At 72.7% G+C, this 57,671-nt stretch carries 39 protein-coding genes and 5 CRISPR repeat arrays (1 of these 44 running past the window's edge); of the genes, 24 read left to right on the top strand and 15 right to left on the bottom strand.

Translation table 11 applies throughout. From position 1 onward, the window contains the following. Window positions 1-124: 124 nt before the first annotated feature. From ACFVTF_RS10425 to ACFVTF_RS10455, 7 genes are all read right to left on the bottom strand, one after another. Window positions 125-727, bottom strand: a complete 603-nt coding sequence (locus ACFVTF_RS10425; protein ID WP_387811719.1) for a hypothetical protein — start codon at window positions 725-727, stop codon at window positions 125-127. Window positions 728-1,002: 275 nt separating this feature from the next. Continuing rightward, window positions 1,003-1,137, bottom strand: coding sequence for a hypothetical protein (locus tag ACFVTF_RS10430; RefSeq protein ID WP_387811721.1), 135 nt, complete (start codon window positions 1,135-1,137; stop codon window positions 1,003-1,005). A gap of 371 nt (window positions 1,138-1,508) precedes the next feature. Further along, the gene (locus ACFVTF_RS10435; RefSeq protein ID WP_387811724.1) at window positions 1,509-2,228 is read right to left on the bottom strand and encodes a type I-E CRISPR-associated protein Cas6/Cse3/CasE; all 720 of its coding nucleotides are present in this window, start codon (window positions 2,226-2,228) and stop codon (window positions 1,509-1,511) included. Beyond that, a complete protein-coding gene (gene cas5e / locus ACFVTF_RS10440; protein WP_387811727.1) occupies window positions 2,225-3,073 on the bottom strand; it encodes a type I-E CRISPR-associated protein Cas5/CasD in 849 nt (282 codons plus the stop codon). Before cas5e ends, ACFVTF_RS10435 begins: the two co-directional genes overlap by 4 nt. Further along, window positions 3,070-4,515 (bottom strand): type I-E CRISPR-associated protein Cas7/Cse4/CasC, encoded by a 1,446-nt coding sequence (locus ACFVTF_RS10445; RefSeq protein WP_387811729.1) that lies wholly within the window; start codon window positions 4,513-4,515, stop codon window positions 3,070-3,072. The genes cas5e and ACFVTF_RS10445 overlap by 4 nt, the downstream gene beginning before the upstream one ends. Further along, window positions 4,512-5,141, bottom strand: coding sequence for a type I-E CRISPR-associated protein Cse2/CasB (gene casB / locus ACFVTF_RS10450; protein ID WP_387811731.1), 630 nt, complete (start codon window positions 5,139-5,141; stop codon window positions 4,512-4,514). Before casB ends, ACFVTF_RS10445 begins: the two co-directional genes overlap by 4 nt. Then, the gene (locus tag ACFVTF_RS10455) at window positions 5,138-6,742 is read right to left on the bottom strand and encodes a type I-E CRISPR-associated protein Cse1/CasA (protein WP_387811734.1); all 1,605 of its coding nucleotides are present in this window, start codon (window positions 6,740-6,742) and stop codon (window positions 5,138-5,140) included. Before ACFVTF_RS10455 ends, casB begins: the two co-directional genes overlap by 4 nt. Before the next feature lie 118 nt (window positions 6,743-6,860). On the opposite strand from ACFVTF_RS10455, the gene cas3 reads away from it, so the two are divergent. The 14 genes from cas3 (at window position 6,861) to ACFVTF_RS10525 (ending at window position 27,723) form a co-directional block, all read left to right on the top strand. Beyond that, window positions 6,861-9,836 (top strand): CRISPR-associated helicase Cas3', encoded by a 2,976-nt coding sequence (cas3, locus tag ACFVTF_RS10460; protein ID WP_387811737.1) that lies wholly within the window; start codon window positions 6,861-6,863, stop codon window positions 9,834-9,836. Between the two features lie 126 nt (window positions 9,837-9,962). Then, a CRISPR array of direct repeats spans window positions 9,963-10,117; the repeat unit is 19 nt; unit sequence CCCGCGGGGATTGCTCCCC. A gap of 432 nt (window positions 10,118-10,549) precedes the next feature. Then, window positions 10,550-10,840 (top strand): hypothetical protein, encoded by a 291-nt coding sequence (locus tag ACFVTF_RS10465; protein WP_387811740.1) that lies wholly within the window; start codon window positions 10,550-10,552, stop codon window positions 10,838-10,840. A gap of 301 nt (window positions 10,841-11,141) precedes the next feature. Beyond that, the gene (locus ACFVTF_RS10470; protein ID WP_371515846.1) at window positions 11,142-11,972 is read left to right on the top strand and encodes a BTAD domain-containing putative transcriptional regulator; all 831 of its coding nucleotides are present in this window, start codon (window positions 11,142-11,144) and stop codon (window positions 11,970-11,972) included. A gap of 86 nt (window positions 11,973-12,058) precedes the next feature. Then, the gene (locus ACFVTF_RS10475) at window positions 12,059-12,724 is read left to right on the top strand and encodes an NADPH-dependent FMN reductase (RefSeq protein WP_387811744.1); all 666 of its coding nucleotides are present in this window, start codon (window positions 12,059-12,061) and stop codon (window positions 12,722-12,724) included. 158 nt (window positions 12,725-12,882) lie between these two features. Continuing rightward, window positions 12,883-13,116 (top strand): ammosamide/lymphostin RiPP family protein, encoded by a 234-nt coding sequence (locus ACFVTF_RS10480; RefSeq protein ID WP_387811747.1) that lies wholly within the window; start codon window positions 12,883-12,885, stop codon window positions 13,114-13,116. A gap of 14 nt (window positions 13,117-13,130) precedes the next feature. Then, the gene (locus ACFVTF_RS10485; protein ID WP_387811750.1) at window positions 13,131-14,918 is read left to right on the top strand and encodes a hypothetical protein; all 1,788 of its coding nucleotides are present in this window, start codon (window positions 13,131-13,133) and stop codon (window positions 14,916-14,918) included. Between the two features lie 4 nt (window positions 14,919-14,922). Beyond that, on the top strand, window positions 14,923-17,481 hold the full coding sequence (locus ACFVTF_RS10490) for a hypothetical protein (protein WP_387811753.1): 2,559 nt from the start codon (window positions 14,923-14,925) through the stop codon (window positions 17,479-17,481). After that, window positions 17,478-19,820, top strand: coding sequence for a lantibiotic dehydratase (locus ACFVTF_RS10495; RefSeq protein WP_387811756.1), 2,343 nt, complete (start codon window positions 17,478-17,480; stop codon window positions 19,818-19,820). The genes ACFVTF_RS10490 and ACFVTF_RS10495 overlap by 4 nt, the downstream gene beginning before the upstream one ends. An 8-nt stretch (window positions 19,821-19,828) precedes the next feature. After that, window positions 19,829-21,313, top strand: a complete 1,485-nt coding sequence (locus ACFVTF_RS10500; RefSeq protein ID WP_387811759.1) for a hypothetical protein — start codon at window positions 19,829-19,831, stop codon at window positions 21,311-21,313. Continuing rightward, entirely contained in the window at window positions 21,310-23,610 is a 2,301-nt protein-coding gene (locus ACFVTF_RS10505) for a lantibiotic dehydratase (RefSeq protein ID WP_387811762.1), read from the top strand. Before ACFVTF_RS10500 ends, ACFVTF_RS10505 begins: the two co-directional genes overlap by 4 nt. Beyond that, window positions 23,607-24,872, top strand: coding sequence for a metallopeptidase TldD-related protein (locus ACFVTF_RS10510; protein ID WP_387811765.1), 1,266 nt, complete (start codon window positions 23,607-23,609; stop codon window positions 24,870-24,872). Before ACFVTF_RS10505 ends, ACFVTF_RS10510 begins: the two co-directional genes overlap by 4 nt. Beyond that, complete coding sequence (locus ACFVTF_RS10515; protein WP_387811768.1) at window positions 24,865-25,977, top strand: hypothetical protein; 1,113 nt, start codon at window positions 24,865-24,867, stop codon at window positions 25,975-25,977. The genes ACFVTF_RS10510 and ACFVTF_RS10515 overlap by 8 nt, the downstream gene beginning before the upstream one ends. Continuing rightward, window positions 25,949-27,052, top strand: a complete 1,104-nt coding sequence (locus ACFVTF_RS10520) for an NAD(P)/FAD-dependent oxidoreductase (protein ID WP_387811771.1) — start codon at window positions 25,949-25,951, stop codon at window positions 27,050-27,052. The genes ACFVTF_RS10515 and ACFVTF_RS10520 overlap by 29 nt, the downstream gene beginning before the upstream one ends. Then, window positions 27,052-27,723: a VOC family protein gene (locus tag ACFVTF_RS10525; protein ID WP_387811774.1), complete on the top strand. Its 672-nt coding sequence runs from the start codon at window positions 27,052-27,054 to the stop codon at window positions 27,721-27,723. The genes ACFVTF_RS10520 and ACFVTF_RS10525 overlap by 1 nt, the downstream gene beginning before the upstream one ends. Window positions 27,724-27,830: 107 nt before the next feature. Here the strand turns inward: ACFVTF_RS10525 and ACFVTF_RS10530 are convergent, their stop codons facing one another. Then, window positions 27,831-29,030 (bottom strand): M20 family metallopeptidase, encoded by a 1,200-nt coding sequence (locus tag ACFVTF_RS10530; RefSeq protein WP_387811776.1) that lies wholly within the window; start codon window positions 29,028-29,030, stop codon window positions 27,831-27,833. A 119-nt stretch (window positions 29,031-29,149) separates the two neighbouring features. Here ACFVTF_RS10530 and ACFVTF_RS10535 point away from each other — a divergent pair, with 119 nt between their 5' ends. From ACFVTF_RS10535 to ACFVTF_RS10545, 3 genes are read left to right on the top strand one after another with little or no spacing between them, the layout of a single operon-like run. Continuing rightward, window positions 29,150-31,714 (top strand): lantibiotic dehydratase, encoded by a 2,565-nt coding sequence (locus ACFVTF_RS10535; protein ID WP_387811779.1) that lies wholly within the window; start codon window positions 29,150-29,152, stop codon window positions 31,712-31,714. Then, entirely contained in the window at window positions 31,711-32,568 is an 858-nt protein-coding gene (locus ACFVTF_RS10540) for a class I SAM-dependent methyltransferase (RefSeq protein WP_387811782.1), read from the top strand. Before ACFVTF_RS10535 ends, ACFVTF_RS10540 begins: the two co-directional genes overlap by 4 nt. Before the next feature lie 57 nt (window positions 32,569-32,625). After that, window positions 32,626-39,996 carry a thioester reductase domain-containing protein gene (locus ACFVTF_RS10545; protein WP_387811785.1) on the top strand — a complete coding sequence of 2,457 codons (7,371 nt, stop codon included), beginning with the start codon at window positions 32,626-32,628 and terminating at the stop codon, window positions 39,994-39,996. A gap of 198 nt (window positions 39,997-40,194) precedes the next feature. Here the strand turns inward: ACFVTF_RS10545 and ACFVTF_RS10550 are convergent, their stop codons facing one another. After that, window positions 40,195-41,682 carry an MFS transporter gene (locus tag ACFVTF_RS10550; RefSeq protein WP_387811788.1) on the bottom strand — a complete coding sequence of 496 codons (1,488 nt, stop codon included), beginning with the start codon at window positions 41,680-41,682 and terminating at the stop codon, window positions 40,195-40,197. Between the two features lie 87 nt (window positions 41,683-41,769). Between ACFVTF_RS10550 and ACFVTF_RS10555 the strand changes: the two genes are divergently transcribed. From ACFVTF_RS10555 to ACFVTF_RS10570, 4 genes are all read left to right on the top strand, one after another. Further along, complete coding sequence (locus tag ACFVTF_RS10555; protein WP_387811791.1) at window positions 41,770-42,390, top strand: TetR/AcrR family transcriptional regulator; 621 nt, start codon at window positions 41,770-41,772, stop codon at window positions 42,388-42,390. Window positions 42,391-42,587: 197 nt separating this feature from the next. Then, window positions 42,588-42,668 carry a tryptorubin family RiPP precursor gene (locus tag ACFVTF_RS10560; RefSeq protein ID WP_224285092.1) on the top strand — a complete coding sequence of 27 codons (81 nt, stop codon included), beginning with the start codon at window positions 42,588-42,590 and terminating at the stop codon, window positions 42,666-42,668. A 134-nt stretch (window positions 42,669-42,802) separates the two neighbouring features. After that, a complete protein-coding gene (locus tag ACFVTF_RS10565; protein WP_387811794.1) occupies window positions 42,803-43,861 on the top strand; it encodes a cytochrome P450 in 1,059 nt (352 codons plus the stop codon). A 4-nt stretch (window positions 43,862-43,865) separates the two neighbouring features. Continuing rightward, on the top strand, window positions 43,866-45,143 hold the full coding sequence (locus tag ACFVTF_RS10570) for a cytochrome P450 (RefSeq protein ID WP_387811797.1): 1,278 nt from the start codon (window positions 43,866-43,868) through the stop codon (window positions 45,141-45,143). A gap of 1,837 nt (window positions 45,144-46,980) precedes the next feature. Next, window positions 46,981-47,435: a CRISPR direct-repeat array (repeat unit 28 nt; unit sequence TCGGCCCCGCACGCGCGGGGATTGCTCC). 153 nt (window positions 47,436-47,588) lie between these two features. On the opposite strand, the gene ACFVTF_RS10575 is transcribed toward ACFVTF_RS10570, so the two are convergent. Further along, window positions 47,589-48,029 (bottom strand): UTRA domain-containing protein, encoded by a 441-nt coding sequence (locus tag ACFVTF_RS10575; RefSeq protein ID WP_387811800.1) that lies wholly within the window; start codon window positions 48,027-48,029, stop codon window positions 47,589-47,591. Window positions 48,030-48,336: 307 nt separating this feature from the next. Between ACFVTF_RS10575 and ACFVTF_RS10580 the strand changes: the two genes are divergently transcribed. Further along, window positions 48,337-48,468, top strand: coding sequence for a hypothetical protein (locus tag ACFVTF_RS10580; protein ID WP_387811803.1), 132 nt, complete (start codon window positions 48,337-48,339; stop codon window positions 48,466-48,468). 205 nt (window positions 48,469-48,673) lie between these two features. Further along, on the top strand, window positions 48,674-49,189 hold the full coding sequence (locus ACFVTF_RS10585; protein ID WP_387811805.1) for a glycine-rich domain-containing protein: 516 nt from the start codon (window positions 48,674-48,676) through the stop codon (window positions 49,187-49,189). 236 nt (window positions 49,190-49,425) lie between these two features. Here ACFVTF_RS10585 and ACFVTF_RS10590 read toward each other — a convergent pair whose 3' ends face one another. Next, the gene (locus ACFVTF_RS10590; protein ID WP_387812533.1) at window positions 49,426-49,605 is read right to left on the bottom strand and encodes a helix-turn-helix domain-containing protein; all 180 of its coding nucleotides are present in this window, start codon (window positions 49,603-49,605) and stop codon (window positions 49,426-49,428) included. A 90-nt stretch (window positions 49,606-49,695) separates the two neighbouring features. Beyond that, window positions 49,696-50,090: direct repeats of the CRISPR family, unit length 28 nt; unit sequence GTCGGCCCCGCGCTCGCGGGGATTGCTC. Between the two features lie 268 nt (window positions 50,091-50,358). Beyond that, window positions 50,359-50,813: a CRISPR direct-repeat array (repeat unit 28 nt; unit sequence ATCGGCCCCGCGCTCGCGGGGATAGCTC). Window positions 50,814-50,962: 149 nt separating this feature from the next. On the opposite strand from ACFVTF_RS10590, the gene ACFVTF_RS10595 reads away from it, so the two are divergent. Then, window positions 50,963-51,154, top strand: a complete 192-nt coding sequence (locus ACFVTF_RS10595; protein WP_387811808.1) for a hypothetical protein — start codon at window positions 50,963-50,965, stop codon at window positions 51,152-51,154. A gap of 1,001 nt (window positions 51,155-52,155) precedes the next feature. On the opposite strand, the gene ACFVTF_RS10600 is transcribed toward ACFVTF_RS10595, so the two are convergent. The 4 genes from ACFVTF_RS10600 to ACFVTF_RS10615 form a co-directional block, all read right to left on the bottom strand. Further along, window positions 52,156-52,374: a hypothetical protein gene (locus ACFVTF_RS10600; RefSeq protein WP_387811811.1), complete on the bottom strand. Its 219-nt coding sequence runs from the start codon at window positions 52,372-52,374 to the stop codon at window positions 52,156-52,158. 43 nt (window positions 52,375-52,417) lie between these two features. Then, entirely contained in the window at window positions 52,418-52,684 is a 267-nt protein-coding gene (locus ACFVTF_RS10605) for a hypothetical protein (protein ID WP_387811814.1), read from the bottom strand. After that, window positions 52,681-53,838: a helix-turn-helix domain-containing protein gene (locus ACFVTF_RS10610; RefSeq protein ID WP_387811817.1), complete on the bottom strand. Its 1,158-nt coding sequence runs from the start codon at window positions 53,836-53,838 to the stop codon at window positions 52,681-52,683. The genes ACFVTF_RS10605 and ACFVTF_RS10610 overlap by 4 nt, the downstream gene beginning before the upstream one ends. 769 nt (window positions 53,839-54,607) lie before the next feature. Continuing rightward, window positions 54,608-55,307: a CRISPR direct-repeat array (repeat unit 28 nt; unit sequence GTCGGCCCCGCGCTCGCGGGGATTGCTC). A 1,609-nt stretch (window positions 55,308-56,916) separates the two neighbouring features. Then, window positions 56,917-57,671, bottom strand: partial view of a ricin-type beta-trefoil lectin domain protein gene (locus ACFVTF_RS10615; RefSeq protein ID WP_387811820.1) — the 3' portion only. Its footprint extends 16 nt past the window's final position; the window shows 755 of its 771 coding nt (coding positions 17-771); the start codon falls outside the window, past its right edge; its stop codon occupies window positions 56,917-56,919.

Below are 57,671 nucleotides of genomic sequence, written 5' to 3' on the forward strand. Positions count from 1 at the left end.
CCCAGGTGCCCTCGAACTTGGCGCGCACGCCCGCGAAGTCGTGGATCTGGGACGGGTCGCCGGCCGCCGATGGCCGTCACCCCCGCTGGGTGACGGCCACCGAACAGGGCTCACACCGTGGTCTCTAGCACGGCCAGGGCGTGGTGACGTGGCCCGTCGCGGTGTCCACCGCCACCGTCCTGCCCTCGCTGGGAATGCAGAAGTAGTAGGTGGGATGCGGGTTCTGCACGACGGGCTCATTGAGGTACAGGGGCTTGAACGCGCCGGTGTGCCCGGCCTTGACGGCCAGATCGTGGGCCTGGACCTCCGTCATGGTGAACGAGGAGATGGCCTGGATCCCGATCGGGACGCTCCACGGCTGCGTGCTCTGGTACTGACCGGTGGTCGAGTACTTGTACTCGAAGGACGGCTCCGAGCCCTTGGCCCGGAAGCGGATCCACCAGGCCTGGACGTCATTGGGGTTGGTCGTGGGTGCCAGCAGGACGGCGTCCGCGTCGTAGAACTGCGAGCCGGGGTGCTCCTGCTGCGCCTTCACCTTGGCCTCCCGCACGATCTGTGTGAGCGGGAGATGGGGTGCCGCGCTGGCGGTGGACGGGGCGATCGGCAGCAGCGACAGGGCCGTGGCGGTCGCGGCGAGCCCGATCCGTGCCCGAAGGCGGCGGCGTGATGTCCGGCACCCGTTCAGTGCGGGTGTCGCGGGCGTGCGGGCGGTGCGCGTGGTGTTCATGTCCTTCATCTCCTTCGACCCGGACCCTGCGTGGTCACGGTGGAAGTCGACTGCCGGGTTCGGCGTGAGCGGTGGCCGACGGGCGAGAGGTCCTCGGTCGGGCTCCGCGGGGATGCAGCCTCCCCGGGTCCAACGGTAGGAAGGTCTCCGGGCGCCGTCTCCTGGCCGTCATCCTCGCTGAGCCGAACAGGTGAACCTCTCACCCGGAGCGCTGCCCGTCCGGGGTTTCGCCGCGCGGTCCCGGCCGGTGGGCCCGACCCTGTGCCGCTCCTTGATCATCGCTGACTGTCACAAGGTGGTGACACGATCTTCTCGAAGTAGGCGTGGGTCGCCGGGGTGTCGAAGCCGGCGGCTTCGAGCACTGCGGCGATCATCCGCTGGCTCTGCCCCTCCAGGAGGAGCTTGCCCATGTAACGGACCGTGGACCTTTTACGTGTTCGACGTGAACAACTGACCTACGGGCAAGACCGTTTGACCACCCCGAGAGTGGTCGCGACAGCAGCCGAGCTGCCGACAAGGATCTGAAAATCGGCCCCGCGCGTGCGGGGATGGTCCCGCTGGGATCACCGCCGTCGGCCCCGCGCGTGCGAGGCCGACGGCGGCAGAGGCAGAAGGTCGCCCCGCTGGGTGCGGGGCCGGTGCGCGACAGGCCGGGGTGAGTCGAGCGGTGTCGGGGCGGTCCCGGCTGAGGCCAGGCCTGGAGCATCGATGTCACATACTCCAGAGTCATCCTCGCGAGTGGCGGGGCAGAGGTGATGCTACCTCTGCCCGCCGCGTCCGTTCAGGGGCGGGGCCCGCTCTGCCGCACCAGTACCAGCCCGCAGCCGTACGCCCGACCGGAGCCGAGGCCGTCCGTCAGGGTGCGGTGGAAGGCCTCGGGGTCGACCACCACCAGCTGCCCCCGCACCTCGGAGCGGGTGATCTTCAAGCCCGCATGGTGTCGGCTCGTCACCGGCGGCAGCATGCGGATCGCGAGCGAGCGCCGGTCGATCTCCGCCCCGATGAACCGCACGCCGCTGTCCGCCGTCGAGCCCGGCCCCTCGACGGTCGGCTGCGACCGCTTCGTCAGCCAGTCGCGGACCTGGTCCGGCCTGACCGCCGGGACCTTGCGGGAGCGCCCCGTCCCGGGCCGGCCGTCGGGGCGGGCGGTCAGTGCGCTCAGGACCGTACGAAAGGTGAACTCATCGCCCTTGCGAAGGGGTTGGTCGACGCTGATGGTTTCGATCCTGCTGGTGAGCGCCTCCCGGGGGATGAGCGACCAGTCCGGGGTGACCTTGGACTGCACGACCAGGAGCAGGGTGTCGGTCTTGAGGTCGACGTTCCACGTCGACAGGATCCCCATCTGCGCGCGGGGGTCCGACTGGCCGTCCTCCACCCAGCCGCGGAAGCCGCTCATCACCAGGCGGTGCATGTCCTGGGCGTCGAGCAGGCTCCGGGCCGCGACGGGGTGCCGGGCGTCCAGGGCGATGATGCTGTGGCAGGTGATCAGTCGGTTCGTCATGGGATGAGGTCCTCCCAGCGGATGGCGGCGTCCGGGTCGGGCGTGAGGCGGGTGCGGGTCTCCCAGCGGACGGCGTGCATGCGCTGCTCGGGGTCGAAGGTGACGGGCTGGTCGGTGGTCCGGCTCGCGCCCCTGGTCCCCGGCGGGACCTCGCACCAGAACCACGGCGCCTCCGCCGTGGCGTTGGGCAGTGGCGCCGTGGACCGCAGGACCGTCTCCAGCGTGCCCGGGTGCACCCCGCCGGCGATGGTGCCGGACGGCGGGCAGGACTTCCGCCCGAGCCAGAGCAGCCTCTTGGGCTGCTCCAGCGCGCCGGCGATCCGCTCCAGCAGGTCGCGGTCCCGGCTCTCGAAGGCCACGACGAAGGCGGCGTCCGCCAGGTACCAGCGGTAGGTCTGCATCGGGTCGCGGCGGAGGTTCCCGGCGAGGAGGACCCCGGTCCGCTCGTCCGGTGCGATCTCCTTCGGCGCGCCGTACCAGGAGGCGAGTGCGGTGCCGGCGGCCCGGCCGAAGGTCGGACCGCGCTCGCCGTCGAGGCGTGCGGCGGCGGCATCGGCGCGCCGGTGGTCCGTGATCAGGTCGCGCGGCCGGAGCGGCATCGGTCCGCCACCGACGACCTGGTAGTCGTGGGCGGGCGTGCCGGGGCGGTCCGCGCGGACGCCGAACCGCAGCGCGGCCAAGTGGCCGATGTCGTCGGTGCGGTCGAGGCCGAGGGCGGCGGCGACCATCCCGACGCACCCCGACTTGGTGGGGTGCAGCTGGGTGTCACGCCGCTCGAAGTGCGAGCCGCTCCCCCAGGACTGGAGGGGCGCCGCGAGCCGCGCGAGGAGGACGGACTCCGTCACGGTCGGGTCAGCTCCTCGATGGTGTCGACCTCCGCACCGGGCAGGTTGCCGTTCTCCGCTTCTGCGCCGAGCAGCCGCTCGACCGCGAGGTCGTAGGTGAGCAGGCGGGCCGGGCTGATGTCGTCGCGCTTGCGCAGGACGAGGGCGTGCTGGGCGAGGAGGCGGCGGGCGGCCTCCAGGGAGGCCGGACCGTCGGCCTCCTCGAAGACGGCGTTCTCGAAGGCCAGGCCGTAGTTGAACGGGCGCTTGCCGTCGAAGGCCATGACGAGCTTCGGCAGGGAGCCGGTCGAGGCGGTGGTGTTGGCCTTGGCCCTCGGCTGGGAGTTGACGAAGGCGTCGACCACCTCCAGCTCGGCCGCGGCCGCCGCGGCCTCGATCCGCTCGGCCGTCATTCCGGCGGCCTTCAGGTTGGCGCGCAGCTTGTGGCGGTCCAGGACCGCGTGGCGGTAGAAGGTCCCGGAGATCAGCGACTGGTACCCGGTCATGCCCGCGCCGGAGTCCTCGGCGGCGTCCAGGTAGTCCAGGGCGTTGGCGCGGGAACGGTTCCTGCGGTCGAGCTTGGCGTCGTCGGCGGCCGAGTAGAAGTCGTCGATGTGCTCGGCCGGCTGGACGGTGAAGGCGTGGGCGGTCTGGACGGCGCCGTCGACGTCGGGCGAGTCGGCGATCCCGGCGAGGAAACGGCCGTAGAGGGCGATGTCGATCGCGTCACCGGGGGCCAGGGCGGTGAGGACTGCGGACCTCAGGTCCTTCGGCAGGCCGGGCAGCTTCTCGTCCCCGGCCTCGCCACCGCTCTCCTGCGGCTCCTCCGCGGGCACCCGCCCCTCCTTGCGGTCCTTGGCCTGGGCACGGCGCTTGGCCGCGGCCTTCGCCTTCTTCTCCGCCGCGGCGTCCTGCGCCGCCACGTACGCGCTGCTCCACTCCGCGACGGCGGCGCGGTGTTCGAGGAGCTTGTCGGCGAGGACCTTCCCGGCGTTCTCGGGGGCGAACAGCAGCACCTTGGTGAGATCGGCGGTGTTGGGCTTGTCGCCGAACTTCAGCCCGATGCCGCTCAGCACGGCCTTGGCGGTGGCCAGGGCCGTCCCCGGCTCCCAGCCCCCGGCCTCCAGTTCGGCGGCGGTGATCTTCGCCCACTCCCGGGTGCGCAGCCCCATCGTGTGACCGGCCAGGGGCCCGTCGCCGGTGTTGGCGCGGTTGCGGGAGTAGGTGCGCTCCGCGCGTCGACGGGCCTGCGAGGTGATCATCGTCCGGAGGTCGCCGCCGAGGCTGATCGACTTGGGCATGCCGTTCTCGTCGCGCACCGGCAGGACCGCGACCATCGTCTCCAGGAGGTGCAGCGAGAGGTACTGCGCGCCGGTGAAGTCGGTGGCTCCGGCGGTCGACGGCGCGGCCCCCGTGGTCAAGGAGGCGGCTTCGGTGGTCGAGGGCTCTACGGTGCTGGTCACTTGCTGTCTCCGATCGGATCGGCGGCGGGCGCGGTCCCGCGCGGCCGGGGCACACTGGTCGGGGTCTCGGACGTGGAGGCCGGGGCGTAGGTCGGGGTGTAGGTCGGGGTGTAGAAGGAACGGGCCCACCGGTACTGAACCGGCCGCCCCCGACCGGACCATCCGGCGAGGTCCTCGGTGAGGACCGCCCAGGACGGGGGGACGGTGTCGCAGGACCTGGCGCGCTCGACCACGTGCTGGAGGTGGCGCCACGGGACCCTGCGGGAGGCCACGACGCGGTCCAGCAGCCGCACCGCGCCGGGGTTGGCCTGGCCGCGTCCCGCCCCCGTGCCGATGCGGCCGAGGGCGGCCCCGGTGTCGCCCGATCCCGGGGACGGGTCCAGCCGCCCGGCGTGGTAGCGGGCGAAGAGGAAGGCGACGTGTTCGAAGACCGGCCGGGTCTCCTCGGACGGCGCGAAGTTCGCGGCGATGAGGCGGGCCTGCGTCACGGCTTCCGGGCGGCGCAGATCGGCCAACTGCCCGTACTGCCGGGCGCGGACGAGGCCGCAGAGCCAGGCGGTGAGCTGCTTCCCGGGGTCCGGCTCGGGCTCTGCGGGCGCCGGGCGCACCGGTGAGGGCTCGGTCATGGGGTGGTCTCCTTCAGCGGGTTCGGCGCGTCGGGGCGGTCCAGTTCGACCTGGAGCCGCTCCGTGGCCAGCGTGTGCGCCTTCAGCTCCCGGCCGGCCGGACGGAGGCTGTCCAACCTGGCCTTCAGGGCGGCCGTGGCGAGCGTCCTGATCCCGGTCCCGAAGTGGGACAGCGCGTCCGCGACCGGGTGGCCGTCCGCGACGGCGTCGAGCATGGCGTGGAACTCCGCGCCGGCGCCCGCCCACAGCTCGGGCTCGCCGTTGAAGCGGGCCACGTGGGCGGACCGGTCGCCGGCGCCCGAATAGACGTGCTCGCAGGCGGTGGTGGCGGCGGCTCGGAGCGCGCCGGCCGCGTACTCGGCGACGGCCGAGCCCTGCTCGCTCGCCTGCCGGAGGCCGGCCTCGCGCCCGGGGACGAACGGGAAGCGGTCGTCCACCCAGGTGATCGGCTGGCCCTTGTCCGCCAGCAGGCCGACCGCCCACAGCTCCGGGCGGTCGCTGCGCAGCATGGCGAGGCGCCCGTACAGGTCGTTGCCCTTGACGCGTTCGGCGACGGCGGCGTACAGCGCGTGCGACTCGCGCCACAGCTCCCGGGAGGCCTGCGGCTTGAGCGTCACCGGCTTGCCGGCTCGCATGACCATGACCTCGTCCTGGCGGTAGACGTCGGGGAGTTCGGCGAGCGTCTCCCCCGGTCCGACGAGGACCCGATCGACTCCCGGCTCGCCGTCCGCCATCGCCACGGCGCGGAGCGCGACCGAGCGGCCGAGGACGGTGTGGAGGTCGGCGGGGCCCTCGGGCCTGCGGGTCTCGTGGGCACCGGTGCGGCGGAACGGCCGGCGGGAGCGGTCGCCCCAGGTCAGGTTGAGCGCGTCCGGCCTTCCGTCCCAGGGGGCGAGGTTGAGCCGCAGTGTGTCGCCGAGCGTGGGGCCGAGCGCGAGGACCCGGATGCGCGAACCCAGGCGGCAGGTGGACAGATTGGTGAACGGAGCCGGCAGGCCCATCTCCTTGGCCGGGATCCGGGCTCGACGGCCCTGCCCGAAGGCGTGCTGGGTCAGCATCGCGCGCCAGGCGGCGTCGGCCGGGAGCGGTTCGGGGTGGTGCAGGTGGTGGTGGTCGAAGTGCTGGTTGTAGTCGCCGGCCTGCTCGATCACCAGCTGGGCCGGCCCGACGCCGAACGCGTCCAGGTGCTTCAGCAGAGCGGCGTTCTGGCCGAGCGGACGCTCGGCGTCGAACAGGTCCCACACGCCCTCGTGGCGGACGAGCCAGTCCGCGGCCTCGGTGAGCGGTTCGCGCCTCTCCACCCAGGCCAGCCACTCGCCGTACGTCTCCGGGCAGCACTCGGCGGCGTACAGCACACCGAGCAGCCAATCGAGCACCGCGACGGTCTCCCCCGGGGTCCGTCCGTACACGGCGGCGATCCGGTCGGCGTACCGCAGTGCCTGGACGACGGAGACCTTCGCAAGGCCGGCCCGGCTCGGTTCGTCCCCGTTCTCCGGGCTGGACCGCAGCGGTTCACCCTCGTCCGCGGGACCGGGCCGAACCGGGACTCCGTCGATTGTCAGTACCGGGATACATGCTTGGTGGCGTGGATCCCATCGCATGTCCGCTCCTCCCCTCCGCGAGGTCGCGCCGTCTCGGCGAACCGGCGCGCGCGAGACGTCACTTCCTTCACAGACTCCGTTGGGTTCGTCCTCGCGGCACGACAGTAGCAGCTCCCGGATGTGGGTCTTGACACTTCGACAGTTACTCAATGTTCCGACGCACCACACCATTTGGGGAAAGACCGACCAGCGGCGCCGATCCCGAGGAACCGGCGGTCCGGCATGGAACCCGCTCACGGCGCACGTCCTCGACACGGCCGCGTGCACCGGGCAGCTGTGGGACCGGTACCTCACGCCCGGGATGCGGCTGCGGCTCGCGGAGGCGTTCGGGGCCGGCGACGAGGAGACCGCGCGCAGGACCGTGATGCTGCTGGCCGGCCTGCACGACCTGGGCAAGGGGTCCGGCTGCTTCCTCCGTTCCTTCGGAACGGGCCGCGACGACGACGTGTTGCTCAGGGGCCGCGAGTTGGAAGCCTGGCGGGAGCAGGCGTCCGCCGCAGGTCTCCCCGGTGACGCTCACCCCGACGGGCAGGCCGACGCCCGGCACGAGCACATCACGGCGGCGCACCTGCCCCGGATCCTCGGCTGCGGCTGCAGGCCGCGCTGCGGAGGAGCCGGGGACGAGTTCCCCGGCCTGCACACCGTCGCCTTGCTGCTGGGCGGCCACCACGGCCACATCCCCGACCTCGACACGGTCGAGCGGGCCTCCGGCGCCGCCCCGATGGAGGCGTGGGAGCCCGTCTACCGCAGCCTCGTCACGGAGGCGGCCGAGCTCATCGGCGTCTCCCTCCCGGCCCTGCCGGCCCTCGTCAGGCCCGAGCGCCCCGCCGTGCTGGCGATGTTCACCGGTCTCGTGATCCTGGCCGACTGGATCGCCTCCAGCGACGACCACTTCACCTACCGCCGGCTCGGCACCCCGGCGGCCGACTGGTGGACCGCGTCCCAGCACCAGGCCCGGGACGCGATCTCCGACCTCGCACTCGACCGGTGGCGTCCGGAACCCCGGACCTGGCCCGAACTGTTCCCCGGCACCACGCCCCGCCCGTTCCAGAGCGCCGCACTCGCCGCCCTCCCCGAGGACGGACCGGCCCTGGTCGTCATCGAGTCCGGCACCGGGTCCGGCAAGACCCGCCTGGCGTTCGCCATCGCCCACCACCTCGCCAGGACCTGCGGCCACCAGGGCCTGTTCATGGCCATGCCGACCCGGGCCGCCACCAACCAGGCGGCGGGCGAGCTGGAGAAGTTCGTCCGGCGCTCGACGGGCGGCGCCACGACCAACAACCTCGCCGTCGTCCACGCCGCCGCCGAAGCCACCGACCTGGTCCACCGGTTGATCGACGCCTCCGCCACCCGGCAGCAGAACGCCCTGCGCTCCCTGCCCGACTCCGTGGCCGTGGCCGCGCACGACAGCGGCGAGGCCGGCGACGGCAAGCCCGACGAAGTCGTCCTCAACCCCTGGTACCTGCGAAGCTGCCTCGGCCTGGTCTCGACGTTCGGGATCGGCACCGTGGACCAGGTCGTCCTGATCCCGCAGCGGAACCGCCACTGGATGCTGCGCTTCCTCGGACTCGCGGGGAAGACGGTCGTCATCGACGAGGCCCACGCCTACCAGCTCTTCCAACAGGGAATGCTCGGCGCGGCGGTCGAATGGCTCGCGGATGCCGGGGCGTCCGTGGTCGTCCTCTCCGCGACGCTCCCCGCGCCGGTGCGTGAGGCGCTCGTCCGAGCCTGGTGCACGGGGCACCGGGCCGTCGCCCGGGACACCGGGGGGACCGGTCCCGTCACCGTCGTCGACCAGGGCGGCACCGTCCGCCGTGCCGGGGACGAGGACGGTGTGGCACCTGTCCAGCCCCGTCGGGTCGGCACCGAGGTGCGCCTCCAGCCGCTGCCCGGGCCGACGGGCCTCGCCACCCAGCTGCTGCGCGAGGCTGCGGACGGAGGCATCACCGCGGTGGTCCGCAACCGGGTCGCGTCCGCGGTCGAACTGCACCGCACCGCGCGGGATCTGGGGCTGCGGAACGGGTGGCGGAAGGACGAGATCATCCTGCTGCACGGTCGGCTCATGGGCCGCGACCGCCTCCCGCTCGAAACCCGGGTGGTCGACGCCCTCGGCCCCGGCCCGGACACCGGCGGGCCCAACCCCGGACGCCCCCGCCGACTCCTCGTCATCGCCACCCAGGTCATCGAACAGTCCCTCGACGTCGACTTCGACCGGCTCTACACCGACCTCGCCCCGATCGACCTGCTCATCCAGCGCTACGGGCGCCTCCACCGGCACCACCACAACGCCCGGCCCCCGTGGTTCCGCGAGCCCGCGCTCACCGTGCTGTGGCAGCCCGACGGCGCCGAACTGCCCGTCGTCGAGCCCCCGGACCGGAGCAACGGGAGGCCGCACGGAAACCCCGACGGAGGTGTCTACGCGCCGTACACGCTCGCCGCCAGCTGGCACGCCCTCGACCGACGGGCGGGAGAGGCCGGCCGGTTCGTCCTGGACGCCCGCGAGCACGGCGCCCTCATCCGGGAGGTCTACGGCCCCTCCTCCCCACAACCCGGCGCGCTCGGGCAGCTCCTCGGCCGAACCGAAGAGGACTGGCACGCCGCGATCACCAATGAGAACGGCGAGGTGACCGCCCGCCAGGTCCGCCCCTACGGCCGGCGGGGCCGGACCCCGACCACCGCCTACGACCTCGCGTCGGGCAAAGCACACGGCGGCGGCCGGGACATCGGCGCCCCGGGCATCGCCGCGCTCTCCCGCGTCGGCACCCCCTCGATCGAATGCCTCGCCCTCTACCAGCAGTCCAACGGGGCGCTCACCTACGACCGCGCCGGCCTGCTGATCGCAGACACCCTCTACCACCCGGCGGACAGCCGCGATCGCCGCAGCCAGCAGAAGGACTACCTCCTCAACACCCTGTCCATCCCGGTGACCTGGGTGTCGGACCGCAACGGGATCCCGCGCCCCAGTACCTGGCCCACACTCCACCGCCCCGCCCTGCGCTACCGCCGTACGGCCCTCCTCGACCCCACGACCGGCAGGTGCACCAGCGGGCCCCTCGGCATCACCTACACCCCGGAGGAAGGCCTCAGCCGATAGTCCCGGACGCTCGGGTAGGGACGCCGCCACGCACGGCGGGGCGGCGTCGGCCCTGCGCACATGGAGCTGCCGATCGGAACTGACGTGATTGGTCTACGCTGAGTCGAAGCGCCCCAGGTCAGGAAGCGTCAGCCCCGCACCCGCGGGGATTGCTCCCCCCGGCTCCACGGACCGAACGCCTCTAACCCGTCAGCCCCGCGCCCGCGGGGATTGCTCCCCCGCCGATCTCCGCCAAGAGTCGGTAGGCGGGTCAGCCCCGCGCCCGCGGGGATTGCTCCCCGGTGCGGTCCCTCTCCACCCACCTGATCGCGTCAGCCCCGCCCATGCGGGGATGGCCCCGTGTGGTCGTCCACCTGCAGCTCGCGCGGTGCGCAGGCCCCGTGTGTGCGGGGATGGCCCGACCGGTGTGACGGGGGGCGAGGCATGCGGCTGTTCTTCGGTGTGTAAGTGTCGGGGCGGGGCGGCGGGATTCATGCTTCGGGGGGTGTGCGGGAGCGTCGTGGTACGTGGTCGTGCGGGGGCAAACGATTGGCCGGTTTGATTCGGGGTTCGGGGCGGCGTAGTTCGTTCACCCGGCGAGTCGGAACGGGCGGGGGTCGGGGCCGTACCTGCTGTTCATTGCTTGTTTATTGCCAGAAGCCAGAGTCATTACTGATCTTCCTGACTCGGGCGGCCGGACGGTGCCCGGCAGGCAACTCTGGAGAACGCACATCATGCCGCGCAAGCCACTGGGGACCCTGGTCGCCGCCGCTGGGGTGACCGTCGGGCTCACGCTCGTCACACCGGCCATCAGCTCCACCGCCATTGCCGCGGGGTGGGATGTGTCGGCGCAATCAGCACGCCGATCGTGCGTACACCGACCCGGGTGCTTCGTGAAGTCGCTGATCGGCGAGGCCGGAAAGAGCGTCGAAGTTCGGAGAATCCAGGCCGAGTTGCATGTGGGCCTGTCCAGGATCCCGCGACAGCTCGCCATCGGCGAGTACGCCATCAGCATCTTCCGGTGAGACCAGGGTTTCCAGGTCGGGCGCGACGCGGGCGGAGGCGATCGCCGAGCCGTCGCGTCACGGTCGAGGCCGGACATCGACGCGGGCCAAACAGAACCGGAGACTCCACTTCCCGCCGTCCGCCTGACCGGCATTCTCCGAACGGCGACGACGGTCCCGTACGTCAACACATATAAGGCGACCGGCCCTCAGCCCGGTCGTACCACCGGTCGACCGGGTTGCCTACCCCACAGGCCTGGCCCGACCGACCGCGCCAGTGCGTTCGCATCCTGTTACCCCCACGAAGAAGGAGGGTTTCCACATGACCGAGATTTCCACGCTTGCCGTCGTACGCTGCCTCGGCGGCTTTTCACTGGACTTGGGCGGACTCCCGGTCAGACGCTGGCGGGCCGGCAAAGCGCGCACCCTGTTCCTCTACCTGCTCGTCAACCGGGGCCGCACGGTCGACCGCGACGAACTGCACGCCGCGCTGTGGCCGGACCGCACCCGGTCGGCGGGCTCCAGTTCCCTCAAGGTCGCCAAGCACGCGGTGCACCAGATACTCAGCGGGCAGCAGGCCTCGGAGGAACAGCCGGCCGCGGAGATCGTCTGCAGCGAGTACGGGTACTCGCTCAAACTCCACGACGCCTGGCTGGACTTCGAGGAGTTGGAGCGGCTGTGCAACGAAGGGCACCGGGCGGCGGCCCGGAGTGATTCGCGCGCGGCGGCCGAGTACTACCGCAGCGCGCTGGACCTCCACACGGGGGACTTCCTGCCCGGTGAGACCGCCGACTGGGCCAGGGAGCAGCGGGACTGGGTACGGTCCCTCGCGGTGGGAGCGGCGGACTTCCTCCTCCAGGAGGCACTGGACCGGGGTGAGCTGACGAAGGTCATCGACATGTGCCGCCGCACGCTGGACATCGACCCGTACCAGGAGGACGTCTACCGGACCCTGATCCAGGTACACGGCGACCTGGGCCAGTTAGCGCAGGCCAGGTCCTGGTACAAGCTGTGCCGGGCCCGGATGTCGGACGGTCTGGACATCGATGTCAGCCCGGACACCCAGCGGCTGCTGGACCGGGTCCTGCGCACCCAGGACGCGCCCGCCCGGACGGCGGACCAGACCTCCGGCCCACGCGTAACCAATGCATAACCCACGCATAACCAGCCCATAACCAGCACATAACCGCCCTGTCTAGACTCCGAAAACCGCGACCGGTCAAGGAGATTGGTGTAACCGTGCTGGAGACGAACCAGGGTTCCGTTCTTTCGGTGGAGAATCCCGGTGTTGGTGCCCCAGCCGATGCCGGGCCCCTGATCGTCGGCATCGGGGGCACCGTCCGCTCCGGTTCCTCGACGGAACGGGCGGTTCGGGCGGTCCTCGCGGCCTCCGCGGCGGCGGGGGCCCGGACCCTGCTGCTGGGCGCCGAGGAACTTCAACTGCCGCTCTACGCACCGGGGGAGGCACTGCGCACCCCGGCGGCCCGGCGGCTGGTCGAGGCCGTTTCCCTCGCCGACGGCCTGGTGATCGGCACGCCCGCGTACCACGGGGGCGTTTCCGGTCTGGTGAAGAACGCCCTCGACTACCTGGAGGACCTGCGTGAGGACGCGCGCCCGTATCTGCACGGCCGCGCCGTCGGCTGTGTCGTCACTGCGCGCGGGGCGCAGGCCGCTTCGACGCTGGCGGGGCTGCGCTCCGTCGTGCACGCCCTGAGGGGCTGGCCCACTCCCCTGGGCGTGGCCATCAACACGGAGAGCGTCACCCTGGCGTCCGACGAAAGCGTCGGCGACAGCACCGGCAGCGGCACCGGCAGCGGCACCGGCGACCCGCATCTGACCGCGCAACTGGCCACCGTCGGACGGCAAGTGGTCGAGTTCGCCCGGATGCGCACGCCGGTCGGCTGAGCGTCCGGGGCCTGCCGCCGACCGCGGCCGCCCGCCGTACGTCCCCCGTACGTCCCCCGTCACGATTCCCGCCCACCCCTTTGGTTCCGGCTGCCCTGACACCGGATCCTTCGCATCCGCATTCCCACGTCCGACCGTGATTCCGAATGGAGCGCGCCATGGAAGACACCGCGAAGTCCACCGCGAAGTCCACAGAGCCCGAGGAGACCACCGAGGGGACGGAAGCCCCCCGAGCGGAGACCGCCCAAGCGGAGACCCCCCAGGCGGAGACCGCCGAGGACACCGAACTGGACGCGCTGGACGAGCTGGACGACGTCGACTTCGACCTCGACGAGGTCGAGAACAAGATCGCGCCGCTCGCCCTCGCCACCACCGAGCCCTCGCGATGGTGACGCGGGCGGCCGAGGTGAGCCGCGCATCCACCGACTCCGTCCTGGTCGACGTGAACACCGGCCCGGCCGCCTCGTACACGGGGCTGCGGGCGGGCATCGACGCCCTGCGCGCCGAGGGCGCCGACTTCACCGGCCTCGCGGCCGGGCACCCGTCCGAGTGGGCGGAGCTCTTCCCCGCCGAGACCGCGCCCGGCACCGCGCCGCTGGAGGAGATCGCGCTCGCGCCGTCCGAGCGGCGGCTGCACCGGGAGAGCGAGCAGGTCTACCGCGTGCTGACGGTGGCCGCGACCGCCCTGTGCACGGGCACCGCGCAGTTGGGCAGGCCCCTGCTGCTCAGCGGGATGGGCGGCACCGACCTGTCCTCGCTGCGCGGTTTCATGCGGGCCTTCGAGCACGCGCAGCTCGTCGAGGGCGCCGAACTGCGACTGGAGGCGCCGACGTCCGTGCGCGAGCCGGTCGGCCGGTACGCCGACTACCGCGCGGAGCGGGTGCGCTGCCTGCGCCGCATGGGGCTGCCGGTCACCGAGGGCGACCTGGTCGTGGACCTGGGTACGGCTCCCGACGCCGGGTTCGCGCCGGTGTCCGAGGAGGGCGAACTCTTCCTGCGGGCAAGGGACTCCGAGGGCTCCGCCGTGGACCGGGTGGCCGCCGCACTGGCCTACTGCCGCCGGGCGTTCTTCTCCACGAACTGGGAGGGCATGGCGGTCGTCGCCGACGAGGCGATCGGGCTGCTCGCCGGCATCCCCGAGTCGGACGTACCCGGGCTGCTCGCCGAGGCGGAGCGCGAGGGGGAGCTCGTCCACGCCATCGAGTTCGAGACGGCGATCCTGCGCGGCACCGCCGACGTACGCGGTTTCCTGCTCAAGGTGCTCGGCATCCAGGCGGGCTTCCGCGGGGACCAGGACACGGCCCTCGCCTGCTTCCGGGCCATCCGGGAGGACGCCGCCGGCCTGTCCCCGGAGCTGCGTGCCCAGTCGCACCTGTACTCCGCGCTCACCCTGTCCAAGCGCAAGAACCGGCTGGCGGAGGCCGTCGCCGAGGTGGAGCAGGGCTTCGAGGTCGTCGCGGAACGTCCGGGCGAGGCCGAGAGCGTACGCCGCGAGCGCGGCTGGCTGCACAACCTGCGCGGGCTGACCCTGTTCGCGGAGCGGCGTCTCGGGGCGGCCTTCGAGCACGAGAAGCAGGCGCTGGCCTGCATGTCGGGCCTGACCGACGCCAGTGCCGCGCATCTGCGGATCAACCTGTACTCGAACATCAGCGTGCTCCAGGAGAAGGCGGGCAAGCACGCCTCGGCCCTGGCGACCTGGGAGAAGTTCAAGCAGGCCGCCGGCTCGTCCAACGCGGGCTTCCGCAAGCACCACGCGTACCGCAGCGCCGGACTGCGGCTGCTCGTCGGCGAGCGGGACGCCGCCCTGGCGGACCTGGACACCACGCTGGTGAACGCGGCCGAGCTGGGTGACCGCTTCCACGAGACCGAGGTGCGTCTCGAACTGGGCATGCTGCACGCCTCCGGCGGTGACGCGAGGGCGGGCGCCGAGCAGTACGAGCGCGCCGAGTCCGCGGCGCGACTGCTGGGCGACCCGTACCGCATCGCGCTGGCCCAGGCGGGTCGGGTGATGACGACCGGCTCCGTGGCCGCGGCCGGGTCGGTGGCGGCCATGGCGCCGCTGAGCCTCACCCGTCCCGGGGCGGCGGACGCCCTCGCCAAGGCCGTCGCCGACGGCGGTGACCTGCAAGGGCTGCTGCCCAAGCCGCGGACCAAGCTCAACCGCCCGTTCGACCTGATCAACTTTCAGGACTGAGGCCATGACGGACCATGCGACCCAGGGGGAGACGGGCCAGCGGGCCCGGTGGCAGCTCTACGATCGGCTGCTGCTGCGGCGGGCGGGCTTCGGCATCGGCCTGCTGACCGCTCTCGGCGACGGGCCGGCGGGTGCCGCGGCCGCGGAGTACCGGGAGGCGGTGGCGCGGTTCGAGCGGAGCCGCGCCGGGCTCCAGGAGGCGATCGCCAAGTCCGTCACCGGCGCCGACCGCGAGCGGGACCGGGCCGGACTGCGCGAACTGTCGAAGCTGCGCGGCCGGGTGGGCCGCCGGCTGCCGGTGGAGCCCGACCCGCGCGGCGGCGACGCGGCATCGGCGGTGACATCGGGAGTGGCATCGGCAGTGGCGTCGGCGGTGGCATCGGCCGTCGACGGCTACCGCGCGGCGCACTCCGCTCAGCAGCGGGCGGGCGAGCGGCTGACCGCCGCGCTGGGTGAGGAGGTGCTGCGGCGGCCGGAGCGGGTCCGCGACCTGCTCCGCGACGAGCGGGTGTGCGACGCCCTGCTCCAGCTGTCGCCGTCCTTCCACACCGAGGCGGTGCGCTGGGTCGACGGCTGGCAGCAGCAGGACAGCGCGACAGGCCGCAACCGCGCCAAGGACCGGTCCTTCTACCGCCGGGTCTACCTGTACGGCCAGCGGCTCGGCGCGAAGAACGAGACGACCAGCTTCTTCGGCCCGCTGGTGCACGGCCGGGTCGACCGTGGGGCCCAGGGCACGGCCCTCGGCCCCGAGACGGCCTGCGGCTACCACGTCCTGGCGGCGCAGACCGCGTTCTGGGCGGTGTGCGAGCTGGCCAAGCTCATCGGCACGGACCCGCAGGTACGGGACCGCCCGCCCGTGGCCTGGATGCCGTCCTGCCGCAGGACACCGGGCGAGGTGCCGGGCGGGACACCGAACAGGACACCGGGCGGGACGCCGGGGACGGGGTCGGGGTCGGGGACGATCCAGTCCGCCGACGGCCGCCGGATCACCCTGTCCGGCGTACGGTGGCAGCTCGCCGAGGCCGTCGACGGCCGGCGCTCCCCCGTCGAACTGGCGGCGCTGGCGGGGCTCGACCTCGCGGAGACGCGCCGGGTCCTGGACCGGCTGCGGCAGGCCGGGGCCGTCCGGCTCTGGCCCGAGCCGCCGTCCACCGCGGCACGGCCGCTGGACTGGCTGGTCTCCTGGGCCGACCGCTACGCGCAGGGCACCGCCTGGCCGGTACGGCTGCGGGAGCTGCGCGACCTGGGCGACGCCTACGCGGCGGCCGACGGCCACCGCGCCCGGGCGGCCGCGCTGGAGCGCGTCGAGGAGTGCTTCACCCGGCTCACCGAGGTCGACGCCCGTCGCGCCGGCGGCCGGATGTACGCGGACCGGCTGGTGGTGTCCCTGGACGCCAAGGGCGACCAGAGCCCGGTGGTGGTCGGTGGCGACGTGGCCGGGCGCTGGGAGTCCGAGCTCAGCCCGGTGCTGGACGTGGCCGCCCGCTACGGCGAGCTCCAGCAGCACGCGGCGGCCGAGCTGTGCGCGGGCATCCTGCGCGAGGCCGGCGGCGGCGCCATGCCGTACGACGAGCTGATCCGCCGGATGCGCTCCTCGGTCGAGGCGGGCGGTCTGGACCGGCTCGCCGGGCCGCTGATCGGGTTCAAGCGGGACTACGCGGCGCTGGTGGAGTCCGCCGTGCAGGGCCAGGAGGCCCGGCTCTCCCCCGCCGAACTCGCGGCGTTCGCGCCCGAGCCCGGCCGGCCCCGTTTCGTCAGCCCTGACCTGATGCTGGAGAGCCGGGAGGACGGCGCCGAGCTGCTGGTGCTGGGCGAGCTGCACCCGTACGTCTTCGCCTGGGGCTCACAGGGGCTGTTCAGCGACGAACAGGACCGGATGCTGGGCGACTTCGCGGCGGGTCTCGAACCGTGGGGCGGCCCCGAGCGGCTGGCCACGGTGATCCGCCGCAGGCGCCACAAGGGCCTGGTGGCCGACTGGTTCCCGGGCCGCTTCATCGAGATCACCTCGGTGGCCACCGACGACCGGGAGCGGACCGTGCCGCTGACCGATCTGAGCGTCGTCCTGGTGGACGGCACGCCCCGGCTGCGCACCCCGGACGGGGAGCTGACCCTGTACGCCGGCGAGGACGACCACGTGCACCTGCGGGCGTTCGCCGCACCCGGAGTGGGGCTGCCGCTGGTGCGGATCGGGGACTTCGCGCCCAGGATCGTGGTCGGCGACCTGCTCGTGCAGCGGGCACGCTGGTGGTTCGACCGGGCCGACCTCGGGGTCGACGCGGCGCGCGACCCCGCCGCCGCCTTCCTCGCCGTCCAGTCGCTGCGGGCCCGGCACGGCGTGCCCCGGTTCTGCTTCGCCTCCCTCGCGCACGAGCCGAAACCGGTCGGAATCGACCTGGACAGTCCGCTGGCCGTCGACGCACTGGTGGCGATGGTGCTGGCCGGTGACAGCGCGACGGTGTCGCTGGCCGAGATGAGGCCGGCGCCGGACGCGCTGTGGCTGCGCCACGGCGGGGCCCCCGTGACCTCGGAGTTCCGGATCGCCATGAAGCGAGCGTCGTCATGACCCACCGATCCGACCGATCCCGCCGATCCGACCGATCCGACCGGTCCGACCGGTCGCCCAGGGAATCGGCGGCGCGGCGGCACGGCTGGGAGCTGCTGCCCACGGTCGTCCTGCGCAGCGCCGGGTTCCCCTGGCAGATGGTCGAGCGACTGTCCTGCGAACGGACCCGGCTGCTCGTCGAGGAGCTGTTCGCCCTGGAGGCCCGGTCGGCCGACGTGGCGTCACGGCTGCACCCGACGGGGCGGCTGTCCCGGGGCCAGCAGGCCAGGTTGCGCGGTCTGCGGCCGCTGCCCGCGTCGGACAACCTGCCCGCCGACTGGCTGGCCGAGTGGAACGCCGCGGCGGAGCGGGTGAGCGCGGTGCGGGAGCGGCTCGCCGCCACCGTCGAGGCCGACACGGCGGCGGTCGACGAGGCGCTCGCCGCCGTCCGCACCGATCCGCGGGTCAACGACGCCATCGTCTGCTCGTCGCCCGCCGTCCACCGCGATCTCGCACGGGGTGCGGCCGGCGGCCGGATCCGGCGCCAACTCGCCTCCTACGCCCAGCGGCTGGCGTCCAAGAGCGAGACGATGAGCTTCTTCGGGCCCATCAACTACGGCAGGCTCGACCCCGGCTCCGACGCCGCCACGGCGCTGGTCTGGGAGGGCCACACCGCGATCCGGGTCCGCCAGGCGCACACCGCGGCCCGGGTCAACGACGCCGTGCAAGGCCTGCTGCTGGGCGATCCGGCGCTGGCCGAGCGGCTGGCGCCGGTGCGCAAGACGATGACGGGGCCACCCCGCGGTACGGGCGTCGGGGCGGCGCTGCTGCGGGAGGCCGACGGCGTACGGACGGTGGCCGGGATCGCGTCCGGGTGCGGCGCCGGCGCCCCGGAGGCGGTGGAGGCGTTCGCGGCCGCCGTGGCGAAGGGGACGCTGACGCACACGCTGTGCCCGCCGGCGACCGTCGTCGACCCGCTGCGCTGGACCCTGGAGCGCATCGACGCCTCGGACCCCGAGACGGCCGCCCACGCGGCCGGGGTGCGGGCCCTGCTGGTGAAGGTGCTCGACCTGCTCGACGGCTACCCGTCGGCGCCGCCCGAGCGGAAACTGACCGTCCAGGCCGAACTGGAGTCGCTGCTGCCCGTCGCCGACCGCTCGGCGGAACGCGGCCGCTTCTACAACGACCGGGTCGTCATCCACGAGGCCGCCGTCGGCACGGCCGGGCTGGAGGTCCGTGGACCGCTGGCCCGCGACATGTGCGACGCCGTCGCGCCGGTGCTCGACCTGCTGGCCCACGAGGCCGAGGCGACCCGCGTACGCACCAACCGGGCGGTCGCGGCCCGGCTGGGGGCGGGACGCATCCCGCTGCTGCGGGCGCTGCGGGAGTGCGCGGACCTCGCCATCGAGCCGGGCGGGGAGCTCGGCGCCGAGCTGAGCCGGGTGATCGAGGCCGCAGGCGCGGACCGGGCCGAACTCGACGTGGCCGGGCTGCTCGCCGTACCGCCACCGCCTGTCGCCCCGGTGCTGTGCTCCATCGACGTCCTGATCGCGGCGCCCGACCTGGCCGGGTACGAGCCGGGGGTGACGCCGCTCGTGCTCGGCGACATCCACGACGCGGCGCTGCTCACCCCGTGGGCGCTGCAGTTCCACCCGGACGCCGCGGCGCTGCTCGCCGAGCGGGACGCCGGGGTGCGCAGGGCGCTGGGCGACCAGCTGGCCGTCAACGTGATCTCGCGCCGTACGACCGGGCTGCCGCCGCTGGAGTTCCCCGGGGTGGTGCTCGAACTGGGCGGCCGGGCCGGCGCGGACCGGGAGCGGATCGGCCTGGACCAGCTGTGGCTGGAGAGCGACGGCGAACGGGTCGTCCTGCGCGGCGACACCCACCCCGGCCGGAGCCTGCTGTTCCACAACGGCGAGCTCGACACCGCCGTGCACACCGCGCTGGCACTACCCCGGATCCGCCGCCCGGTGCTGCCGGACCTGCCGCACGTGCCGCGGCTGCGCTGGGGCAACGTGGTGTTCTCGCGGCGCCGCTGGGCGCTGCCGAGCGCGGCGCTGCTGGAGGCGCACGGCAGCCAGCGGGAGGCCGAGCGGCTGCTCGCCACCGCCCGGCTGCTCCGGGAACGGGGCCTGCCCGACCGCTTCTTCGCCAAGTCACCGGCCGAACGCAAGCCGGTGTACGTGGACGCCGCGAGCCCCGAACTCCTCAAGGGCATGGCCCGGTTGGCGGGCACGGCGGAACAGCTCCTGCTGTCCGAGACGCTGCCCGCGCCCGAGGACGCCTGGCTGCGGGACGGGGAGCTGCGCTTCGCCTCCGAGCTGCGCTGCGTGTATCTGCGGGGCGGTGGTGAGCGGTGACGCGCCGGGTGGTGCTCCCTCCCCTGTTCGATCCGAGTCTGGAACCGGAGCTCGGGCCGGACGACGAACTGATCGATGTGAACGCGTACTTCGTCGCCCGCCTCGCGGGCACCGGGGCACTCGCCGCACTGGCCGAGGACTACGACCTCGGCAGGCGCGGCGGGGCCGACCCCGCGGAGGACCGGACCAGGGCGCTGTTCGCTCGGGCCGCCGCGCAGGTCAGCGCGCAGGTCACCGCGCAGGTCACCGCGCGGGGCGGCCATGTCGCGGGCCGGCTGCGGGCCATGGGCATGGCGCTGCGGCTGGCCGGCGAGGCCGATCCGGCCCTGCGGCTGGCCGCGGACGACGTGGAACTCGTCGGCGGCACCACCGAGTGCGGCGCCGATGTGGTGCTGGCCGCGGAGCGGACCGAGCTGCTGGGGCCCGAGGCGCGGTGGACGCGTGCGGCGGCCCCGGACGGGCGGGTGCACCTGGTGATCGAGACCGATCAGCAACTCCCGGCCGCCGCGGTGCTCCTGAAGGCGCTCGGCCCCGCACGGGTCGTGCTGTGCGGGCGGTTCGCCACCGCGCACCGGGAGGCGCTGCGCGCGCTCGCCCCGTTCTCGGCGGCGGCGGGCTTCGACGACTGGGCTCCGGCCTGGCGGCTGGGCAAGGAGTGGTCGGGGGACGGCACGCCGGTCCGCTGGGTCCGCCGCGCGGCCGACTGGCCGGCCGGCGCCCCCTGGGCGGGCTGGCTGGCCCCGGACGAGGCGGCGGCGCTGCCCGCCGAGGCGTGGCGCGACTGCCGGGGCGCGGCGCTGACCGTGGCACGGCTGGAGTCCTGGGCCGAGGTGACGGGGGCGGACGGCCGCCGTACCGATCTGCGGAGCGTCCTGGACGCGGCGGACGGGGCCCTGCTCCGGGTCGAACTGCTCGTCGGGGCGCCCGGGGTGAGTGTCGAGGAGACGACCGGCACGGCGCGGAGCCTGCTGTCCGGGCCCGGCCCCCGGCTCGCGGGGCTCAGCCCGTTCCGGCTGCCGACGGCCCGGGGCGGCACGGCACCGCAGGCCTGGGGCGGTGTGCCGCTGATCCGGCACCCGGCCCCGGGGCACGACCTGCCCCGCTGGGACCGGTTCAGCGGGCCCGGGACGCTCGACGAAACGGCGCGCACCGCGGCGATCGGCGCGCTCAACGCCGAACTCGGCGCCGTGGCCGACCTGTTCCCCGGCCGGTTCGCCTGCTGCGTGCTCGCCGCACCGGACGGGGCGGCGGTGTGGGAGCCGTCGGCCGCCGTCGTGGCCGGGCAGGGGCCCGGCCCGGACGGCCGGGGCCCGGGTTCGTTCGTGGTGAACCTGCGGACGGGCAGCGCGTTCCGGCTGCACCCGAAGCTGACGCCGGTCGTGGAGCGGCTCTCGTCCGGCGACACCGCCGTCCTGGACCGGATCGGCGACGCGGCCCGAAGGAAACTGACCGACCGGCTGGTCCAGGCCGGTGTGATGCGGAGGAGCCAGTGAGCCGACAGTGGCGCATCGGGCGGGAGTTCATCCTGCGCCATGCGGGAATGCCGTTCGACTGGCTGGAGGAGCTGGGCGCGCCCCGCTCCCTGCTGGAACTCGCGGACGAGCTGCTCGACCGCGAGCGGACCGTCCTGGAGCTGGTGGAGACGCAGTTCGGCGGGCCCCGCGCCGAGTCGCTGCGCTCCGACGTGCTGCGCGGACGGGCGCGGCAGCTGCCGGCGTCCGGCGGGCCGCAGTGGAGCCGGGCGGTGAGCGCCTGGGCCGACGCCTGGGAACGCTACGCGCTCGCCTGCCGGCAGGCCGACGACGAGGCCGGCAAGCGGCTGCGGGACCTGCTGGCGGATCCGGGGGTCTCCGAGGCCGTGTTCCTGTCCAACCCGGACGCGTACCGCAACATGCTGCTCCCGCTGCTGGCGTACGAAGGCCCGCTGACCTCGCGCTGGCGCCGGGTGCGCCGCCAGATGTTCACGTACGTGCAGCGGTTCTGCGCGAAGAACGAGACGGTGAGCTTCTTCGGGCCCATGGCGTACGGCACGGTGGGCGAGGGCGAGGGCGCCGTGCTGCGCGACGACGTGCCCCGCGTCCGCCGGGTGTTCTTCTCGCACTGGGCGGCGCGTGCGCTGGCCACGGCGATCGCCCGGGACCCCAGGATCCTTCCGCATCTCGCGTTCCACTCCACCGGACGGGGTGACGCGGCGCGGGAGCCGCTGCTGCCGCTCGTGGCCCCGGACGGAACGGTGTTCCGCGACGTGGTGCGCGCCGCCGGACAGCCGGCCCGGGACGTCGCCAGGACGCTGATGCGGCTGGTGGCCGAGGAGGCCGTCACCATCGGCCTCGGCGGCGGCGACTACGACCTGGAGCCGCTCGCGACCCTGCGGGACCAGCTCTCCGCGCTGCCCGCCTCACCGGCCCGCGAACTGTGGCTCGGCCGGACCGCCGAACTCTCCTCCCTCATCGACGAGTTGGCGCAGGCGTCGCTGGAGCGCAAGGCGGCCGCCGTCGCCGCCCTGGAGGAGCGGTTCACCGAGTTCACCGGCAGGCCGGCCAGGCGGGGCGCCGGTGCGGCGTACGCCGACCGCGCCGTGTTCTTCGAGGAGTGCGCGTCGCCCTTCGCGCTGACCCTCGGCGCCGGGCTGGTCGGCGACTGGGAACGGCAGCTCGCCCCCGTGATGGAGGTGTGCGCCGCGCACGGCCAGTCCGCCCAGCGCGCCGCGGCGGCCGCGGTGCGCGACGCCTTCACGGACGAGACCGGAGGAGGGACGGGCCCCGCCGGGGCGCCGGCCACGGAGTTGGACCTCCTCACGTACGCGACCCGGGCGGCCGCGAGCCGGTCCGACTCGACCAGCACCTTCCAGGCGGCCCACGCGCCGATCTACCCCGGCGCCGACTGGCGGTCCGAGGTCGAGCGGCTGGCCGAGGAGGCCGGGGCGCTGGCCGGCGACCGGTACGCGGTCATCGACCTGTGCCCCGCGGCGCCGGACGCCGCCGGGCTCGGCGCGGACGCCCCGCTCGTCCTCTCCCGCGCCCACCACCACCTGCTGGTGCGCAGTTGGCTGGGCACGATGCACCCGGATCCGGACCGGCTCGGCGCGGACGCCGCCGCCTGGACGGCGGCGCAGGACGGCGCGGTCGTCGGCCTCGACTTCGGGCGCCGCAACAAGGGCTACTACCGCTTCCCCGGCCGTGAGGTCGCGATGCGTCCGCTGACCTGGACCGACCACGACCAGCCGGAGCTGCTGAAGCCGGAGGACCTCACCGTCCGGATCGGGCCGCACGACGTGACCCTGCTCGATCCGGACGGCAAGCCGGTCAGCGCGTACGTCCCGCTGAGCGACTTCGTCAAGTACGCCCCGATCGCCGCCCTTTCGCATCCGCAGGTGCTCCACCCCACCTTCACCACCGAGGACGCGCAGCCCGAAGTGGCCCTGGGGTCGGTCGTCCTGCAGCGGTCCCGGTGGCAGGTGCCCACGGCGGCGCTCGCGGCGCCGGAACCCGAAGCTCGGTTCCTCGCGCTGCGCAGGCTGGCCCGGGAGACCGGAACGCGGTTCGTCTTCTGCCGCAGCGCCCATGAGCGCAAGCCGTACCTGATCGACCTGGCCTCGCCGCTCGCGGCGGACCTGATCAGCCATGTGGCGCGCGGCGCCGAGCAGTTGGGCGTGGAGCGGATGGCGCCGGGGCCGGACGAGCTGTGGCTGCGCGACGGCGAGGGCCGGCGCTACACCAGCGAGCTGCGGATGCAGATCATCGGCAGCGACGACAGCAGCGGCACCAGCGATGGGAGCAGCACGCGATGACGCACACCACGCTCTTCGCCGAGCACTCGCTGCGGATGCGGGCCGACGTGCTCCCGGACGGCGCCGTCTCCACCGAGCGGACCTCGGTGCGCGGAATGAGCGTCGAACGGCACCTCGACCGGGGCTTCACCGAGCACCGCTTCGCCGACGGCGACGACCTGCTGGCCTCGGGCGCCGCCGGGGCGGGCCCGGAGGCCGCCGACGCGCTGCGCGCCGTGCAGGAACGGCCGCTGTTCGAGCTGACCCCCGAGCTGCGCGCCGAGCTGGCCGGGATCGCCGCCGAGACCGGCGCGGAGCTGACCCTGGGTGTGGCCCAGCAGCACGTCGCCGCCGGCAGCGCGGACGGCGTCGCCACCACGGAGCGGATCGTCACGACCCTGGAGACCAGGCTGACCGGCGACGACGGCACCGTCCACTCCCGGTCGCTGCTGTGCGCCCCCGCGGGCTCCGATCCGGGCGGGCTGAGGGAGGCGGCCGTGCGGACGGCCGACGCGGTGCGCGAACGCCTCGCACTGCCACTCGCCGCCGAACTCCCGGACGGCGCCGACCTCGTGCTGCTGCCCGGTCTCGCCGGGGCGTTCTTCCACGAGATCGTCGGGCACCCGATGGAGGCCGACGTGGTCGCGTCCGGAACGAGCTACCTCGGGGCGCGCGCCGGGCGGCCGGTCGCACCCGGGTGGCTGTCGGTGCTCGACGGCGGGGCGCACGACGGGCCGGGCTACCGCAGCCCGTTCGACGACGAGGGCACCCCGTGCCGCACCCTGCGGCTGATCGACCGGGGCACGGTGGGGCGGCCGATGACCGACCGGGCGCTCGCCGCCCTGCTCGGCGGCGGCCCCGGCACGGGCCACGGGCGCAAGCAGAGCTACCGGCATCCGGCGATCCCCCGGATGACCCACACCGTGGCCCTGATCGAGGCCTCGGCCGAGCCGGAGCCGCCCTCGGGCGACTGGATCGCCCCGTACGGGCTGCGGCTGGACATGATGAACATCGCCTCGGGCGCCTTCGTCTTCCACGCCCCGTTCTCGCTGCTGCACCGCGCCGACGGCAGCACCGCCCGGCTGGGCCCGCTGACGGTGACCGGTGACGGAGCGCGGGTGCTCGCGGGCCTGCGGCCCTACGAGCACCGGGTCGCCGCCTACCTGCGGGCCACCGGGGGCTGCGGGAAGCTGGGGCAGTACCCGGTGCCGGTGTCGTTCGCCAACGCCGGATTCCGGCTGCCGGCCGGACTCGTCGGGCTGCGGGCGGTGGCCCGTGGCTGAGACCAGGACCCGTGCCTCCGGAATCGTCACGCCCACCCGCGGCGCGGCGCGGCTGACCGTCTCGCTCGACACCCTGCGCCTCGAACGGGACGCGACGGGCCGGGTCACCGGCTCCCGCCGGGTCGCCGGGTCGCCGGACCAGGACGCGGGCAAGGAGACCGGGCTGCTGCTCACCGAGGCGGCCGAACGAACCGCGTCGGCCGTCGCCGGGCTCCAGAGCGCGGTGGCGCAGGTCCACGAGTGGCGTGACGGCGACGGCCTGCCGGTGTCCAGGCGGGCCGAGTTGCTGGCCCGGGTCGAGACCCCCGGCGGCCCCGTGCTGCTCGGCACCAGCGGCCCGGGGGATCCGGCCGGGCTCGTGGAGGCGCTGCCCTGGGACGAACTCGGGGCGCTCTCGGCGCCGTTCGTCCCGGCCGACCCGCCTGAGGACTGGCGCGAGCGGCCGCTGCTGCTGCGGCCCTCCGCGGCGTCGGTGCTGGTGGCCGGTGCGGCCTTCTCGCTGACCTCGCGCGGAGGCCGCGCGACCGCCGCCCGGCTGGCGGGGCGGCGCATCCTGCCGCAGCTGACCCTGACCGACCTGCCGTCGGCGCCGCCCGGATCGGGGCCGGACGGGCCAGGGCAGGACGCTTCGGGGCTGGACGACCGGGGTGACCCGGCGCTGCCCACCGTCCTGGTCGACGGCGGCCGGATCTGCCCGCCGCCCCCGCTCGCCGAGGGCATCGCGCTCGGCCGGGCCGTGTGGGACCACGACACCGGCGGGTTCGGCCCGCCGCCGCTGGCCCGGCTCGAACTCGACGGACCCCGGGCCGAGGTGCCCCCGGACGCGGTGGAACTCGTCTGGTGCGTGGAGGGCCTCCAGCGCTACCACGGCGACGGCACCGTCCGGCTCCAGTGCCTGGCCAGGGTCGCGGACCGGCCCGGCGGCTGGTTCCGCCTCGCCCTGCGGGGCAAGCCCGTCCACCTGCTGCGCCGGGCCCGCGGCCTGGCCGGCCCACCCATGGCTGTCCACAGCGACAGCGACGTGACCACCCGCTCGCTGGTACTCGCCGGCGCGGCCGAAATGGAAGGTGCAGGACATGCCGTCGTCACCGTCATCACCCCCTGACTTCACGCTCGTCGGCGGAGGGATCGTCGGCGCCTGCCTCGCCGAGGAGTTGAGCGACAGCGGGGCCTCCGTCCGGGTGCTCGACTCCGGTGCCGAACCCGGGCACTCGACCAACCGCGCGGCGGGGGTGGCGGTTCCCTCGCTGCGCTACCTCACCGACCGGGAGTTCTACGACTGGCTGCGGACCGCCAAGCGGGACCTGGACGCCGACGTCGCCCGGCTGGAGCCGGAGTACGGCGCGTTCAGCGTGGCCAGGCCCATCCTGCGCGCCCTGCGCGAGACGGACGTGCAGGCCCACGGCGACGTGCTCAGCGGGCTCGGCGTCGGCGACTGGGTGGAGGACGGCGCCCTCGCGCAGGCCGCGCCCGGGCTCAAGCTGCCCACCAGCAGGCGCTACCTCCTCGACCCGGACGGGCTGATGATCGACGGCCGCCGTTACCTGGACGCCGTACGGCGCCGGTGCCTGGCCCGGGGCGTCGACTGGCAGCAGGGCGTCACGGTCCGGGAGGTGCGCGAGGAGGGCGCGGCCGTCTCGGTGGTGACCTCCGACGGGACGCTCCGCGCGGACCGGGTGGTGATCACCGCCGGCGCCTGGAGCTCGGGCAAGGGCCTGGCCGAGGCGACCGGAGTCCGGCCGCAGCGCGGGCAGATGGCGGTGCTGCGGACCGACGAGGAGCTGAACTGCATCCTGTCCTCCGCCTACTACCTCGCGCCCGGGGTCGGTGACGACGTCATCGTCGGTGCGACGGAGGAGGACACCGGGTTCGCCGAGCACGTGACCACCCAGGGCATCGCCAACCTGCTGCGGTTCGCCACGACCGTCATGCCGGGGCTCGCGGACTCGGTGCCCGTGGAGCTCCGCGCCGGACTGCGCCCGGTCTCCGGCACCGGACGGCCGCTGGCGGGCGCACTGCCCGGCCACGAGCGGATCTTCCTGTCGGCCGGCCACGCCGGGCACGGGCTGCTCTCGGCGCGCGCCACCGGCAAGGGCATGGCGGCCGGCCTGGTCGGCGACGACTGGGAGGCCCTGCCGTACAGCATGTGCCCCTCGCACGCCCTGGGCGGTGCCTCCTGATGCGCATCGACCACGTGATCCTCGGCGCGCGGACCATCGAGCCGCTGCGCGAACTGCTGTGGGACCAGTACGGGTTCGGCATCACCGACGGCAGCCCCAACCCGGACGGCACAACGAGCTGGGTGGTGCCCTTCGACACGCCCGACGTGCAGTACCTGGAGCTGCTCGTCACCCACGACGAACGGCGGCTGGCGGGCGAGGACTTCGGCCGGCTGTTCCTGGAACGGACGGCGGACGGGCCGGACTTCCTCAACTGGGCGGCGCTGACCGACGACATCGAGTCCACCGCACGCGAGGTGGAGGCGGTCACCGGCGCCGATCCGGACCTCTTCCGCGGCGAGTCGGTCCGGGCCGACGGAGGGAGCGTGCCGTGGGCGGAGGCGGCGTTCGACCTGTCGTGGCGCAGCCGGGTGCTGCCGTTCTTCCTGAGCTACGGCGACCCGCGGGCGCGCGCGGCACGGGTGCCGGGCGATCTCCGGGCGGCCGGGCACCGGGTGTGCCCGACGTCGCTGCGGCGCCTGGAGACGGGCCCGGCGCCGGAGCGGGACTGGGCGGACCGGTGGCCCGGACTCGCCGCGCTCGACGTCCTCGTCGACCCCGCGGCCGGCCCCCGCATCACGGCGGTGCACGTCGACACCGCCGAGGGCGAGACGGTGGTGCGGCTTCCGTGACCCCCGCACGCCCCGCACCCGCGGGGGCACCGGGCGGCCCCGGCCGCAGCACCGCCGCGGCCGGGGCGTCCGGGCCCGCCCGGCCGGGCAGGTCCGGCCGGCGGCGGTCAGCCGGCCGTGCGGCCCGCGTCACGACGAGCCGCGTGGGCCGTGAGCAGCCGCTCCCGGGCCTGGTCGTCCTCGGCGGCCTGCACCGCCGTCCAGGCCAGGGCGACGGACGCCTGGAGCAGCGCCCGGTCGGCGGCCGGGGCCACGCAGGCCCGGGCGAACTCCGGCTGGTGGTTGACCGCGCCGCCGCTGTCGATGCCGATGCTGGGGTGCACGCTGGGCAGGACCCGGCTGACGTTGCCCATGTCGGTGCTGCCGGTGGGCATCGCGCGCTCCTCCTCCGGGGACACCAGGGGGCGGCCCAGTTCGGTCGCCGCCGCCCGGTAGGCCGCCACCAGGAAGGGATCGTGGGCCAGTTCGGCGTACGCGGGTGTCGAGCGGACCTCGTGGGTGCAGCCGGTGGCGACGGCGCCGCCCTCGAAGCAGGCCCTGACGCGCGCTTCCAGGCGCCCCAGGGACTCCATGTCGGCGGCCCGCAGGTTGTACAGGGCGCTGGTGTGCGCGGGGACCACGTTGGGCACCTCGCCGCCCCGGGTCACGATGCCGTGCACCTGCTGCCGCGGCTCGAAGTGCTGGCGGCCCACGCCGACGGCGACCTCCGCCACGGTCAGGGCGTCGGCGGCGTTGACGCCCAGGTGCGGGGCGAGGGCGGAGTGCGACTCGCGCCCGGTGTAACGGACTTCGAGCTCGACCAGGGCGAGGGGGCGGGGAGCGCAGTTGTCCTCGGGGGCCGGGTGGACGAGCATCGCCATCGACACCTCGTCGAAGACGCCGGCCTCCAGCATGGCGATCTTGCCGCCGCCCTCCTCCTCGGCCGGGGTGCCCAGCACCATGACGGTGATGCCGAGGTCGTCGGCCACGTCCCTCAGCGCCAGGGCCGCGCCCACCGACGAGGCGGCGATGATGTTGTGGCCGCAGGCGTGGCCGAGGCCCGGCAGCGCGTCGTACTCCGCGCACAGCCCGACCGTGAGCGGGCCGCTGCCGTAACGGGCGGTGAACGCGGTGTCCAGGCCGCCGACGCCGGACACCACCTCGAACCCCTCGTCCCGCAGCAGGCCGCTCACCTTGGCGGCGCTGCGGTGCTCCTTGAACGCGGTCTCCGGCTCGGCGTGAATACTCCTCGACAGCGCTATCAGTTCGTGCTCGTCGCGTTCGACGCTTTCGCGACAACCACGCATGATCCGAGACGAGATTCGCATCTTCTCTTTCCCCTCCGCATGACCGGGATCGCCGCCGGCCGGATGACCGGACAATTCCCTGGCCTTTTCCTTCCTACCGGAGTCTCCGACGAAAAGCGAGACCAGTCTGGAGAATTGACATGGCGTCACTGACGGATTCACCGAAAGCTCCACCGACGACGTCGCTGACCTGGAACGTGCGGGCGGGCGCCGGGGAGCTCTCGGTCGAGACGATGCCCTGGTCGCTGCTGCGCGCGACCGGCTTCCCCGCCGGACTCCTGGACGGGCTCGCGTCCGAGGAACTGCTCGGCACCGCCGCCGGGGTGCTCGCGGCGGAGCAGGCCGTCGCCGCCGAGCGCGCGCACTTCCTGGACCAGCTGTGGCCGGGGCTGCGCAAGGCCGTACGGACGGTCGAACCGCGCCAGCGGTCGCTGCGCGCCCTGCAGAGCTGCCGCCGGCTGGTGGACGGGGGCGCGCCCCTGGACGAGCGGTGCGCAGCGGTCCTCGCGGCGACCGGCGCGCCGGACTGGGCGCCCCGCTGGAACGCCCTGGTCGCCGCGCTCGACGAGCGGCTGGCGGCGGCCGGGACCGAGTTGGAGGCGGCCCTGCTCCGGGCCCGGCTGCACACCGCGCGGGCCGCCGGCCGCGAGGACTTCGGGCACGCCGTGTTCGTGTCGAACCCCTCGTTCCACCACACGGCCCTGGAGACCCCGCCGCTGACGCACCCGGGCTGGGCGCAGGCGCGGGACGGGGGCGGCGCCCTGCCGCAGACCCTGCGCCGCCGGGTCGACACCCTGCACCGCTACCTGCGCCGGTTCGCCACCAAGTGCGAGACCGTCTCGTTCTTCGGCCCGGTGCTGTTCGGCCGCCTGGTGCCGGAGCAGGAGGAGACCCTGCTGATCGGCGCGCCCGGCCGCGAGAAGGTCGTGGTGGAGGCGAGTGCCTGGCTGGTGGAGGAGCTGCGGGAGCAGGCCGCCCGCGAGGTACCGCTGACGCGGCAACGGGTGTGGCCCAGTCCGCTGTTCCGCCGGCCGGACTCGTCCCCGGTGCTGGAACGGGCCGTCGACGGGCGCAGGTTCAGGGTCGCGGGGCCCGCGCTGGCGCTGTGGGGCGCCGCCGCCGCGGCGCCGGGGAGCCGGCTCGACTCGCTCCTCAGCGCCGCCGGCCCCGTGCCGACCCCGCCCGGTGCGGGGTCGGACGACGCGTACGCCGCCGGGCTGGTGAAGGCGCTCGGGCCGGCGCTGGTCGTCTCCCCCTGGCGGCTGCCGGCGACCGAGCTGCACGCGCTGACCAGGCTGGCGGCCGAGCACCCCGCGGACCCGGTGGTCGACCTGGCGGAGGTCCGCGACACGTACGCGCGGGCGCCCTGGCCCGAACGGGCGGCGCACCTCCTCGCCGTACGGGCGGCCCGCGCGGCGGACGGCGGGCGGGTCTCGCAGGACAGCGGACGGCACTACGCCGACCGCGAGCTGTTCCACGAGGACAGGTCGAGTCCGCTGAGCGAGCGCGTCGGCTTCGGGGCGCCGGTCGTGGAGCGCATCCGGGAGGTCACCGAGGCGGTGTTCCCGCTGGTGTTCCTCGCGGCGCTGCTGGCCAGGGAGGACGCCCGCGACGCCCTGCGCGCCGAGCTGGCGGGCGCCCCGGCGCCGCTCGCCGCACTGGCCGCACGGGAGATACCCGCTCCTTCACCGCGCCGCGACCGGCTGGACGCCGTGCTGCGCCGCCTGGTCGGGCGGGCCGTGGCGGCCGCGGGAACGGCCGACGGCCGCCCCCCGGTCGTGGAGCTGAGCGGCGGCGAACTGGCCGAGGCACTGGCGCCGCTGTGGGACACCGTGACGTACGGCCCCGACGACGCCTGCCTGCCGAGCCCCGACCTGATGGTGGCGGGACCCGACCCGGCCACCGCCGACTGGGTGCTCTCGGAGCTGCACGACGACTGCAGCTCGATCTTCGGCGGGCTGGAGCGTCCGCTGCACAGCGACCCGGACGGGCTGTGGGCCGGCTTCACCGAGCGGGTGGCGCGAGCCGTGCCGCCCGGGAGCGCCGCGACCATCGTCTCGCGCCGGCGCAGCGCCCATGTGACCCCCGAACTCCCCGGTGCCGCCATCGAACTGAGCGGCCTCTCGGGCAAGGACCGGGCCGACGTGGCGCCGATCGCGGACGCCGTCGTGCCCGCTTCGGCCGACGCGGTGGTGGTGGACGGGCGGCGGCGGCTGCTCTACCCCGGCGACCTGTCGTCGACGCTGCACCGCGCGGTGTCCCGGCCCGCGCTGGTCCCGGTACCGGTCGACCTCGGGGCGTACACCCCCAGGATCGTGGTGGACGGTGTCGTGGTCCAGCGGGCCCGCTGGCGGCTGAGCATTCCGGAAAGGGCTCCGGAGAAAACCGCGGACACCGTCACCCAGTGGTTGTCCGTGCAACGGCTCCGGGCCGCCCTGGGAATGCCGCGCCACGTCTACGTGAAGCATCCGGCCGAGCCCAAGCCGCTGTACGTCGATTTCGCCGATCCGCTGTCGGTGATCGATATCGCGCGACTTCCCGGAGGGGAAGTCGTCGTGTCCGAAATGCTGCCCACCCCGGACCAGTTGTGGTGGCGCGTGGCGGACGAAACGCATTGTGCCGAATTCCGTCTCGGCTGCATCGTGCGGCCGGTGACGTCCGACAATCCGCCGACCCCGGAACAACAGGAAGAGAGCGCGTCATGACCGAGGACCTCCGCATCACCTCACTGGTGAGGGACGCCTACGACAAGGCCGCCGAGCAGTACGACTCCGCCGGCCAGATGATCTTCCACCCGCTGGGGAAGATGATCGCCGACACCCTGGAGCTGTCGCCGGGCGAGCGGGTGCTCGACATCGGCTGCGGACGCGGCGCCTGCCTGTTCCCGATCGCCCACGCGGTGGGCCCGGAGGGCTTCGTGCTCGGCATCGACCAGGCCCAGGGCATGGTCGACGCCTGCACGGCCGACATCACGGCCCGCGGCGTCGCCGGCCGGGCCCGCGCGGAGCTGGGCAACGCCCAGGACTTCGCCTTCGCCGAGCCGTTCGACGCGGCGAGCGCCGGGATGGTCCTGTTCCTGCTGCCGGAGGCGGAGAAGGCCCTGTCCTGCGCCGCCGCGGCGCTGCGCCCCGGGGGCAGGTTCGCCGCGACCACCTTCCCCACCGAGAACGGCAGGCTGGCCGCCGGGTGGGAGTCCGCCGAGATCCTCGCCGGAGTGCTCGCCAAGCACCTCCCCGAGGGGGTGGACGACCCGTGGCAGGTGGTCCTGGGCCTCGGCGGCCCGCTGGCCGGTGAGGAGTCCACGGCCGCCGCCTTCCTCGCCGCCGGCTTCAGCGATGTGCGGATCCGCCACGTCCCGGCGGACTCCCGCTTCGAGACCATCGACGACTACCTGGCGTGGACCAGGACCGTGACCACCCGCGTGCAGTGGGACCTGGTGCCCGCGGAGCGGGTGGCCGAAGCGACCGACGAGGCGCGCGAGGCGCTGCGGGTGCTCGCGGGGCCGGACGGCTCCCTGGAGTTCTCCTGCCCGACCAGGACCGTGCTGGCCGTTCGCTGACGGCACGACCACGACCGTCTACCAAGCGCTGAACACAGAGCCGAGAGGTGCGATGACATGGCTCCTGACACGACCCCTTCGCTGATCCGTCCGCTGTCCGAACTGCTCGGCGGACACGCCGCCCGGATCGGGGACAAGGTGGCCTTCGCCGACGCCCGGCGGGGCGTCGGCTACCGGGAACTGGATCTGCGGACCTCTCGGCTCGCCGGCCGGCTCGCCGCGCTGGGACTGGAGAACGGCGGCCGGGCCGCCGTCCTCATGGGCAACAGCGTGGAGATGGTGGAGAGCTGCCTCGCCGTCATCCGGGCGGGCGGCATCACCGTGCCGCTGAATCCGCAGGCGTCCGAGGCCGAACTGGTCCACTTCCTGCGGGACTCCGGGGCGTCGGTGGTGCTGTGCGACCCGGCACGGCTCGACGTGCTGCTGCGCGCGGTGGCCGCGTCCGGCCTGCCCCGGCCCTCGATCGTGCTCACCGGCAGCTCCCCCGGCACCACTGCTTCCGACACCACCGGGTACGACGTCACCGCGTACGAGGCGCTCGCGGGCACCCCGTACGACGGGCCGGCGCCCCAGGAGAACCCGCTCGACGCTCCGGCCTGGATGCTCTACACCTCCGGCACCACCGGCCGCCCCAAGGGGGTGCTCTACTCCCTGCGCAGCTCGCTGTGGCTGGTGGAGGCCTGCCACGTGGGTGTGCTCGGGATGACGCAGGACGACCGGCTGCTGTGGCCGATGCCGCTGTTCCACGGCCTGGGCCAGAACCTGTGCGTCATGGCGGTCGTGGCCGTGGGCGCCGGCGCCCGGCTGATGAGCGGCTTCGCCCCTTCCGAGGTGCTGGACGCCCTGCGCGACGACGGGGTGACCTTCCTCGCCGGGGTGCCGACGACGTACCACTACCTGCTGGACCGCGCCCGCCAGGAGCACACCCGACTGCCGTCGCTGCGGCTGGGGTTCGTCGCCGGTTCGGCCGGCGGCGCCTCCCTCGGCAGCCGTTTCGAGAAGGCCTTCGGGGTCCCGCTGGTGGACCAGTACGGATCGACCGAGACCGGCGCGATCACCTCGAACCGGCCGACGGGCGACCGGACGGCCGGGGCGGCCGGGCCGCCCGTTCCGGGCGTGGACATCCGCCTGGTGGACGGCGGTTCCGGTGCCGAGGTGCCCGACGGCGAGCAGGGCGAGGTCTGGGTCAGCGGCCCCAACCTGATGCTGGGCTACCACGGGCAGCCCGACGCCACGGCGGAGGTGCTGCGGGACGGCTGGTACCGCACGGGCGATCTGGCCCGCCGGGACGCCCTCGGGCAGGTGACCCTGACCGGCCGCCTCAAGGAGCTGATCATCCGGGGCGGCGAGAACATCCACCCCGTGGAGGTCGAGGACGTGGTGCGCACGGCGCCGGGCGTGGCCGACGCGGCGGTGGGCGGGGAGCCGCACGAGGTGCTCGGCGAGGTGCCCGTCGCGTACCTGGTGCCCGGCCCCGAAGGCGTCGACGTCCAGGCGCTGTTCGAGCACTGCCGGACGCGGCTGTCCTTCTTCAAGGTGCCGGAGAAGGTGTACGCCGTCGCGTGCGTTCCGCGCACCGCGTCCGGGAAGGTCACCCGGCACCTGCTGGCGGCCGCGGACCCCCGGTTGCTCGGCACGGCGTCCACCGGCGGGCCCGGGGAGCGCGGGGAACAAGGGGAGCGCGGGGAGCGCGGGGCCGCGTCCGACCGGGGCGAGTGGGCGGGCCGTCTCGCGGCGCTGACGGCGGCCGAGCGGGCCCGGACGGTGCTGGACCTGGTCCGCGCCGAGGTGGCGCTCGCGCTCGGCGTCGAAGCCGAACGGGTCGCGCCCACACGGCCGTTCGTGGACCTCGGCCTCGGTTCCCTCGCCGTCGTGGCGGTCGGGCGGCGGCTGTGCGCGCTGGTCGGGCTGCGGCTCCCGGCGACCGCGGTGTTCGACCACCCGACACCCGCCGCCTTCGCGGACCGGCTGGTCGCGGAGCTGACGGAGCCGTCGGAGTCGACAGAACCGTCGGAGCCGACGGAGCCGGCGGGCACCCGCACGGCCGCCGAAGCGTTCCCGGCCGAGCGTACGGCCCCCGCGGGGCCCGACCCGGACGGCGCCGAGCCGATCGCCATCATCGGCATGGCCTGCCGCTTCCCGGGCGGGGTGGAGTCGCCCGAGCAGCTGTGGGACCTCGTCGCCGCAGGCCGGGACGCCACCTCGGACTTCCCCGCCGACCGGGGCTGGGCACTGGACACCCTGTTCGACCCCGACCCCGACCACCCCGGCACCAGCTACGTCTCGCGCGGCGGCTTCCTGGCCGACCCGTCCGCGTTCGACGCCGGCTTCTTCGGCATCGCCCCGCGCGAGGCGGCGGCGATGGACCCGCAGCAGCGGCTGATGCTGGAGGTCGCGTGGGAGGTCTTCGAACGGGCGGGCCTCGACCCGACCGGCCTGGCCGGCTCGGAGACCGGTGTCTTCGTCGGCACCAAGGGCCAGACGTACAGCACGCTCGCCGCGCCCGGATCCGAGTACGAGGGCCATCTCGGCTTCGCCACCTCGGGCAGCGTGATGTCCGGCCGGGTCTCCTACACCCTCGGTCTGCACGGCCCCGCCGTCACCGTCGACACGGCCTGCTCGGCGTCCCTGGTGGCCCTCCACCTGGCCTGCGGCTCCCTGCGCTCCGGCGAGTCCCGGCTCGCGCTCGCGGGCGGGGTCACGGTGATGTCCACCCCGGACGACATGATCACCTTCAGCAGGCACCGGGGCCTCGCCCCGGACGGCCGGGTGAAGGCCTTCGCCGGCGCGGCGGACGGCACCGCCTTCGGCGAGGGCGCGGGGGTGCTGCTGCTCGAACGGCTCTCGGACGCGCAGCGGGCGGGCCACCAGGTGCTCGCCGTGATCCGGGGCAGCGCCGTGAACCAGGACGGCGCGTCCAACGGGCTCACCGCGCCCAACGGCCGTGCGCAGCAGCGGGTGATCCGCCGGGCGCTCGCCAACGCCCGGGTGGCCGCGCACGAGGTCGACCTGGTCGAGGCCCACGGCACCGGGACCATGCTCGGCGACCCGATCGAGGCCGAGGCGATCCTCGCCGCGTACGGGCGCGGCCGGGACCCTCAACGGCCGCTGTGGCTCGGCTCGGTGAAGTCCAACATCGCCCACACCCAGGCCGCCGCGGGCATGGCCGGTGTCATCAAGCTGGTGGAGGCGATGCGGCACGCCGTGCTCCCGGCGACCCTGCACGTGGACCGGCCGTCACCGCACGTCGACTGGTCGTCGGGGGCCGTGCGGCTGCTCGACGAGGCGCGGCCGTGGACGACCGCCGGCGGACGGCCCCGGCGCGCCGGGGTGTCCTCCTTCGCCATCAGCGGCACCAACGCCCATGTCGTCCTGGAGGAGGCGCCGCGCTCCCCCGCGGCCGAGGAGGCCCCGGCCCCGGTCCCGTCCGGTGAGACCCCGGCCCCGGTCCGGGCGCTCACCGCCGTGCCGTGGCTGCTGTCCGCGAAGTCCCCGGCCGCGCTGCGCGACCAGGCCCGCCGGCTGGAGTCGTTCCTGCGCGCGGCGCCCGGGCGGGATGCCGTGGACGTGGGGCGCACCCTGGCACTGTCCCGGGCCGGGCTCGAACACCGGGCCGCCGTCGTCGCGGACCTCGGTCGCGGTGCGGACGGGGTGGAGGGAGTGCTGCGCGCCCTCGGCGCGCTCGCGGAGGGCGAGCCCGCGGCCGGACTGACCACGGATCACGCCGGTGCCGCCCGGACCACGGCGTTCCTCTTCACGGGCCAGGGCTCCCAGTGGGCGGGCATGGCCCGTGAACTCTACGAGGCGTTCCCGGTGTTCGCCGAAGCGCTGGACACGGTGTGCGACCATCTGACGCCGCAGGTACGGCAGTTGCTCCTCGCCGACGGAGACGCGGCGGACGACGGGCGCATCCACCGCACCGGCTTCGCCCAACCCGCCCTGTTCGCGCTGGAGGTCGCACAGTTCGCGCTGCTGCGGTCCTGGGGGGTGCGTCCCGACGCGCTCGCCGGCCACTCCCTCGGCGAGCTGGCCGCCGCGCACGTCGCCGGGGTGTTCTCGCTGGCGGACGCGGCCGGACTGGTCACCGCCCGGGGCGAGTTGATGCAGGCGCTGCCCGAAGGCGGCGCCATGATCGCGCTGGAGGCCACCGAGGACGAGGTCCTGCCGCTGCTCTCCGGCCAGGAGTCCCGGCTGGGGATCGCCGCCGTGAACGCGCCCCGCTCCGTCGTGGTCTCGGGCGACGAGGACGCCGTGGCGGAGGTCGCCCGGGCGGTTGCCGAACGGGGCCGCAGGACCAAGCACCTGACGGTCAGTCACGCATTCCATTCGCCTCGGATGGACGCGGTGCTGGAGGAGTTCGAGGCCGTGGCCCGGACCGTCACCTACCGTGCGCCGGACGTGCCGCTCGTCTCCACGGTCACCGGCGCCCTCGCCGGTGCGGAACTGCTGACACCCGCGTACTGGACCGGGCAGCTCCGCTCGGCCGTCCGGTTCGCCGCCGCGGTGGGGACCCTGCGGGAGCGGGGCACCGACACCTTCGTCGAACTGGGCCCGGACGCGTCCCTGACGGCCCTGGTGCGTCAGATCGCCGACGACGCCGACGCCGACGGGGGTGACGGGGGTAACGGAGGTGGCCGGCCGAACGACCACCGTGCGCTGCCGGTCTCCCGGCGCGACCGGCCCGGTGCCGCGACCGCCGTCGGTGTCGCCGCCGCGCTCCACGCCGCCGGTGTCCCGGTCGACTGGGCGGCGTTCTTCGACGGCACCGCCGCCCGCCACGTCACGCTGCCGACCTACGCCTTCCAGCGCAAGCGTCACTGGCTGCCCGCACTCGCCGCTCCCGCCGTGTCACCGGCACCGGCCGTGGCCAAGGCGGAAGTTGAGGAAGCGGCCCCGTCCGGGCGGGTGCTCAAGCCGGGTGAGCGCCCGGAGGTCGCCGCCCGCCTGGCCGGCGTGCTCGCCGGACTGGACGAGGAGAAGCAGCTGCTCCACATGATCGACCGGATCGCCACCCGGGTCGCGGCCGTGCTCGGCCACGACAGCGCGGACGCCGTCGACCCCGACGTGCCGTTCCTCGAACTCGGCGTCGACTCCCTCATGGCCGTGGAGATGCGCAACCAGTTCAGCGACTTCTGCGGGGTGAGCCTGCGCCCGACGCTCGTCTTCGAGCACCCGACCCCGGCGGTGCTCGCCGACCACCTGCTCGCGAAGGTACTGGCCGCGGTGTCCGCCACCCCGGGCGTCGACGAGGACGCGGTGGACTTCGCCGCCGAGGTCGTCCTGGCGGCGGACATCTCCCCCGCCGACGAGGTGATCCGGGTCGCGGACGACCCGCGGGAGGTGCTCCTCACCGGCGCGACCGGGTTCCTGGGCGCGTACCTGCTGCGCGACCTGCTGCGGACGACCCGTGCGACCGTGCACTGCCTGGTCCGCGGGGCCGACGAGGCGGACGCGTGGGCGCGGCTGCGCAAGAACCTGGAGTGGTACGAGTTCTGGGACGGCATCGACCCGGACCGGCTGTCCGTGGTCGTCGGCGATCTCGCCCGGCCGCTGCTCGGGCTGGACCCCGAACGCTTCGACGCGCTCGCCCGCAGCGTGGACAGCGTCTACCACGCCGCCGCGACCGTCAACGGCCTCTACCCGTACTCGGCGTTGAAGGACGCGAACGTCACGGGCACCGCGGAGATCCTGCGCCTGGCCGCGCGGCACCGCACCGTGCCCGTCCACCACGTCTCGTCCACCGGCGTGTTCGCCGCGGAGGCGGTCCCCGGGCAGGCCCTCCAGGTGACCGATCCGCCGGGCCCCGCCGAGGCACTGTCGTCCGGCTACCGGCAGACGAAGCTGGTGGCGGAGCAGATCATCGAACTCGCCAGGGGGCGGGGCCTGCCGGTCTCGGTCTACCGGGTGGACGAGATCTCCGGCGACTCGGAGCGCGGCTTCTGCCAGACCCACGACTTCGTCTGGCTGAGCATGAAGGGCATCGTGCAGGCCGGTGCCGTACCGCAGGATCCCGCCGGCATCTTCCACCTGGTGCCGGTCGACCACGTCAGCGCGGCGATCCTGCGGCTGTCCCGCGACGACCGGGCGGCGGGCCGCAACCACCACCTCGCCAACGGGACGCACCTCCCGTTCTCCGCGATGACGGAATCCCTCCGCTCCCTCGGCTACCGCCTCGACGAACTGCGCTGGGACGCCTGGGTGCGGCGCATCCGCGCCGACCGCGACAACGCGATGGTCCCGATGATCGACGCCTTCGAATCGACCATCTACAGCGGACGCAACCACTACCTGTCCGTCGACACCTCGCAGACCCGGGAGCTGCTGGCCGGTACCGGCGTCGACTGCCCGCCGATGACGCGTGAACTCTTCGAGAAGTACGTCGGGTTCTTCGTCCGCGTCGGCTACTTCCCCGAACCGGGCGCCGGCCGCGATGCCGAACCGGGCATCGGCCGCCTCGCCGAACCGGGCGCCGGTGACCTCCCCGGCGGCGACGCCGTGGACGGCGGCGCGCAGGCCCTCCGGGTCCGGGAGGCGGCGTGGGAGGACCTCCCGGCGATGGCGGGCATCTGCTTCGAGGCCTTCAACACCCTGAACGCCTCGCTCGGTCTCGCCCCGGAGTGGTCGTCGGTGGACGAGGTGACGGAGATGTTCCGGGACCGGCTCGCGGCCCCGGGCTGCCTCGCCTACGCGGCGGTCGACGGCGCGGGCTCCGTGACGGGCTCCAACTTCCTCGTCCTGGGCGAGTCCGTCGCCGCCTTCGGCCCGCTCAGCGTCGCGCCCGACGCGCAGGGCGGCGGTGTGGGCCGACTGCTGATGGACGAGGTGATCGGCGCGGCCGCCCGGCACGACCGGGGCTCGGTCCGGGCCGTCCAGGTGACCAACAACCTGGGCGCGTACCGGCTCTACTCCTCGCTCGGCTTCGCCCCGTACGAGCAGCTGTCCCTGGTCGCCGGGTACGCGCCACCCACCCCCGCGAACATGGCGGGCTTCACGGTGCGCGCGATGACCGAGGACGACGTGCCCGCGTGCCAGGCGCTGTACCGCTCCGTCAACGGCCACGCGCGGGACGGAGAGATCCACATGGCCGCCAAGCGGGCCTTCGGCTGGTCGCAGCCGTACGTGGTCGTCGACCGGTCGAGCGGTGCGCTCGCCGGCTACACCACGGGCCTGTCCGACCTGGGCCACCTGACGGCGGTCTCGGAGGCCGCGGCACGGGCGCTGTACACGGGCGCCGGCGAGCTGATGCGCCGGGCCGTCCCCGACGGCGCGCCGCCCCGGCTGCGCATCCCGGGCCGGCTGCTGCCCGAGACCCTGAGCTGGGCGTTCCGCACCCGGGGCATCACCCTGGAGCGGCTGGAGACGCTGGTGGTGCGCGGCTCGTACACGGCGCCGCGGCAGGGGGTGTACTGCCCGGGGCTGTCCTACTGAGCCAGCCGTCCCCACCGAGGCACCGCCGTACACCGCTGTGCAGGGAGCACGCGAGGGCGCTCACCCCGTAGCCGTCGAGGCCAGGGTGAGCGCCTTCGCGCGTCCGGAAGCCGCCGTCCGGTCGCGCCTCCGGAAGCCGCAGTTCGGTCGCGCCTCCGGAGGCCGCCGTCCGGTCGCGCGTCCGGAGGCCGCCGTTCGTCAGACCGGCGTGACCGGCACGTCCTCGCGCACGGAGCGCTCGCCCTTCGGGACGGCCAGCAGGGTGATCAGCACGCCGAGCACGGCGAAGCCCGCTCCGACGGCGAACGCGAGCCGGAAGCCCTCCGTCATCGCGCCGGCCATGGCCGGGCCGCCGGCCTGCTTCCCCTCAAGGAGCTCCCTGATACGGGCGTTGGCCACCGAGGAGAGCACGGCGAGGCCGAGCGCGCCGCCGATCTGCTGGGTGGTGTTGATGAGCCCGGAGGCGAGGCCCGACTCCTGCGGTGTCACGCCGGAGACGGCGACGATGGTCACGGGCACGAACGAGAAGCCGAGTCCGAGTGCCGCGACCACCGAGGGCAGGAGCACGTCCCCGGCGAACGTGCCGTCGGCGGGGATGCGGGTGAACAGCAGGAGTCCCACCGCGGTGAGCGCCAGACCGCAGGCGAGGACGGGCCTGGGCCCGACCTTGGTCACCAGCTGCGAGGCCGCACCGGCCGCGACGATGCTCGCCACCGAGAAGGGCAGGTAGGACAGTCCGGCCTCCAGCGCGGAGAGGCCGAGCACCTGCTGGAGGTAGAGGGAGATGAAGAAGAACATCGACAGCAGCGCGGCGCCCACCAGCAGGGACACCGCGTTGGCGCTGGAGAGGTTGCGGTTGCGGAAGATCCGCAACGGCATCACCGGGTGCTTGACGAGGCGCAGTTCGACCAGGGCGAAGACCAGCAGCAGGACGGCCGCGAGGCCCAGCAGCCCGAGGGTCCTGGCCGAGCCCCAGCCCGCCCGCTCGGCGTCCACGAGCGCGTAGACCAGCACGCTGAGACCGCCGGTGACCAGCGCGGCACCGGCGAAGTCGATGCCCGTGCGTTCGTGGCCGCGGCTCTCGCGGACGAACCCCGGCGTGAGGACGGCGGCGACGACGCAGATCGGCACGTTGACGAACATCACCCACTCCCAGCCCGCCCACTGGGTGAGCACACCGCCGAGCAGCACGCCGATGGCGCCGCCCGCTCCGGCGAGCGCGCCCCAGATGCCGAGGGCCTTGTTGCGTCCGGCGCCTTCGGTGAAGGTCGTGGTGACGATGGACAGGGCGGCCGGTGCGATGATCGCGGCGCCGAGGCCCTGCCCCACCCGCGCGGCGATCAGCAGGCCCGCGGTCGGCGCGAGACCGCCGAGCAGCGACGTGGCGGCGAACAGCCCGAGTCCGGTCATGAACACCCGCCGCCGTCCGAGCAGGTCGGCGGTCCGGCCGCCGAGCAGCAGGAAGCCGCCGAAGGCGAGTGCGTAGGCGTTGACGATCCACTGGACGTCGGAGTCGGCGAAGTGCAGGTCCCGCTGGATCGAGGGCAGCGCGACGTTCACGATCGAGGCGTCGAGCACCACCGTCAACTGGGCGACGGCCAGGACGACGAGCGCCTTCCAGCGGAGGGGATCCGGGGAGGGGGTCGAGGTCGAGGTCGATAAGGAGGACGTGGGAGGCATGGCCATGGGAGGGATACGCTCCTGTGGGTTAAAGTGGTAACCGGAATCGGACTCACGGTTCCGGATAGCGACGATACGGAGGCGCGGTTCCCCTTGTCAAACACCCCTTCCCCTCCCCCTGCCCGCTCCAGCACGCCCACCGGCGGCAAGCTGCGATCCGACGCCGCCCGCAACCGGCTCAAGGTGCTCGACGCCGCCCGAGCCGCCTTCTCCGAGTCCGGGCGGGACGCCCAGATGGGCGACATCGCCCGCCGGGCCGGGGTCGGTGTCGGCACGGTGTACCGCCACTTCCCGACCAAGGAATCGCTGGCGGAAGCGATCGTGGAGCACCGGTTCCAGCAGACCCTGGACTTCCTCAGGAACGAGGTGCTCCCCGACCCCGACCCCTGGCACGGCCTCGCCCGCTCCCTGGAGTTCTGCGGAACCATGCAGGAGCAGGACCGGGGTTACGCGGAGACGGTCACCGCGATGGTCGGCGGCAGCACGTTCGACGCAGCGGCGATCGCCGAACTCAACGAGCTCACCGACAAGGTGCTCAAGCGCGCCCAGGCCGAGGGCTCGGTGCGAGAGGACCTGACCGTCGCGGACGTGTCACCGCTCTACATCGGCCTCTGCCACGTCGTCCAGGCCGGGGTCACCGACTGGCGCCGCTACCTCGGCATCATCCTCGACGGGCTGCGCCCGCGACGGTGTGCGGACTGCTCCGGCGACTGACACCGCCCATCACCCGCCGCCGGGGGGGCGAATCAGGAGATCCACCGGCAAACCCCCCACCTCTCCAACTCCCTCGACAAGAACTCCCCCCGAACGTGAACCCGATGGGGAGTCGGCTGCGTGTCTACGTCTGTAGGGCGACTGCAGAGTGGCCTTACGTTCGCTCAGCCACCTGGTAACGAAAGGGAGACCCGAAGATGAAGATCCTGTTCGCCATCCGTGACGCGTCCTTCGCCAAGAAGAGCCTGAAGGCCAGCGCTTGGTACATCTGGTACTAAGCCGGCTGATCGGTACCTCCGGTACCTGAACAGCTGATCCGCCCCCGCCCCTGCCCCCCCTCGCGGCCTCCGCCGGGAGATCGGGCCCGGGGCGGGGGCGGAGACCGCTCCCGGCAAAGTCTCGGAGACATCACATGGCCCTCTCCCCCGCCTCCGCCCGTTCGCGAACCACCGTGCTCTCCCCCCGACTTGAGGCCCTGCTCAGGGACCATTTGGGCAAGGACGCCGTCCGGCTCGAACCCGACACGATCGGGGTCGCCGGGCCCGAGCTCACCGACCGGATCCTCGCCGCCCGGCGCGCCACCGAGATCGAACGGCCCACCTTCAAACCGCTGCACGGACGTTCGATCACCCGCACCGAGGCGTCCTCGGTGACCCGGACGATCGGCAGCGACGTGCGCGAGGCACTGAAGGCCCCGCTGCCGCCGAACATCGACCTGTCCGGCCCGTGGCCGCTCACCGGACACCTCTTCCTGCGCGACCTCATCCTCGGCCGGGACCCGCGCCGGCTGCGGATCCTGATGAGCCGCAACCTCGAACTGACGCCCCTGCTCACCTGGTTGGTGATCTCGGCCGGCGCCGCACTGCCCGGCGGGCCCAAGCCCGGCGACGACCTCACCGAACTCGGCAAGCTCACCGCGAAGGCGGCCAACTACCAGGACCGCCGGTACGCGCTGGGCATGTACCGCCGAGCCGCCGCACCGGTCTGCTTCACCATCTCCACCCTGGTCGCGAACGCGCTCTGGCTCGGCGCACCGTTCGACGACAGCACGCCGAACCGGAACATCATCTTCGAGTCGCTGCGCCTGCTGCCGCCGTCCTGGAACATCCTGCGCCGCGCCTCGCCCGAGTACCCCGCGATCGACCCGCGGATCGGCGCCGGCGACGACGTCCTCGTCCTGCCGCTGCTCTCGCACCGCGACCCGGCCCTGTGGGAGGACCCGCACGAGTTCCGGCCGGAGCGCTGGGACCACCTCGACCCGGACAACACTCCCGGCTACCTGCCGTTCGGGCACACCTCCGAACGCTGCTGGGGCCGGCACATGGTGATGCCGCTCGCCGAGCTGCTGCTGGACCAGATCCGTACGGCCGGCCTGGTCGTCGACCCCGAGCAGCGGACCGCCAAGGTGCCACTGCTCGGCCTGCTCGGCGTCAGCGAGGTCCGCGTCCTGAAGCCACGGGATGCACACTGATCACATGCACGATGATCATATACAGGCCGACCACAGCGGGCCCGAACACAGCACCGCCGAACCGGAGTTCGCCGACAGCCAGTTCTACGCCGACCCGCACGCCGCGTACCGCCGCTGGCGCACCGAGGGCGGCGCCCGCAAGGTCCGGTTCGGCGGCGCGGCCGGACTCGAAGGCTGGGTCGTCACCGGCCACGCCGAGTGCCGGGCCGCCCTCACCGACCCCCGGCTGAGCAAGAAGGCCGTCACCGAGGCGTTCGCCCGACACGTCGGGAACTCCGAGGACGGCCCGGGCCGCGACCTGATGTCGCACATGCTCAACTCCGACCCCCCGGAGCACACCCGACTGCGCAAGCTGGTCCAACAGGCCTACACCGCACGGCAGGTGGCGACTCTACGCCCGATGGTCGAGCGCCACGTCGGCGCACTGCTGGACCAGCTGGATGGCCCCGACCCGGTCGAGCTGATCAGCGAGTTCGCGCTGCCGCTGCCACTCGCGGTCGTCTTCGAGCTGTTCGGCGCACCGCAGGCCGAACGGGAGAACCTCCAGGTCCGGGGCAACGCGGTCGACGCCGGCCCGGACGCGGACGGAGAGACAGACGACGGAGCGGACGGCGAAGTCTCGGTGGAAACCGCCGAAGGCATGGCGGACTACCTGCGCGCCCTGGTCGACCACAAGCGCACCCACCCGGGCGACGACCTGATCTCCGGACTCCTCGCCGCCCAGGCCGACGGCGACCGGCTGACCGAGGCCGAGATCACCTCGATGGCGTTCCTGCTCGCGATCGCCGGCCACCAGACCACCGTCAACCTGATCGCCAACGGCCTCCACGCGCTGCTCGGCCACCCCGAGCAACTCGCGGCGTTGCGCGCGGACCCGGCGCTGCTTCCCGGCGCGATCGAGGAAGTCCTGCGCTACGAGAGCCCGTTCAGCATCGCCTCGCTGCGCCGCACCACCGAGCCGGTGACCATCGCGGGCACCACGATCCCGGCCGGCGAGTTCGTCCAGATCGCCCTGCTCGCCGCCAACCGCGACCCGGCCGTCTTCACCGACCCCGACCGCTTCGACATCACCCGCCCGGACGCCGGGCGACACCTCGCGTTCGGCCACGGCATCCACCACTGCCTCGGCGCCCAACTGGGCCGCCTCCAGGCCGAGGTTGCGTTCACCGAACTGCTGCGCCGCTTCCCGGCCCTACGCCTGGCCGACCCGGCCGAGCCCGCACAGTGGCAGGACAACCCGAGGCACCGCGGGCTGCTCAGCCTGCGACTACTGCTGCACTGACGCCACCAGGCCCCCACCCACCCAGAGTCGGTGGGGGCCGCCCATCCGACGCACCCCGCCGAGGACCAACTCCACACACCAGGACAGTCTCCACCGCGGCAAGTGGCAACTCCCCCTGACCGTCGTGCTCCCACGCACCGACTTCCAGGACTCACTGCGGCGGCGCTGAAGCTCTACGACCTTCCCCATGGAACACTCCGTAGCAGCCGGCGACCCCCCGCCCCACTTCACTTCGCCCGGCAGCGCCCACCGCGTACCTGTCCCACAAGAACACCGCCCAGCGGACAACCTCCTCAGCCGCGCATCCCGCACAACCAGCCGAACAGACCTGGCCCCGCAAGACCATTCAGACCCCGCCACGTCACCAGCACCAGGCAGCGGCCCCGAACAATCTCGGCCGCTGCCCCAGCGTCCAACATGTACGACAGCAACAGGCTGCCCCTAGCCTCGGACGGCTACCACTGCCAACGGTCCTCAACCTCCACATGCGGGTACGCTTCGAGAACTCAGGCCACGACATCGACAACCAGCCCTGGGGCAAGGAGAGATGGCAACACCGCATCGACTGTTCGACGGGCCCCCTACCAATCGAACTGAACCAATCAGGCCCCTCGACCGCTAATCACCCCAGGCCAAAAAGCATCGGCCCCGCGCCCGCGGGGATCGCTCCCTCGGCCACATCTTCGCCATCCAGCAGGCCGAATCGGCCCCGCGCCCGCGGGGATTGCTCCAGCCCGAAGTCCGTTGCAGTCTTCCCTCGGTGATCGGTCCCGCGCCCGCGGGGATTGCTCCGGTAAGGGCACCATGCGGGACGCCCTTATGTCATCGGCCCCGCGCCCGCGGGGATTACTCTCCCTTGGCTTGCTCTTCCGTCGATACGCGGAGGTCGGCCCCGCGCTTGCGGGGATTCCTCCAGCAGGTCCCCCGGGGCCAGTTGTGCGACGCTATCGGCCCCGCGCTCGCGGGGATCGCTCCCAGGGCCGCGCCGTCAACATCTCGCTGTGGCAATCGGCCCCGCGCTCGCGGGGATCGCTCCCGGCGGGCGCGTTGGCGCTCCACTGGCGGCGGATCGGCCCCGCGCTCGCGGGGATTGCTCCTCATCCCGAGAGGCAAGCGTGTCCAACTGGCCGTCGGCCCCGCACACGCGGGGATGGTTCAGGAGACCAGCCCCTCGCACCGGTGACCACCAGAAGCTGATCTCGTCAAGGGTACGAGCAAGGCGGACACGAGCCCGCCAGGGCTGGCCGAAGACGGTGTCCAACCGCCTCCGCCCGGCACGCGAACCCACGCCACTGGCAACACACCACTGTGCTACCCGACACCCGCCGCGACGCCTTCGAGTTCGCCGGCACCGTCTGCCAACGCCCCGCAATCGACACCTGCGCCACCCACCGGAACGGCCTCCAGGACAACGAACAACACCCCAGAACACGGCACCGGGACGACGAGCGGAAAGCTGGCGAGCGAGAGGCTGCCGACGGACCTGCCGCTCGCCACCGCACATCGGCCCTAGCGAGAGCATCCAGACGCCCCGACGTCACCAACGGCAGGACGCGATCCCAAACAACCCCGCCACTACCACGGCACGCAGCATTTGCGACAGCAACTCCGTCGCCCGCGCACCCAGCCACCTCCTGACCTCGGGCGGATACCAACGCCAACCGTCCCCAAGCACCGCCCCGAGCCTCCCCACACGAGTACGCTTCAGGAGCGCGAGACACAGCTGACAACTCTCCCCACGTGCACGAAGAAGCATGAACTCCTCCACAGACCGCCTGCCTAATCGAACTGAATCAACTGACGGCCCCTGACACGAATCACCGCAGGTCAGGAAGTGTCGGCCCCGCACGCGCGGGGATTGCTCGGCTGTCGTGCGGCGACTCGCCGCTGTGGAGTCGTCGGCCCCGCACGCGCGGGGATTGCTCCGGCGTCCTGCCCGACCAGGCGAGCGCCGCCATGTCGGCCCCGCACGCGCGGGGATTGCTCCAGGGCGTCGAAGACCGGTTCGGTGAGGCAGGCATCGGCCCCGCACGCGCGGGGATTGCTCCGGCGTGTGGTCCCACAGCACCCAACGTCGGAGATCGGCCCCGCACGCGCGGGGATTGCTCCCGCACCTGGCTGATCGACCAGCTCCGGCTCGCATCGGCCCCGCACGCGCGGGGATTGCTCCGTCTTCCCCAGCGAACACGCCTACACCGCCGTATCGGCCCCGCACACGCGGGGATCGCTCCTCCGCCGGCCGGTATCTGGCCTTGCGCTCCTTATCGGCCCCGCGCCTGCGGGGATCGCTCCGCCCCCGTTCGGCTTCGGCCGGGCAGGGGCGCTTCGTCGCTACGGGGTGCCGTGCGTCCACCGCCACGCGCCGTCCGCATCCGGCTCGTACAGGACCGTCCGTCGGCGTGCCGGCCATGCCGTCACCGTACGACCGGCATCGGACCATGCAGGTCAGGAACGTGGGGCGCGCCCGTACTCAGCAACCCAGCGCGAGGTGAGCACGATGTCTGCGGTCTCAACTGGGCGCCCGGTGGCCTGGTCGTAGTAGGTCCGTTCAATTGCCATTACCGGGACAGCGGGTGCAACGCCGAGGGTCTCAGCCTCAGGTCGCGTGGCAGCCCTGGCACTCACGCGCTCAACGGGCACGCCCACGTCGATGCCGATGATCGCCATGCGGTCGGCGACGCCGATACCAGCGTGTGGACCGGCCTCGGGCAGGACGATCAGGCTGCCGCCAGTGGTGGCCATCGGTTCCCAGCTCTCTGCGAGCTGCACCGGGTCTCCATCGGCCAGGTACACGTAGGTCGTGTGCATCACCGGATCGCCGGGCTGGATTTCCAGCCGGGCCGCGATGCGGGCCTCGGCGGCACGAGGCTGAGATCGTGCCGCCAAGTACCGGCGACACCCTGTCTGGCGAGGGTGGCCTCCGTCGGGCTGCCGTCGCCGCGGGGCACGCGTTGACGGCGCACCAGGACGGTGGGCGGTTCCTGGCTGCGGACGTAGTAGCCGCGGCCATGGCGGGCGACGACCAGGCCCTCGGATTCGAGTAGCCGGTAGGCGTTCTGAGCGTCCCCGCGCCTGTCGACGAATCAGTCGAACGCTGGGCCGATGTCCTGGCCATCGTGCAGTCCTGCACCTCATGGGGATCCACGGACGCAACTGGCGCGGTGATCGTTTGGGCCGAACTGGAGGAGCCGCAATGATCTCCAGACCGGACGTCCTGTCCGGCATCGTCATCACTCTGGACACAGCCCAGGCCGGGCGCTACGTCAGCACAGAGTGCCAACTCGACGCCCACCACGGGTGTCCCGGCCGCCGGCGGGACGAGTGAGGTGCTCGGGTGCCCGTATGCCTCTGCGGCCAGTCGGGGTGCCCCTGCGTTCGCAACCTGCCGAGCGGATCTCCCACCGGTGGCCCGAACCAGCCCCTCGCGATCAGGTCGAACTGCCCTGATCAACCCTCCGCCTCCTCGCGGGCCTGACGACGACGTTGGCCCAGGAGGTTGCGCCACTCGACACACCGAGAGGAGCACTACCATGATCATTCCCGAACCCACCCCGGCGCTGGCGCCGCCCCCGACCGCTCCGGACCAGTTCGTGAGCGCGGCGACGTTCGGCTCCGTCATCTCCACCGTGCTCTCCAACAACGAGGGCACGGACGTCGCGATGGCCACCCGGATCACCCGGGAAGCCATCGCGTTCGTGATCGTGGGCGCCCGCCGCCCGCACCTGGCCATGGCGCCGTCCAGGATCGTGGACGAGGGCTGGCACGCATTCCTCGTCCACACCGAGGCGTACGCGGAGTTGTGCGAGCGCGAGGGCCGGTTCGTGCACCACAGCCCGGGATTCGACCCGGGCAACTTCGACCAGGACATCGTGGAGCAGACCCAGGCTGCCATCCGGGAGGCGGGCTTCGAGGTCGACCAGGAACTGTGGCGGCCGCCAACAAACGACAGCCTGGTGACCGTAGCGGCGAACTGTCAGCACTCGCCGAGTTGTTCAATCAGGCCGATGAAGAAACCGGAGAAGCCCTGCACCAAGCCCGCTGAATAGCGGACTCGGAACGCGTACGCTGCTGACCCGAGTAGGAGGCATCCGATGGAGTGGATCGATCCGCGGTACGCAGACCTGGTCGCGTGCTACCGGCAGCAGGACTTCGAAGCTTTCGGGCCATTGCTCGAACGTCCCGACGGGGAGCCCGTACCCCCGCGGCTCGGATTCGTCATGGAGCCGCTTCGAGACGAGTAGCAGCAGCTCAAGGCCCTGACCGGCCCGATGGCCGGCCAGGGCTACTCGTCGCAGACCAGGCGCCAGAGTGGCACGCCGATTGCCCGCGCGACGGCGCCGAGTTGGTCGAGCGTCGCAGGTGCGAGGCCGTTCTCGATCCGCCCGATCGCGCGCCGGTCAAGTCCGGCGCGCTCCCCAAGCCGCTCCTGTGTGAGGCCCGCCTGTCGCCTGAGCGAGAGGATCCAGGCCCATGAACTCCTTCACATGCCGCCTGCCCAATCGAACTGAATCTACTGACGGCCCCTGACACGAATCACCGCAGGTCAGGAAGTGTCGGCCCCGCGCTCGCGGGGATTGCTCCTGAGCATCGCCATCACGCGCGGGATCACGATCGTCGGCCCCGCGCTCGCGGGGATTGCTCCTCGAAGGCCACGCACAGCAAGCGGCCCTCCGGGTCGGCCCCGCGCTCGCGGGGATTGCTCCGCCCGCCGGGGCATGTCGACGGTCACGGGCGGGTCGGCCCCGCGCTCGCGGGGATTGCTCTCAGTGCCGGTGGCACGCCGTCATCCGAGTGACGTCGGCCCCGCGCTCGCGGGGATTGCTCCGGGGTGGACCACTTGAGGATCGTGGAGCCGTGGTCGGCCCCACGCTCGCGGGGACTGCTCCGCGGGGCACATTGCCATCGCCGAACTCACGCTGTTGGCCCCACACTTGTGGGGACTGATCCGTGGCAGATTCCCAACACGCTCGGCGGACTTACCCCACAGCGCACCCAGCCAGCCCCTAACCTCGGGCAGATACCGATGCCAGCGGCCCTCAATCATCGTCTCAATCTCCACGCGCGGGTACGCTTCGGGGAACCAGGCCACGACACTGACAACCAGCCCTGGGGCAAGGAAAGATGGCAACAACGCATCGACTGTTCGACGGGACTTCTGCCGATCGAACTGAATCAATCAAGCCCCTCAGCCGCTAATCACCACAGGTCAGGAAGTATCGGCCCCGCGCTCGCGGGGATAGCTCTCGAGCGCTGCCACAGGTCCTTGCCCGTGGTGGATCGGCCCCGCGCTCGCGGGGATAGCTCCCCGCGGTCGTCGTGGCCGTCGTGGGCGGTCTGATCGGCCCCGCGCTCGCGGGGATAGCTCTGGCTCCTCACCCCGCACCCCTTCACACCCCAGATCGGCCCCGCGCTCGCGGGGATAGCTCCGAGCAGGCGGTTGATCTGACGAAGCGTCCGGCTATCGGCCCCGCGCTCGCGGGGATAGCTCCCGCTCATCGATGAGCTCACATGGCGACAGGCAATCGGCCCCGCGCTCGCGGGGATAGCTCTCATCCGGGACGGCATCAACCACAACGGCTGGCATCGGCCCCGCGCTCGCGGGGATAGCTCCTCATCCCGATCGGCAAGTGTGTCCAACTGGCCGTCGGCCCCCACACGCGGGGATGGTTCAGGACCAATCCATCGCACCGGCGACCACCGGAAGCTGGTCTCGTCGGGGGTGCGAGCAAGGCGGATATTAGCCCGCCAGGGCTGGCCGAAGACGGTGTCCAACCGCCTTCGACTGGCACTCGAACCCGCGCCACTGGCAACACACCACGGTGCTGCCCGAAACCCGCCGCGACGCCTTCGAGTTCGCCGAACCGTCCACCAACGCCCCGCAATCGTCACCTGCACCACCCACCGGAACGGCCTCCAGGACAGCGGACAACACCCCTGAACCCGGCACCGGGACGACGAGCGGCAAGCTGCTGCCGGCGGACCTGCCGCTCGGCACCGCACCTCGGCCCTAGCGAGAGCATCCAGACGCCCCGGCGTCACCAACGGCAGGACGCGATCCCAAACAACCCCGCCACCACCACGGCACACAGGCATTTGCGACAGCAACACGTCACCCCCGCCCACCCAGCCATCTCCTCACCTCGGGCGGATACCAACGCCAACCGTCCCCAAGCACCGCCCCGAGCCTCCCCACACGAGTACGCTTCAGGAGCCCGAGACACAGCTGACAACTCTCCCCACGTGCACGAAGAAGCATGAACTCCTTCACAGACCGCCTGCCTAATCGAACTGAATCAACTGACGGCCCCTGAAAAGATTCACCGCAGGTCGGGAAGAATCGGCCCCGCACGCGCGGGGATTGCTCCCACCTCCGCGGCCTGGTGCGCCACGGTTACGAATCGGCCCCGCGCTCGCGGGGATTGCTCCGGCAGCTGGCTGGCCGGGGTGCACGACAAGTAATCGGCCTCGCGCTCGCGGGGATTGCTCCGCGGCCGAACTCCGGGTCGCGGCCGAGGACGGATCGGCCCCGCACACGCGGGGATTGCTCCTGTGCGGTCGGGGCGGGGATCAGCCCGGCGAAGTCGGCCCCGCGCGCGGGGATTGCTCCCCCGGTGTGGTCCCGGACCCGGCGTACATCGCGTCGGCCCCGCACGCGCGGGGATTGCTCCGTCGCCTCGTCCCGGTAGGGGGCGCCCTTCCCGTCGGCCCCGCACGCGCGGGGATTGCTCTACCCTGTGGGCGCATACCTTCGCGGCTGCCGCGTCGTACCCGCGCTCGCGGGGATTGCTCCGCCGTGATGGCCGGTCAGCTCTCGGCCGCGCAGTTGACCCCGTGCTCGCGGGGATTGCTCTTCGAGGAAACCGGCCAGGACTTCCGTGCCGGCGTTGGCCCCGCGATCCCGAGGGGATTTAAGAAGCCACTGTCGTGCGATCCGATTAGGGAGTTCGGCGTGACAACGCCGGATACCGCTGCGCCCCACCCCGGAGACTCGAGGTGGGGCGCAGCGGTGTGTTCAGCGCATCAGATCATCTGCGGTGGCGGGCAAGCGTATGGACTGACCGTTCGTCACCATTTGCTGGAGGAGGGCGAACCCCTCCTGCTTCGAGACGATGAACCCGACGCAGGCGACCGCCATCACGTCCTTGGTGCGCATCGTCGGGATCCCTCTGTGCCGCGCGAGGTCCAGCGACGCCTTGTCGTCGCTGATCCACGTGGCCTCTTTGAACTCCACCCGGGTGCTGATGACGTGCAGGGTCTCGGACTCCCCGAGATGCTTAAGCGGATCCGACGGGGCTGCCGAAGAACACGCCCTGTCGAATCCGCTCCACGGCCTCGGGGTCGTCGACTTCGATCGGATCCCCCAGCCAGCGGGAGACGTCGGGTGGGTCCAGGGCCGGCAGATATCGAGATGATCGCTTGGCTTCGTACGCCACTGCTTCCGTCCATCGACCCCGGCCGCTCAGTACGTTTTCCAGGATGTCGAGCCTGGAGACGGACGCGAAGTTGCACAGGACCGTGTTGTCGGGAAAGCAGCTGATCATGGGCTGAACGCGAGCTCCGTTCCGGGATCGGACGGTGCCGCCTGCTGCTGCTCGGGCTCGGGCTGGGCGGGCTCCAGGAGGTCCAGGAGCACGTCCGGGTCGAGGTCCAGGAGGGCTGCCAGCGGCCGGACTGTCGTATCACCCGAAGCATAAGCCTTGATTGCCAGCTCTGTTAGTCGTCGAGGATGCCAACCCCGTTGGCTGCGCTCGGTGTTGACCATGTGCTGCTCCAAGGCCCCCACGGCACCGGCAATCCTGGCGCCGTCGGCTGTCAACATCGCGCCCCACTGCCGACGCTGATCTGCAGTCAGGACTCCCAGCACCTTCAGCCGGGTTGCCATCGCGCTCGGCGACACGCGGTACTTCCAGGCCAGCTCCGCCACCAGGTCAACGCCGGCCGTTCGGTCCCGGGCGTCGGCCAGAACGGTAGTGCGCGGCATCAGGAACTCCGCGGCGAACGCGTTCGCCTGCACTTCCATCGCGGTGGTCGACCGGCCCGGTTGCACCTTCTCGACGACCGCCTCGTCATGCGCGTCGCCGGCGAGAATGTGGCCGAGTTCGTGGGCAAGGGTGAACCGTTGGCATGTCCACACGTTGGTTTTGGCAACGAGGATGAGGTCGAAGCTGTCGGTCGACCAGGACAGGCCGTCCAGCTTGTCGGGAAGATCGACGCCTGCGATCTCCACGCCGAAGGCCTGCTCGAAGCTTGAAGCGAGGTTCTGGGTCGAGAGGGTCCAGGGGTCGGTTCCCACTGCTTCCAGGGCGGCCTGGGCGAGCTTCGTGCCGTCGATTCCCTCTGGGCGGGTGTGGGCACGCCTCGGCAGGTCGCTCCCGATCCGTGCCAAGGCGTCGATCACCTGCTCGTACCGGCCCAGGAGTCTGCGCACTTCGTCGGTGGTGTGCTCACAGGCGCCCGTCTTCCGCGCGGCGGCGCCGAGCGCCGAGCGCGGCTCGACGCCGCGCAGCAACCAGTCAACGGTTCTGCCGCCGAAATCGGCGATCAGCGCCAGTTCGAGGGAGGTGAAGCGGCGTTTCCCGCCAAGCGACTTCGACAGCTTGTCTGGGGAGATTCCAATGCGCTCCGCCATGACGGCCTGGGTCTCACCCGTTGAGCCGATGACCTGACGCACGCGTTCAATCAGTCCGGCATCCATGCTGTGACCGTACAGTCGCGTTGCGATTCTCGCAATCGACATGACCAGGTTGTGACCTGGGGTTCACCCGCCTGAGTGAGTGCGCGGCGCGCACTGACAGCGAAGCCACGACAGGTACTCTGACCTGCGGAAATGCAATCGCGGCCACACGGTGATCGGGTGCCGCCGGGCGCAGTGGCGAGCCAGGTCGGCAATGGCCGCTGCAATCATTGGTACAGACCACGCCACACGTCATCGCTTCGGGAACGTGCCGGCTTGTCGAGCCGATGGCCGTGTCCGCCCAAGGCCTCCCCGCGTAGGCCAGGACACGGCTGTGCCCCACTGGGCAGGGCCAGTGGGGCACAGCCACGCAAGCGGTCAGGAGAGGCTGGTGATCTGCAGAACTGTGACGCGGCGCGCGCCCTCGTTCAGCAGCAGTCGTCCCCGTGCTCGCGGGGAGTCCTCTCCGCTAGCATCAGTGCCGATTCAGTGACAGGGGTCGACCCCACCCTCGCGGGGATTGCTCCACCTTCGGCACCATCAAGGCGAAGGCCGCAGTGTCGGCCCCGCACACGCGGGGGTTGTTCCCCGAACAAGGCCAAGGGGACGGCTTGGGAGAGCTCGGCCCCGCGCTCGCGGGGATGGTTCAGGAGACCAGCCCATCGCACCGGTGACCACCGGGAGCTGGTCTCGTCGAGGGGAAGAGGCATGAACTCCTTCACACGCCGCCTGCCTAATCGAACTAAATCAACTGACGGCCCCTGACACGAATCACCGCAGGTCAGCAAGTGTCGGCCCCGCACGCGCGGGGATTGCTCCGTGGCCGGACCAAACACGCCAGCACCAGGGTTATCGGCCCCGCACGCGCGGGGATTGCTCCCCCGGCGTCAAGAAGCTTCGCCCGTAAGGCCTGTCGGCCCCGCACGCGCGGGGATTGCTCTGATCGTGATCGTGGTGGATGAGGCCGTCAAGAGTCGGCCCCGCACGCGCGGGGATTGCTCCCCGTCGGTGAGCTCGACCACCGGCGGATCCTGGTCGGCCCCGCGCTCGCGGGGATTGCTCTTACACCACCCCGCTGGGCCAGACGATGGCCCTGTCGGCCCCGCGCTCGCGGGGATTGCTCCATCGCCTGGCACGGCGACGTCTCCATGGGCATGTCGGCCCCACGCTCGCGGGGATTGCTCCGTGCGCCACTACCTGGGCTGGATGCAGACCTAGTCGGCCCCGCGCTCGCGGGGATTGCTCGACGAGGACGACCTGGTGCTCGATGAGGTGCCGGTCGGCCCCGCGCTCGCGGGGATTGCTCCAGTGCGCGCTTGACGCTCTCGGCGCCGGTGACGTCGGCCCCGCGCTCGCGGGGATTGCTCCCGCCAGGCCCTGGCCCTGTACCGCGAGTGCATGTCGGCCCCGTGCTCGCGGGGATTGTTCCGCGGAGCACATCGCCATCGCCGAACTCACGATGATGGCCCCACACTTGTGGGGACTGATCCATGACAGACCCCCATCCCCCCGGCGGACTTACCCCACAGCGCACCCACCCGGCCCCTGGCCTCGGGCAGGTACCGCTGCCAGCGGTCCTCAACCATCGTCTCAATCTCCACGTGCGAGTACGCTTCGGAGAGTCAGGCCATGACACTGACAACAAGCCCTGAGGCAAGGAGAGATGGCAACAACGCATCGGCTGTTCGACGGGATCTCTACCAATCGAACTGAAGCAAGCAAGCCCCTCAGCCGCTAATCACCGCAGGTCAGAAAGTATCGGCCCCGCGCTCGCGGGGATCGCTCCGTGGTGAGCGATCCGGTCAGCCTGGCCTCCAGATCGGCCCCGCGCTCGCGGGGATCGCTCCTGCACCCTCTACCGCCGCCTGTACGCCGAGCGATCGGCCCCGCGCTCGCGGGGATCGCTCGGGCGCCGCCGTGACCGCCGCCACCGCCGGGGGATCGGCCCCGCGCTCGCGGGGATCGCTCCCGCAGCAAGGGCGATCAGACCCCTGACTTGTGATCGGCCCCGCGCTCGCGGGGATCGCTCCATGCCGGCGCGTTTGCCGGGACCTGTTGTACGATCGGCCCCGCGCTCGCGGGGATCGCTCCTCGGCGTCCGGCGCCAGCACCCACACCGCCATATCGGCCCCGCGCTCGCGGGGATCGCTCCTCGTGTGCGACATTGCCACGCCCCATGACTGCATCGGCCCCGCGCTCGCGGGGATCGCTCCAGCAGGGGCGGGCGCAGTTCGGTCGGCCGGGGATCGGCCCCGCGCTCGCGGGGATTCCTCCAGCACCGGCTCGCCGGGGAACAGCACGGCCCAGTCGGCCCCGCGATCGCGGGGGTTGCTCTCGGTTCAGGGCACCAAGGGCATCGCGCTGGAGATCGGCCCCCGCTTGCAGGGATTGCTCCTCGGTGTGCTTCGAGGCGCCCGGAGACGGGAGTCGGCCCCGCGCTTGTGGGGATTGTTCCGGGGTGGCGGCCCAGGAGGAGAATCAGGCCTTTCGGCTTCGCGCCTCTGGGCGGGGTTGCCGGCATCAGGAGGAAATAGGTTGGCTCGCTGCCTGGACGGCGGCTCCCGGCCCTCCTGGTAGTTGAGGGGGATGCCATCGTCGGTGGGGGCCAGGACTTTGTGGGGCTGCTCCTTCGTCCCGTGTGCCACGTTCGCGTGGTTCTTGGTCGGCGGGAACGCCCGGTTGGCCTTGGGGCATGCCGCCGTATCCCGCCAGTTCTGGTGCTCGGTCAGTCATGGGCCCGGATCCGGGCCCATAGCGTGTTTTCTGGGGAGACATCCGGGTCTTCGGAAACCGTCATGGTGCCCACACGGGCTCAATCGAACGCGTGCTTCTTTCTCCTTCGGAAAGGTGTCGACCTCCAGGGCGGGGTATGAAACTCCCGCCGCCGGCGTTGGCAACTGGCTTATAGGCGAGACCATTTGTGGCCGACGTGAGGTGGTCCCGTTGTGCGGCGTGCCGCGCAACGGGACCACCGACCGGCGGAAGCCGGGCTGCCGGCGGGAATCCAGCTTCCGGACCCCGTGGCTCCGGAGGTGGGATTCGAGGGGGCCGTCGGGCCGGCCGTGAGGGGAGGTCACGGCCGGGCCGAGGGGCGGGGGGTCAGTGCGGGAGGTTCCACTTCTGGTTGTCGGCGCCGTTGCAGTCCCAGATGCCGAGCTGGTTGCCGTTGTTGGTGGCGAAGCCCAGGTCGTCCAGGCAGCGGCCGGACTGCGGGTTGAGCAGCGAACCGTCGGGCTGGGCCTTCCACTGCTGGGCTCCACTGCCGTTGCAGTCGTAGAGCTGGACCATGGTGTGGTTGGCGGTGTTGCCACCCTCCACGTCCATGCACTTGCCGAGGGCGCGCATCGTCCCGTCCACGCCGACGGTCCACTTCTGGGCGTTCGTGCCGTTGCAGTCGTAGATCTGGACCGCGGTGCCGTTCTTGTTCTCGCCGCCCCGGACGTCGACGCACTTGCTGGCGTAGCCGCTGATCTGGCCCTGCGGCCCGGCGACCGGCGGCGGCACCGCCCCGAGGAAGACGACCTGCGGGAACGTGACGGTGTCACCGAAGTTGCACATGGCGGTGCTCACCCCGCTGCCGACGACGGCCGCACCGATCGCCATGCGCATGTACGGGCCGGTGTTGTTGACGTAGTACTGGCACTGCGCCTGCACGCGCCAGATCTGCAGGGGGCTGATGCCCGAACAGGTTCCGATGACCTGGCCGCCGCCGGCGGCCAGGGCGTTACACCCGCCGGCCAGCGTGGCGCTCGAACTCGCCTGCTCCGCCTGGGCGGTGGCGGGCGCGGCCTGGCGCGCGGCGGCGGATGCGGCCTGGGCGGCGGCGGGGACGGTGAGTGCCGCGGCGGAGGCCA

Origin of the sequence: Kitasatospora sp. NPDC057940, from assembly GCF_042887425.1 — a bacterium.
Classification (GTDB): domain Bacteria; phylum Actinomycetota; class Actinomycetes; order Streptomycetales; family Streptomycetaceae; genus Kitasatospora.

Excerpts from the sequence above, each read along its gene's own strand:
- ACFVTF_RS10425 (WP_387811719.1), bottom strand. The coding sequence starts at position 727 with ATGAACACCACGCGCACCGCCCGCACGCCCGCGACACCCGCACTGAAC.
- ACFVTF_RS10430 (WP_387811721.1), bottom strand. The coding sequence starts at position 1,137 with ATGGGCAAGCTCCTCCTGGAGGGGCAGAGCCAGCGGATGATCGCCGCA.
- ACFVTF_RS10435 (WP_387811724.1), bottom strand. The coding sequence starts at position 2,228 with ATGACGAACCGACTGATCACCTGCCACAGCATCATCGCCCTGGACGCC.
- casB (WP_387811731.1), bottom strand. The coding sequence starts at position 5,141 with ATGACCGAGCCCTCACCGGTGCGCCCGGCGCCCGCAGAGCCCGAGCCG.
- ACFVTF_RS10455 (WP_387811734.1), bottom strand. The coding sequence starts at position 6,742 with ATGCGATGGGATCCACGCCACCAAGCATGTATCCCGGTACTGACAATC.
- cas3 (WP_387811737.1), top strand. The coding sequence starts at position 6,861 with ATGTGGGTCTTGACACTTCGACAGTTACTCAATGTTCCGACGCACCAC.
- ACFVTF_RS10465 (WP_387811740.1), top strand. The coding sequence starts at position 10,550 with ATGCCGCGCAAGCCACTGGGGACCCTGGTCGCCGCCGCTGGGGTGACC.
- ACFVTF_RS10470 (WP_371515846.1), top strand. The coding sequence starts at position 11,142 with ATGACCGAGATTTCCACGCTTGCCGTCGTACGCTGCCTCGGCGGCTTT.
- ACFVTF_RS10480 (WP_387811747.1), top strand. The coding sequence starts at position 12,883 with ATGGAAGACACCGCGAAGTCCACCGCGAAGTCCACAGAGCCCGAGGAG.
- ACFVTF_RS10490 (WP_387811753.1), top strand. The coding sequence starts at position 14,923 with ATGACGGACCATGCGACCCAGGGGGAGACGGGCCAGCGGGCCCGGTGG.
- ACFVTF_RS10495 (WP_387811756.1), top strand. The coding sequence starts at position 17,478 with ATGACCCACCGATCCGACCGATCCCGCCGATCCGACCGATCCGACCGG.
- ACFVTF_RS10510 (WP_387811765.1), top strand. The coding sequence starts at position 23,607 with ATGACGCACACCACGCTCTTCGCCGAGCACTCGCTGCGGATGCGGGCC.
- ACFVTF_RS10520 (WP_387811771.1), top strand. The coding sequence starts at position 25,949 with ATGCCGTCGTCACCGTCATCACCCCCTGACTTCACGCTCGTCGGCGGA.
- ACFVTF_RS10525 (WP_387811774.1), top strand. The coding sequence starts at position 27,052 with ATGCGCATCGACCACGTGATCCTCGGCGCGCGGACCATCGAGCCGCTG.
- ACFVTF_RS10530 (WP_387811776.1), bottom strand. The coding sequence starts at position 29,030 with ATGCGAATCTCGTCTCGGATCATGCGTGGTTGTCGCGAAAGCGTCGAA.
- ACFVTF_RS10535 (WP_387811779.1), top strand. The coding sequence starts at position 29,150 with ATGGCGTCACTGACGGATTCACCGAAAGCTCCACCGACGACGTCGCTG.
- ACFVTF_RS10540 (WP_387811782.1), top strand. The coding sequence starts at position 31,711 with ATGACCGAGGACCTCCGCATCACCTCACTGGTGAGGGACGCCTACGAC.
- ACFVTF_RS10545 (WP_387811785.1), top strand. The coding sequence starts at position 32,626 with ATGGCTCCTGACACGACCCCTTCGCTGATCCGTCCGCTGTCCGAACTG.
- ACFVTF_RS10550 (WP_387811788.1), bottom strand. The coding sequence starts at position 41,682 with ATGGCCATGCCTCCCACGTCCTCCTTATCGACCTCGACCTCGACCCCC.
- ACFVTF_RS10560 (WP_224285092.1), top strand. The coding sequence starts at position 42,588 with ATGAAGATCCTGTTCGCCATCCGTGACGCGTCCTTCGCCAAGAAGAGC.
- ACFVTF_RS10565 (WP_387811794.1), top strand. The coding sequence starts at position 42,803 with ATGGCCCTCTCCCCCGCCTCCGCCCGTTCGCGAACCACCGTGCTCTCC.
- ACFVTF_RS10570 (WP_387811797.1), top strand. The coding sequence starts at position 43,866 with ATGCACGATGATCATATACAGGCCGACCACAGCGGGCCCGAACACAGC.
- ACFVTF_RS10580 (WP_387811803.1), top strand. The coding sequence starts at position 48,337 with ATGATCTCCAGACCGGACGTCCTGTCCGGCATCGTCATCACTCTGGAC.
- ACFVTF_RS10585 (WP_387811805.1), top strand. The coding sequence starts at position 48,674 with ATGATCATTCCCGAACCCACCCCGGCGCTGGCGCCGCCCCCGACCGCT.
- ACFVTF_RS10605 (WP_387811814.1), bottom strand. The coding sequence starts at position 52,684 with ATGATCAGCTGCTTTCCCGACAACACGGTCCTGTGCAACTTCGCGTCC.
- ACFVTF_RS10610 (WP_387811817.1), bottom strand. The coding sequence starts at position 53,838 with ATGGATGCCGGACTGATTGAACGCGTGCGTCAGGTCATCGGCTCAACG.